The organism is Zoogloea sp. GDB6 (assembly GCF_056724105.1).
The window spans coordinates 4,250,957-4,308,627 of the sequence record NZ_CM161497.1 but is presented as its reverse complement, the minus strand read 5'-3'; the positions used below and the strand labels follow the sequence as shown (position 1 = coordinate 4,308,627).

Here is a 57,671-nt window from a genome sequence, read left to right as displayed (position 1 = left end):
CGATCTTGCCGGTGCAGTAACCAGACACCAGGAGCCCTCCATGCTCATCCGTTCCCTCTCGACCGCCGCTTCTGGCCTCGAGGCCCAGCAGACCCAGTTGGACGTCATCTCCAACAATCTGGCCAACGTCTCCACCAATGGTTTCAAGCGTTCACGGGCGGTCTTCGAGGATCTGCTGTATCAGAACCTGCGCCAACCCGGCGCCCAGTTGACGCAGCAGACGACGATTCCGTCGGGCTTGCAGATCGGTGTCGGCGTGCGGCCCATCGCGACGGAGCGCAACCACACCCAGGGTTCGCTGACGCAGACCGGCAATGCGCTGGACGTAGCGATCAACGGCGAGGGCTTCTTCCAGATCCTGCTGCCCGACGGCACGACCGCCTATACCCGGGACGGTGCTTTCCAGAAGGATTCCAATGGGCAGATCGTGACCTCCAGCGGCTATCCGCTGCAGCCGGCCATCACGATCCCCTCCAACGCCTTGTCCCTGACCATCGGCAAGGACGGCGTGGTATCGGTGACCTTGCCCAACCAGACCGCACCTTCCCAGATCGGCAACATCCAGGTGGCCAGCTTCGTCAATCCTGGCGGCCTGCAGAGTGTCGGTGAAAACCTGTTCCTCGAGACCGCTGCCAGCGGAACGCCGAATCCGAACACGCCGGGTACCAATGGCGTCGGCGTGCTCAACCAGACCTACGTGGAGTCCTCCAACGTGAACGTGGCAGAGGAACTTGTGCTGATGATCCAGACCCAGCGTGCCTATGAGCTCAATTCCAAGGCGGTGTCCACGTCCGATGCGATGCTCGGCAAGCTGACCTCCCTGTAAGTCCTGAGCCGCGGAGATTGATCGTGTTTCTGTCCCGTCCTTTTTTCGTGCTGTTGCTCGCTGGGCTGAGCGGCTGTGCCGCGCTGCAGAGCACGCCGCCGACCGCCGTGCACCAGCCGATGACCATCCGCCCGGAGCCGCGGACGTCCCAGGCGTCCCAGGCAGGTTCGATCTTCCAGCCGAGCTTCTCGCGCCCGTTGTTCGAAGATCGGCGGGCCCGCTTCGTCGGCGACGTGATCACCATCAATCTGGTCGAACAGACCGCCGCAAGCAAGAAGTCGTCGGCAACGGCGGAGCGCAATTCCAGTCTCAGCGCGTCGTTGTCCGGCCTGGCCAAGGTGCCGTTGGCCGGCGCGCTCAACGGGCTCGGGGCGACGGCGTCCGACGCGAGCAAGTTCGGCGGCAAGGGGGACGCGGCGGCCAACAATGCCTTCACCGGTACGATCACGACGACCGTCATTGAGGTGCTGTCCAACGGCAACCTGCTGGTGTCCGGCGAAAAGCAGATCGCCATCAACCAGGGCAACGAATTCATCCGCTTCTCAGGCATCGTCAATCCGGTGTACATGACTGGTGGCAACACCGTGCAGTCCACCCAGGTGGCCGATGCGCGCATCGAGTACCGGGCCAACGGCTATATCGATGAAACCGAGAACATGGGCTGGCTGCAGCGTTTCTTCGTGAACGTGCTGCCTTTCTGAGGGGCATGGATATGTCTTTCCTGTTCCGTCTGTGTCTCGCCCTTGTCGTCGCGGCAAGTCTGACCATTGCGGTGCCAGCCCGGGCCGAGCGTCTCAAGGATCTGGCATCGATCGGTGGTGTGCGGCAGAACCAGTTGATCGGCTACGGCCTGGTGGTCGGCCTCGATGGCTCTGGCGACCAGACCACCCAGACGCCGTTCACGGTGCAGAGCATCATCAACATGCTCGGCAACCTGGGCATCACGCTGCCGCCTGGCCAGTCCCTGCAGCTCAAGAACGTCGCGGCGGTGATGGTCACTGCCAGCTTGCCGCCGTTTGCGCGTCCGGGCCAGCAGATCGACGTGACGGTCTCGTCGATGGGTAATGCACGCTCGCTGAAAGGCGGCACCCTGGTCATGACGCCGCTGAAGGGGGCCGATGGACAGATCTACGCGATGGCCCAGGGCAGCCTGGCGGTGAGTGGGGCCGGCGGTTCGGCGGGAGGCGCCAAGGTGACCGTCAATCACCTGTCAGCCGGACGCATTCCGGGCGGGGCCACGGTGGAGCGCGCGGTGGCGAGTCCGGTGGGGCAGGGGGATTCCGTCTTCGTCGAACTCAACGACGCGGACTTCGGCACGGCCCAGAACGTGGTCGATGCCATCAACCGCGTTGCGCCCGGCGCCGCCCAAGCTGTAGATGGGCGGCAGATCCAGGTGCTGGCGCCGGAGGATCCCAACCTCCGCGTGGCCTTTCTCGGCCGTCTCGAGAACCTCGACGTGACGCCGGCCGTGCAGGCCGCCAAGGTGATCGTCAATTCGCGGACCGGGTCGGTGGTCATGAACCAGAAGGTGGCACTGCAGAACTGTGCCGTAGCCCACGGCAGCCTGACCGTGACAGTCAATAACGAACAGCAGGTGAGCCAGCCCGGTGCGTTGTCCGGTGGTCAGACGGCGGTCACCAACAAGGGCTCGGTGGATATCAAGCAAGAGGGCAGTACGCTGTTCAACATCAAGGCCGGCACCAACCTGGCCGATGTGGTCAAGGCGCTCAATGCGGTCGGCGCCAACCCTCTTGAACTGATCGCCATCCTGCAGGCCATGAAGGCCAGCGGTGCGCTGCGGGCCGAGCTCGAGGTGATCTGATGGCGGATTTCAGCCAGATCAACGCTCTCGACCCGAACACGCTGTCCGGTCTGAAGCGCCTGTCGAAGGACAACTCGCCGGAAGCCATCAAGGAAGCATCCCGTCAGTTCGAGGCCCTGTTCGTGCAGCAGGTCATGAAGTCGATGCGCGATGCGACACCCAAGGGCGGCATGTTCGACAGCGAAGAGGCGCGCATGTACCAGTCTCTGCTCGACCAGCAGATGTCCATGCAGCTTTCCACCCGCGGCCGTGGTTTTGGGCTCGCCAAAGTCATCGAGCGGCAGATGACCCAGGGGCGGGAGTCGGTGACCCTGCCGGATGGTCCGGTGCCACTGGAGCCGACGATCCGGCGGAACTTCGATGCAGCGGTACCGCCGGCGGCAAAGGTCGGTGGTGAAACGGCAAATCCTGCCGCAAGCTTGCCGGCTGCGGATGCATCGAGCACCGTTGCCCCACAGCTGTCGGGCATGCCGGCCGGCAGCCGGGCCCGGGCCTTTGTCGACAAGGTGTGGCCTCAGGCTGTCGAGGCCAGCAAGGCCACCGGTATTCCGGCCCGTTTCCTGGTTGCGCAGGCGGCCCTCGAAACCGGTTGGGGCAAGCACGAGCTGAAGAATGCCGACGGCACGCCCAGCTACAACCTCTTCAACATCAAGGCGGGGCGTAGCTGGACCGGGGCCACGGTGAGTACCTCCACCACCGAGCACCGCAATGGGCAGGCGACGACGGAGAGTGCCCGCTTCCGCGCCTATGGCTCCTACGCGGAGTCTTTCCGCGACTATGCTCGCCTGATCGGCGGCAACCCGCGCTACGCTGCGGTGGTCGGCCAGACGGATGCGACCCGCTTTGCCCGTGGCCTGCAGGCCGCCGGTTACGCTACCGATCCCATGTATGCGGATAAGCTTGCCCGCATCATCAACGGTAATACCCTCAAGGTCGCCCTGGCGGCAGGTTCCACCCCCAGCGCCTGAGCGGCGGTGTTTGCCGGTTCTTTGCTGGCAAAGTTCTTGCGTAGTCTGCCGTAGATACCTCCGAATCAGGGACGCGGATCATGGGCAGCAGCATCTTCAATATTGGCCTCACCGGACTCAACGCCGCCCAGGCGGGGCTGATCACGACCAGCCACAACATCTCGAATGCGGGAACGGCCGGTTACAGCCGCCAGACGACGGTCCAGAGTACCAATCCGGCAATGTTCAGCGGGGCGGGTTTCTTTGGCGAAGGGACCAAGATCGATACGATCAAGCGGGCCTACGACAGCTTCCTGACCGGCCAGGTGATGTCCGCCGACACCAAGTACAACGAGTACAACACCTACAGCACGGAGATCAGCCAGATCGACAACATGCTGGCGGATTCCACGGTGGGCCTCGAACCCGCGGTGGATTCCTTCTTCCAGGGTGTGCAGGAAGTGGCGGCCAATCCGTCCAGTATCCCGGCCCGTCAGTCGATGATCTCCACGGCCCAGAGCCTGGTGGACCGCTTCCAGAACCTGGCCAACCGCCTCAGTGACATCCGCTCCGGCGTCGAGGGGCAGATCAAGGACACCGTCACGTCGATCAGCTCCTACGCCGAGCAGATCGCCGACGTCAATCGCCAGATCGCCATCGCCCAGCAGGCGGGCTCGTCCCAGCCGGCCAACGACTTGCTCGACAAGCGCGACCAATTGGTGAAAGAGCTGAACCAGCTGGTACGGGTGTCCACCACCACCGCCAGCGACGGCTCCATGTCGGTCTTCATCGGTACCGGCCAGCCGTTGGTGGTCGGTATCAGTGCAACCAAGCTCGAAGCCCGCCCGTCCTCCACCGACCCGACCCGCCTCAACGTCAATATCATCACGCCGAGTGGCGCCCCGCTGACGGTACCGGAGAGTCTGCTGGGAGGCGGCAAGCTCGGTGGTCTGCTGGCGATGCGTTCCGAATCTCTGGATGCTACCCAGAACCAGCTCGGTCTGATTGCCGTTGGCCTGAGCTCCGCATTCAACGCTCAGCATGCCCTGGGCCAGGATCTCAACGGGAATCTGGGTACATCCTTCTTCACGGTACCCGGTGCCACCGTCCTTGGCGACTCCGGCAATACGACGACACCGCCGACCGTGAAGTTCAACGATGTCTCCAAACTGACCGGTGACGACTACAAGCTCGTCTTCACGGACAGCGCCGGCAACTATTCGCTGACCCGCCTTTCCGACGGGATGTCGGTGAGCCCTGCTGCAGTCGGGCTGTCGATCACTCCGCCGTCGGCATCCAAGGCGGGTGACAGCTTCGTCATCCAGCCCACCCGTAATGCGGCGGCCAACATTGGCGTCGCCATTACCGACACGCGCATGATCGCTGCCGCGGCGCCGGTGACCGCGTCGGCCACCAGTTCCAATCTGGGATCGGCAAGCATTACCGCGCCAGTGGTGTCGAGCACGGCTGATCTGGCCAGTTTCGGTACCGCTGCGGCGCCGCTGAAGCTGACCATTACGGCGGGGAATATGTTGTCCGGCTTCCCGGCCGGCGTGCAGCTGAGTTACACCCCTCCCGGTACCACGACACCGGTGCCAGTGCCCGCCGGCAGCTCCATTCCCTACGCCAGCGGGATGACGGTTAGCGTCGGTGGTGTGTCCTTCACCATGAACGGTGCGCCACAAGTCAACGATACTTTCACGTTGGGGCCGAATACGGGAGGCGTGTCTGACAGCCGCAATGCGGTTCTGTTGGGCAATCTCCAGACGAGCAAACTGCTGCTCTCAGCGAGCGGCCAGCCGTCGGCGACGTTCCAGTCGGTGTATGCCCAGCTGGTCAGTACGGTTGGCAACAAGGCCCGTGAGGTCAGTGTCAACAGCGACGCGCAGAAAAGCCTGGTGGATCAGGCAGTCCAGGCACAGCAATCGGTGGCAGGGGTCAATCTCGATGAAGAAGCGGCCAATTTGATCCGTTATCAACAGGCATACCAGGCGGCGGGCAAGGTGATGTCCATTGCCTCCAAACTCTTCGACCAAGTGCTGGCCCTCGGCCAGTAAGGAGCATCATCATGCGAGTCACCACCGGCATGATCTTTGACAGCGGCGTTGCGCAGATTCAGTCGCAGAACAGCCAGCTGATCAAAAGCCAGAAAGAGGTTGCCACCGGTCGCCGCGTGCTGGCACCGTCGGACGATCCTGTTGCATCGGCGCGGGCCTTGGAAGTGACCCAGTCGAAAAGCGTCAACGCCTTGTATACGTCCAACCAAGGGTATGCCACGGATCAGCTCAAGCTGGTGGATAGCAAGTTGAGCGCGGTTACCGATCTGGTTACCTATGTGCGTACCCGTGCCGTTGAATCCGGTAACGGTGCGTATTCAACCAAGGAGCAACAGAGCATTGCTGCCGATATCACCCAGCAGTTCTCTGCGCTGCAGGGCCTGGCCAACAGCCAGGACTCCACCGGTGAATTCATCTTCGGTGGCTATACCAGCAACACGCAGCCGTTTGTCGGCAGTTTGACGACCGGCATGACCTATCAGGGCGATCAGGGCGCACGCACTTTGCAGATTTCTTCATCGCGCAATCTGCCGGTCACCAGCTCCGGTGATGAGATTTTCAACACGCTGCGGGCGCCGACTGGTTCGGCCTTTGCGCTCAGTGCGGCTGGCAATACCGGCTCGGCACTGGTTTCGGGGATGAGCCTCAGTGGCTACAACAACCACGCGTACGACATCAGCGTGGCTGCGGGGCCGACCTATCAGGTCTTTGACTCCACCGCCGACCCCACCCATTCGGCGCCGATTACGCCGACCGTTACGACCAGTGGTTCGGATACGACCCTCAATTTTGGCGCCGTCACCCTGACGCTGAGCGGTGCGCCGGCTGCGGGCGACAGCTATTCGGTCAGCACGGTGGCCAGCGCCTTCGACATCATGGGCAACTTCGCGACGGCCCTGCAGTCGGGCAATGCCGCCGTGACCCGCTTCGGTGGTCTTCAGGCGATTGCCGGCATGGACGCAGCGCAGGACAGTGTTTCGCGTGTGCAGGCCGGGGTTGGCTCCCGCATGGTGGAAGTGGAAACACAGCAAAATATCGGTAGTAGCCTCGATCTGCAGTACAGCGAAACCCTGTCGCGTCTTCAGGATGCCGACTACGCTTCGGCAGTGAGTAACCTCTCTCAGCAACAGATCTACTTGCAGGCGGCCCAGCAGAGTTTCATGAAGGTCAGCAATCTGTCCCTCTTCAATTACATCAATTAAGCCAATGCGGGTGGGTTTCTCATCTTTGGGGATGGTCGGGCTAAGCTTAGGCTTGGTTGCCTGTAGCAGTGCCCCTCCAAAGGAGTGGGCACTTGGCCCTGCTGCGGTGCTTATGGCCTCGGATGCGGGCTATCTGAACGCCTCGATGCTTGCAGGGGCCTTGATTTTCTATATCGTCAGCGATCCTTTCGCGCCCAACTGGAGCATCGAGGAAGCCCGCCGGGGTGACGACCGCTATCTGCTCGCCTTGCGCCTGAAGGCTATCCATTCGGGGGGCGATGGCGAGGCGCGCCAGGTGTTCACGCGTCGGGCGGCGCTACTGGCCGGCCAGCCGGGCTTCACGTCCTACGAAGTGGTTTCCTGGCAGGAAGGGCTCGAAAGCACTCGTCCGTTTGCCCAGCGGGTGGCGTACGGCGAGCTGCGTCTCGTCCGGGCGGAACCGGCGCCAGGCACTCCGGTGAGATAAGCGTCACGCCGCGATGCCTGCAAGCGTTTCTGAGCCTTGCGGGATGGGGCCGAGTTTCGTAAGGTGCGCGCTTCGACCGCAGGAATTTGCTGATATGGACCGAATGACCGAAAGGCGGAAGGATCGCCGCATTCCGCTGGGCTGCAAGGTGGGTATCCGGCCCTACGGCGGGGGGCCGACGGTGGTCGGGACCTGTGTCGAACTGGGCGTCGGCGGCATGACCATCCACTCCAGCCACGTACCGCGAATGGACGAAGTCTTCGAGGTCGCCGTGCTGCCTCCTGACAGCGGGGGGACCTACATGCCGCTGCATGCGCGGGTGCGTGTCCGGCGCTGCCACGGGCTCGAACAGACCGGCGTTTACGAGATGGGCGTGGAGATCATCGAGATCATCCGCTGAAGAGGCGTCCTGACCGCATCCTGTGGGCTGTCAACCGGTAGCGGCCAGCGCCAGGCCAGGTGCCGGATTGCCGGCAAAGAACGGCAGTTTTTCAAAGTCCTCCGCCGGGCAGGGCTTGCCCAGGTGGTAGCCCTGCAGGACATCCACTTCCAGTTGCATGAGCGTCGAAGCAGTGGCTTCGTCTTCGACGCCTTCCGCCACCGTGCGCAGGCCGAGGGCCCGGGCCAGATTGACGATGGCCTGCAGGATGCGCAGGCCATCCGGTGTATGGACCCGCTGCACGAAGGAAATGTCGACCTTCAGTTCGCCGACCGGTAGCTCGTGCAACTGGGACAGGGACGCGTAGCCGGTGCCGAAATCGTCGATGGACAGTGTGAAGCCGGCCTGTACCAGCTGGCGCAGGCGTTCTTCGGCGCACTCCACCTCCATCAAGGCCACGGATTCGGTGACTTCCAGGATCAGGGCTGCGGCCGGCAGGCCGTAGTGGCCCGCATCCGCCAGCAGGGTATCGACGAAATCCGGCGCGAACAGCTGGCGCTTGGAGATGTTCAGGGACAATTGCAGATCGGGGCGCAGCCGGTGCCAGCGGGCGAACTGTTCAAGGGCCTGGCGGCGTACCAGCTGGCCGAGGTCGTGGATCAGGCCGAGGGTTTCCGCCATCGGGATGAAGGTACCCGGTGAAATCCAGCCCAGATCCGCGTCGTGCCAGCGGGCCAGTGCCTCGGCGCCGGTCAGCGGGCGCTGGCCGGTGGCGTCCGGCGTGGCGGCGAACTGGGGCTGGAACCAGCTGGTGATGTGTCCGTCGCGGATCGCCTGGGCCAGCCGCGACTGGATGTAGAGCTCCTTCTTGCCCAGGCCGCGGGCCGACATGTCGGAGAACAGCTGGAAGTTGTTGCGGCCCTGGGACTTGGCGTAGAACATCGCCCGGTCGGCGTGGGCCAGCAACGTGTCCACGCTGTCGCTGTCGTCCGGGAACAGGGATATTCCCATACTGAAGGTGGCGTTGATGGGCTGGCCTTCCAGTTCGTAGGTCTGCTGCATCACGCTGACCAGTTTGCGCGCCACGTTGCGGGCGTCTTCGGCACTGGTGAGGCCGGGCAGCAGGGCCACGAACTCGTCACCCCCCCAGCGGGCGATGGTATCGCCGTCGCGCAGGCTCTTTTCCAGCGTCTTGGCCATGCCCAGCAACAGCGCGTCGCCGGTCTTGTGGCCGTAGGCGTCGTTGATGTTCTTGAAATGGTCGAGGTCGATGAAGCACACGGCAACCCGCGCATCGGTGCGCCGTGCCAGTTGCACCGTCTTCTTGATGCGATCTTCCAGCAGTACCCGGTTGGGCAGGCCGGTGAGGGCGTCGTGCAGGGCCATGTGGGCAATGTGGCGCTCCTGCAGGTAGGTCTTGGTGATGTCGCGCAGCACGCCGCGGATGCCGATCAACTGGCCCTCGTCGTCCCGTTCGGCGACGAAGCGGCATTCCATCCATTGTTCATAGGCGGCCTCGGCCATGATGCGGAAGCGGCCATGGAACTCGTCCTTGCGGCCGTTCTGCAGGTCGCCGAGGCATTTCAGGAAGGCACTGCGGTCGTCAGCGTAGATGGTCTCGGCCAAGGGGGCTCCGCCTGGCGAATTGCCGGTCAGGTGCCACCAGCCGCTGTTTGCGCTGGCGATGCGGCCGTCGGGCTGCAACTCCAGCACGGCTTCGTCGAGCATGTCCAGCGTGCGGACGAAGGAGTGCTGCTCTGCCGCCCACAGTTTTTCCTTCGCCAGCGCCCGGTTGAGGGCCGCAAAGGGCTGGCGCACGCTGTCCACGAATACGGCCCGGTAGATGAAGCCATAGGAGATGACCTTGTAGATGTGGCCGGCGAAATTGAAGATGTCGCTGACCGACGCATACAGCGTGAAGCACAGCTCGGACAGGGCGGCGATCGCCGCGGCTGCGAACAGGTCCGCGGCATTGTGGGCGACGCCTCGGCGGGCCTGTCGGTAGAACAGCATGGCCGCAAGTCCGTAGAGGACGATCAGCACATACTCGCTGTCGATCTTCAGTTGCGTCAGGCCACTTTCCTGGACGAAGAGGACGGGCAAGCTGGCGGCATTGAACAGCTCGAGCCAATACACCGCGCCGACATAGCCGCATACCGCCACGAGCAGGCTGTAGCGGGAATGGCGGTGCAGCATGGGTTGCCATGCGCGGGTGGCGGTGATCAGCAGGCCGACGGCCACCAGGGCACGCGCGGCCAGCCAGAAGACGATGGCTTTCTGCGGGCTGGATGGGGTGACAAAGTCCGGCATGCCGCCGTAGCCGAACATGTGTCCGAAGTCGAGCAGCGCCGTGCCGAGAAGGACCGTGCCGAGCAGCACTACGTTGCCAGGCCGGGTGTGGGAATAGGCATTCCAGGCGATCCCGAAGACGAGCATCGATACGATGATCGATGCGGTCTCCATGGCTGCGTGCAGCGGCAGGAAACGGCCCAACCCCAGGTCAAATCCGCCGTCCTGCTGCCACAGCAGGAGATACACGAAGGTGAGTGAGCCCAACCAGTAAAAGGCTTGGGTCAGGTCCTGGGAGCGGGCTTGGAGGACTGGGGGCGGATTTTTAGCGGGCATCGGGACGCCGGGCACACGGACAAGAGCAGTGAACGGATATCAGGCCGACACTAATATCACAAAGTGCTTATGGGGCGACGGGGCAAGCGTCATGCCTTGTGAAATTTGCTGTTGTTGGCCCGGAGCCGGCGTCGGCCGCTACGTTAATGCCGTGTGTCTATCGTCAGCAAGCCGATTTCGCTTGCGGTCAGGGGGCCGATGAGGGTCTGGGCCAGGCTGTCGGGAATCCTTGCCCGGTCGTCGGCGAGCGGGATGCGCCCGGCCATGATCTCGGCGGTCGGTTGCGGGTAAAGCGGCTGCCGTTGGGGTTCCGCATAGCCGTCGGGAAAACGCGGCGCAAGACTGTGGAGGTCGTACTTGTCGGTGGCGCCGAGAGTGTGCAGCAACTCGTGGGCGATGATCACTGCGTTGCGCTGGCGCTCGCTGCGGCTGGCGAAAACCTTCACGACGCCGAGCTTGCCCTTTTCGAGGCCGACCGAATGGTCCAGTACTGGTGTCAGCATCGGATCGTGGTAAAGCAGGAACAGGCGTACGTCGGGTCGCGGCCCGGGGGCGGCATCATGACGCCAGGCCCAGAAGCGCAGCTGCAGGCTCCAGCCCATCATCGCCAGGGCATTGCCGCCAGCCGGGAACGGCGGCGGCTGGCTGGTGAGCGGCGGGGCCAGGTTGATGGCCAGGGGCCGCAGCAGCGAATGCCCGTGGCGTTGCAGTTCCTCCTCCAGCCAGTCGCCGATGACCGCGAAGTCTTCAGGCTTCAGCTCGCCAACGATGCGCCGGCTCGTATCGGAGGGATCGGCGGCGATCGGATAGACCGTCACATGCAGGGTGCTGTCCCACGCGGTGCTGCGGGCGCTGGATTTCCAGCTGCCGACGGCGACGGTGGCGAGGATGAGCAGCAGGATGGCGATGCGGAGCTTGCGGAACATGGGGAATCGCTGTGGGCCGCAGTGCGGCTTCCGGAAAGAGCCCGAATTATGCCAAAAGATTTTATGCGAGCCAGAAAAAAGCCCGGCCAGACGGCCGGGCTCGGGTGCTGCGCGAGGGCGTGATCAGGCGACGGTGACCGGGATCTTGCCGATCTTGGCCTGCCATTCCTTCGGGCCGGTGTTGTGCACGCTGGTGCCGGAGGAGTCCACCGCGACGGTGACGGGCATGTCCTGCACGTCGAACTCGTAGATGGCTTCCATGCCCAGGTCGGCGAAGCCGACGACCTTGGCCGACTTGATGGCCTTGGCCACCAGGTAGGCGGCGCCGCCGACGGCCATCAGGTAGGCGGAGTTGTTGTCCTTGATCGCCTCGATGGCCACGGGGCCGCGCTCGGACTTGCCGATCATGGAGATCAGGCCGGTCTTCTCGAGCATCATGCGGGTGAACTTGTCCATGCGGGTGGCGGTGGTCGGGCCGGCGGGGCCGACGACTTCGTCACGCACCGGATCCACCGGGCCGACGTAGTAGATCACGCGGTTGGTGAAGTCCACCGGCAGGGTTTCGCCCTTGGCCAGCATGTCGGCGATGCGCTTATGGGCAGCGTCGCGGCCGGTCAGCATCTTGCCGTTGAGGAGCAGCTTCTGGCCCGGCTTCCAGGCGGCGACTTCTTCCTTGGTCAGGGTGTCCAGATTGACGCGGGTGGCCGACTTGAGGTCCGGGGTCCAGGTGACGGCGGGCCAGTCTTCCAGCTTCGGCGGTTCGATCTTGGCCGGGCCGGAGCCGTCCAGGTGGAAGTGGCAGTGGCGGGTGGCGGCGCAGTTGGGCACCAGGGCGACCGGCAGGTTGGCGGCGTGGCAGGGGTAGTCCAGCACCTTTACGTCGAGCACCGTGGTCAGGCCGCCGAGGCCTTGGGCGCCGACGCCCAGCGCATTGACCTTCTCGTACAGCTCGAGGCGCAGCTCTTCGGCGCGGGTCAGGGCGGCGCCGGAGGAGGCCTTTTCCTTCAGCTCATGGATGTTCACCGGCGCCATGATGGATTCTTTGGCGAGCAGCATGGCCTTCTCGGGCGTGCCACCGATGCCGATGCCGATGATGCCCGGCGGACACCAGCCGGCGCCCATCTCGGGGATCTTGTGGAGGACCCAGTCCACCAGGTCGTCGGACGGGTTGAGCATGGCGAACTTGGACTTGGCTTCGGAGCCGCCGCCCTTGGCCGCACAGATCACTTCCACGTGGTGGCCTTCGACGATCTCGAAGTGCACCACGGCCGGAGTGTTGTCCTTGGTGTTCTTGCGGGCACCGGCGGGGTCGGACAGCACGGAGGCGCGCAGGGGGTTTTCGGGGTTGCTGTAGGCGCGGCGAACGCCCTCGTTGATCATCTCCTGGATGCTCATCGTGGCGTCCGGCCAGCTGACCTGCATGCCGACCTTGATGAACACCATGCCGATGCCGGTGTCCTGGCAGATCGGGCGGTGGCCTTCGGCGGCCATGCGGGAGTTGGTCAGGATCTGGGCGATGGCGTCCTTGGCGGCGGCGGATTCCTCGCGCTCGTAGGCTTCGCCCAGGGCCTTGATGTAGTCCAGCGGGTGGTAGTAGCTGATGTACTGGAAGGCGTCCGCGACGGACTGGATCAGGTCTTCCTGTTTGATGGCGGTCATGGGTGAGGCTCCCTCTACGTGATGTCTTTAGTGTTTGGACAGCAGGACGGTCTGGTTCATGATCTTGTCGACCATCGCCATGGCGAGGGCCGAGAACAGGAACACGACATGGATGATCACCTGCCACTGGATCGTGTGCTCGGGCAGGTTGCCGGCATTGATGAAGGTCTTCAGCAGATGGATCGACGAGATGCCGATGATGGCGGTGGACAGCTTGATCTTCAGCACGCCGGCGTTCACGTGGGACAGCCATTCCGGCTGGTCCGGGTGGTTGTCCAGGTCGAGGCGCGACACGAAGGTCTCGTAGCCGCCGATGATGACCATGATCAGCAGGTTGGCGATCATCACCACGTCGATCAGGCCGAGCACCACCAGCATGGTCTCGGTCTCGCTGATGTGGCCGCCGGCTTCGAAGACCGAGCTCACCAGGTGGAAGAGCTCCGCCATGAAGAGGTACACGTAGATACCCTGGGCGACGACCAGGCCAAGGTACAGCGGGGCCTGGAGCCAGCGGCTCCAGAAGATGAAACGTTCGAGTTGTTGAGGACCGTTGCTCATGATGATGGGCTGCAGTTCGGGAAGCCCGGATTTTATCATCGGCGAACGGCTCTCCAAGACGCTAAAATGGAGAACTTTGCTTTTCCGCCTTAAGGGCTTTACGCATGAACCTGCAACCCATCACCGCGCTGTCGCCCCTCGACGGGCGCTACGAATCCAAGGTCTCCGCGCTGCGCGAGCACTTCTCCGAGTTCGGCCTGATCCGCAACCGCGTGAAGGTCGAGATCGAGTGGCTGAAGGCACTCGCCGCCGCGCCCGAACTGGCCGAGATCGCGCCGTTCTCCGCCGCCACCGTCGCCGAGTTGGATGCCGTGATCGCCGAGTTCTCGGTGGCCGACGGTGAGGCCGTGAAGGCCATCGAGGCGACCACCAACCATGACGTGAAGGCCATGGAGTACTGGCTGAAGCAGCGCCTTGGCCACAACCCCGAAGTCACCCGCGTCACCGAGTTCATCCACTTCGGCTGTACCTCGGAAGACATCAACAACGTGTCCCATGCGCTGATGCTGCGCGACGGCCGCGACGGCGTGCTGCTGCCGTCCCTCGACAAGATCATCGCCCGCCTGGTCGAACTGGCCCACCAGCACGCCGAGCTGCCGATGCTGTCGCGCACCCACGGCCAGCCCGCCAGCCCGACCACCCTCGGCAAGGAAATGGCCAACGTGGTGTATCGCCTGCGCCGCGTGCGCAAGGCCATCGCCGACGTCGAGCTGACCGCCAAGTTCAACGGCGCCGTCGGCAACTACAACGCCCACCTGTCCGCCTATCCCGAGTTCGACTGGGAAGCCTTCAACGGCCGCTTCATCGAATCCCTCGGCCTGGCCTTCAACCCCTACACCATCCAGATCGAACCCCACGACGCGATGGCCGAGCTGTACGACGCCACCGCCCGTGCCAACACCATCGTGCTGGATATCTGCCGTGACATCTGGATGTACATCTCCCTGGGCTACTTCAAGCAGAAGCTGAAGGCCGGCGAGATCGGCTCGTCCACGATGCCGCACAAGGTCAACCCGATCGACTTCGAGAACGCCGAAGGCAACCTGGGCCTCGCCAACAGCGTGCTGCGCCACCTGGCCGACAAGCTGCCGGTGTCCCGCATGCAGCGCGACCTGACCGACTCCACCGTGCTGCGCAACATGGGCGTGGCCTTCGGCTACGCCGTGCTGGCCTACGATTCCTGCCTGCGCGGCCTCGGCAAGCTGGAAGCCGAGCCGGCCCGTCTGGCCGCCGACCTGGACGCCTGCTGGGAAGTGCTGGCCGAGCCGATCCAGACCGTGATGCGCCGCTACGCCGTGCCCAACCCCTACGAGCAGCTCAAGGAGCTGACCCGCGGCAAGGGCATCACCAAGGATGCGCTGCAGGCCTTCATCGGCACGCTGGCCATCCCCGAAGCCGAAAAGGCCCGCCTGCTGGAGATGACCCCCGCCAGCTACATCGGCAAGGCCGCCGAGCTGGCCAAGCGCATCTGAGGAGACGGACATGGCCTTTGCCGACAAGCTCAAGACCCTGCCGGGCGTGTCCCATCTCGCCGCGATCCAGCTGATCGACGCCGTCGACGCGGTGGTTGCCACCATCGAGAACAAGCCCGGCCAGGCCGGCTCGCTGGCGGTGTACAACCACCTGGCGCAGATCCACGGCGCGATCACCCCCGAGGCGGCGACCCAGGGCATCGCGATCTACGAGGAGCACAGCGAGGATGCGCGCCTGAACCCGGGCAAGCATCCCAACATCGATCGCCTGATCGGTCTCGTCGAGCGGGGTGAGACCCTGCGCGTGAAGCACGTCTTCGCGACCTGAGCGGCGATGCGGCACGGGATGCCCGCGGGCATCCCGCCAGCAGTCCCCAAAAAGCAAAACCCCCGGCAAGTCTTATTACCCCCAGCCGGGAATACATCGTAAGCGGTTTTAGACTGTAATCTCTCTCGAACACCCCTCTCGCAGGGGTGTTTTTTTGTCTTGAGTTTTATAAAGCTAAGCCTTAATGTTACATCTTATGTAAAAAGAAGGGCATGCGATGAATGGGCAAGAGCGCGCGGAGCAGAGCTTTCTGGCCTTCCAGACCTGGGCGACATCCAGGACCGATGCCGACTTTCGGGAGATGGTCACACAGGGACGGCTGAATCGCGGCGAAATCTGCCGGGAGTGTGCCTTCAGTCGTTCGGCGCTCGTGCAGAATCCGCGCATCAAGGAAGCATTGCACGAACTCGAAGCGCAGCTTCGGGCGCGAGGCATTCTGCCTGCCCAGACACCGGTTGCAGCCGTGCCGCTGCGTCAGAAGGGTCAGATGCAGGCCGTGACCGAAGCGGAGCGGCTGCGCAAGCTTGAAGCAGAAAACGCCGGACTTCGCGCCGAGCTGTCCGAACTGCGGCGCAAGCTCAAACGGTTCGAGGCGATGGACTCCCTGCTTGCTGAAACCGGACGGCTCGCACGATGACCGAGACTATCCTCCTGCGGGTACTGCGTGTGCGCAGCCGGTCGGACAAAGCGACGCTCTTCTCGGGACTCGCTATCGACGAAACGGGGCTACTCGTGGCCGACGCCCCGCGATATGGAGTGATGCTGCCCTCTCGCCGGGCGGTCGCAGAGGTCGAGCAGGGCCAGTGGTGGCGGCTGGGGGGCCAGGTGGTGCCGATGGAGTACGAGATTGACGGCTACCGCGTGGTTGAGCACCGCATCACCGCGACCGACGCCGAGCTGGTGCGCCCCAGTGGGGAACACATCGTCCAGTTGCTGGCGACCAGTCCGGCGTTTCCGGGCATCGGTGAAGTCAAGGCAAGGCGGCTGTGGGAGCGGTTGGGCGCATCGCTGTACGACAGCCTCGACCAAGCCGATGCGGACACGCTGGCCAGCGTGGTGGGGGCCGAACTGACGCAGGGGCTGCTCGCCGGCTGGCGCCAGTACGGGGATGCAGCGGTACTACGCTGGTTCCAGCGTGTTGGCTTGAGTCTGCGCCTGTCACGCAAGCTCCTGGACGTCTATGGAAGCGCGGCGCTGGCTGAGGTCGAAGCCGACCCCTACCGGCTGCTCGCGTTCGGAATGAGCTGGACAGCGGCGGACACCCTGGCCCGTGAGCACTTCGGGCTTCACGCCCACGACGAACGCCGCCTGGCCGCCGCCGTGGAAGCGGTGATGTATCAGGCGTTCGATGCGGGGCATACCTGCTGCGAGCGCCGGGAGGTGGAGGCCGCGTTGGCGCGGCTGGTTGGCAAGGCACAGGTGGCTCCGGCCCTGGAATTCGCGCAGTCCAACCACTGCGTCCACCTCTCAGGGGACCGGTTTCATGCCCTCGGCCCCCAACTCCTTGAGCAGAGCGTTGCAACTGCGCTCAGTGCCCGGCTTGGAAGGGAGGACGCACTGGCGGCCCCATGGGACGTGGAGGCGTTCATCACCCGATTCGAGCAGGACGAGGCCGTCGCGCTCGGGGTGTCCAACTTCACCTTGAACGCCGCACAGCGCGAGGCCGTGCACGCGGTGGCGCGCCTTCCCCTCGTGCTCATTACGGGCGGCGCGGGCGTGGGCAAGACCACGGTGCTCAAGGCTGTCGAAGCCCTGCTTGAGCAGAGCGACCAGCACATCTACGCGATGGCCCTCTCCGGTCGGGCGGCGAAGCGACTGGCCGAAGCCACGCATCGCCCGGCGATGACGATTGCCGGATTCCTCCGCAACGTTGCACAGCAGGGGCTTCCAGAGAACAGTGTGCTCGTTGTCGATGAGGCGAGCATGCTCGACATCTTGCTGGCCTATCGGTTGCTGGGTGCCATTCCGGCATCGTGCCGCCTCGTCTTCATCGGGGACCCGTTTCAGCTGCCGCCGGTAGGGCCGGGCCTGACTCTACATGCACTGGTCAGCGTTCCGGCGGTGCCTCGGGTCGAGCTGACCGAAGTGCGACGCTTCGGCGGTGCGATTGCCACCGGGGCTCGGGCGGTGCGCGACGGGCAATGGCCGGCGCTACCCGTCGCCGCGGACGAGGCGCTGGCGTTCCTGCCTTGCGCGCCCGATGCGCTGGCGGATGCGGTGCTGCGGCTGTATCTGGCCGACCCCGCAGATACACAGGTGCTGACCTTCACCCGTGAGCGTGGCGTGGCTTCAGCCAAGGCACTCAATGGCCTGTGTCAGCGTGCCCTGCATGGAACCTCGCGCCGGCTGCTCGCCTGGAGCGAAGAACGAGAGCGTCATGAGGATACGGGCCTGCGCTTAGGCGAACCGGTGCTGTGTACCCGCAACCTGCACGCGTGGGGCCTGCAGAACGGTAGCCTCGGTCGCATCGATAGCATCGAGGACCCGCCCAAGCCACTCGATGGCCCCGATGGCGAGCCGAAGGGCGTGGCGCTGGCGTGGGTGCGCTGGGACGACGGCGAGCGCCGGCCGGTGACCGAGGAAGTGCTCGACACGCTGGAACTCGGCTACGCGGTGACGGTGCACAAGGCCCAGGGTAGCCAGTTCGAACGCGTGCTGATTCCGGTCTATGCGGCGCACAACCTGGACCGGACGATGCTCTACACGGCCATGACCCGTGCAAAAACCCAAGTCATCCTGGTGGGCGACCTGGAGGTGGCCCGCCGTGCCGTCGAGGCGCCGCCGCATGCGTCCCACCGCCAAGTGGCCTTGGCCGAGTTGATGACGGAGTCCACTGCATGTTCGTAACCGTCAAGGCCCGCGTCTATACCGATGCCACGGGCGTCTACACCGAGATTCCCGCCTTGCTGACGCCGGCCGGTGTGCTGGAGCCGCTGCTCGACTATTGCTTGTATCGCAGCCACGACCGCAGCCTCACCTGGATGTCGAAGGTGACCCGCTCGGTCCGGATGTTTCTTGAGTACCTCCAGACCAACCCCGCTGAGCACGATACTTACCGCCTGTTCCAGAACTTCGCCCAGCGGCTCTACACCGGAACCTTCGACCGCGAGACGGGACTCGACCCCAGCGGCCTGTGCTGGGCGCCGCGCTCGCCACAGGATGCGTCGCACATCATCACCCATCTATCCGACTTCTTTGATTGGCTCGGCGAGATGCGCCCCGAGGCCGCCAAGGTGAATCCGCGATATGCAGGAGGCGCCTTTGACCGGCAGGCCGACGAGGCCGCCTATCAGTATCGGCGCAACAAGGCTTTCCTCGGCCACACGTGGGCCAAGAATGCATCTCCCGTCGTCGCTGGACACCGCGTGCGCAGCCAACGCTTGCCCAAAGTCGAAAAAGGGGAGCCTCCGGCCTTCCCGGAGGAGCGCTTCGAGGAACTGCTGGTCAAGGGGTTCTGCGCGGCGGGACGCCAGGACTATCGCGGCATGCTCATCACCTTGCTGCTGCATGGCGCGGGATTCCGCGAATCGGAGCCCTTCCATCTCTACATCCCGGATGTGCTTCCAGACCCCGCTAATCCGCGCCAGGCCTTGGTCCGCATCCACCACCCGAGCCATGGTGCCGCTCCCTCTGATTGGCGTGACGAGCGGGGTCGGCCGCGCAAGGGCAATCGGTCGGAATACCTCGCCCAGCAGTTCAGCCTTGTGCCTCGCACCGAACTCATGGACAGCCGCCACGCCGGGTGGAAAGGCGGCATGCACGATGGCCCCTACTACAAGCAGGCGTATTGGTTTGTACCGGAGTATGGCGAGTGGTTCCTGCAGCTCTGGCACTGCTACCTGGAGCAGGTCGCGCGCATCGACCGCGACCACCCCTTCGCCTATGTCAATCTGGGTCGCGCGCCGGTCGGCGGGATGTATTGCCTCGGTCAGTACAACAAGGCCCATGCCGCCGCCTGCGAGCGCATCGGGCTTACGGTCGGCAAGGCGCTGGGCACGACGCCGCACGGTCACCGTCACGCCTACGGCCGCCGGCTCAAGAACGCCGGCATCGACAAGGCGCTCATCCGCCGCTTCATGCACCACGCCTCGCCCGAAAGCCAGGAGGTCTACACCCAGCCGAACACCCGTGAGGCGTTGACGGCGCTGGAGGCTGCAGCCCAACGGCTTCGGGCCACGCACGCCCGGACACCGTCAGCTCCCGGGCTGTTGCTCCCAGGTGTCGAACATAACGACTGAGAATTCGTCATGACTGAAAAGAAGAAAACATCCGCATCCGGAGCCTCTACGCTCCCGGGGCCAAGGAAGAAAGGGATTAAGCGCGACACGGACACGTCCCTCGGCTGGGTAGCACGGGAGTATCCGCAGCTCGAACCGTGGCGGGTCCTGGCGGTGGAGTGGATAAAAGGCGAAACACACGGGGTATCCCTTCGGCTCGAATCACTGGTAAGGTTCTTCGAACGCTACCTCGTCCAGCAGAGCTTACCGCTCGACCCGGCGGGGTTCCTTGCGCGCACTACCGTCCTGCCTGACTTCTACCGGACGGCGTGCCCTGATTCGCCGGTCGGCATCTATTCCAACAACATCATCCACGACTTCCTGCACTTCGTGCTGCTGCGCGAGTTCAGCGAAGCTGACGACAGCGGGCAACCGGTGGTCTCGCCGGCGTTCCACAACCCGGTGCCCCGAATGTCCCAGAGCGGCTTGCCCCGGCGCGACGAGAGCGTGCATTCCCCGCTCCCCTATGGCTACATCGACGAGTTGCGCCAGATGCTGGCGGCGGGGCCGCACTTCCGCAACTGGCAGTGGGCGCAGAGCGCACTAGGGGCCGAAATCGGCCAGCGCGGGCGTGGCGGACCCGACTGGTTCGAGGTGACCGAAGAGCAGATTGACCGGGACGACCCGGATTGCGTGTGGCGGGTCCGAAAACTGAGTCCGAGCTACCGTGGCGGTCAAGTGCTGGAGCTGTGGAGCCCGGTGCGCTGGGTGGCGCTGCTCGTGAAGCTCATCCTGCCGCTTCGCACCCTCCAGGTTCGCATGCTCGACTCGGGCGAAGCGGATACCTGGCGCTATGCGGACGGCGACTGGTCATTGAACTTGAGCCGACTCGCACAAGGAAGCGAACGGCGCCCCTTGCAACAGGGCGTATTTCGCCGCAGTACCTCGCTCGCCGATGGCGAGGCGGTCTCGACCATACTCTACGTCAATACCAACAAGACCGCGGACATCGCCAAGTCGGGGCCTGAGAAAGGATACATCCTGCCGTGGTCCTCCGGCGGACCGGTGCATCAGGATGTCTTCTACTGGCTGGAGAAGCTACGAAACTGGCAGGAAAAGTACAACCCGATTGCGCGGCGCACGTCGTGGGCGGAACTGGATGGCCGCCACATCAAGGCGAAGAGCGACGTACAACTGGCGGGCTATCCTGACGCCTGCTTCCTCTTTCGCTTACCTGAGGTTGGTGAGGAGGAGTTTCTGCCTATGCGGGAAAGAGCATTGGATTGCTGCTGGTTTGCGTTGCTTGAAGCACTGGAACTGCGGCTCGCCGACGGGGGCGAGACCCATCGCAACGGCACACCGATTCGTTTCCTTCCGCCGCTGGAAGAACAGAACCAACGCCTGACGACCCTGTTTCCTCTGCACAGCCTGCGCGTTTCCCTCATCACCGCGTTGGCGCTCGAAGGCCAGGTGCCGTTCCCCGTGCTGCAAAAGCTTGTCGGCCACAGCCGCCTGCTGATGACGCTCTATTACACCAAGCCCGGTGCGACGCATATCCGTGACGTACTGCTCGGTGCCGCCGAGCGGCTGGAAGCTACCAAGGAAGCGAGCATCCAGAATTTCCTGCTCGACACCAAGCACGAGGAACTCTTGGAGCGCGCCATCTGCAACAGCGTGCCTAGCCTCGCTACTGCCATTCCGCAGCATCCTGCGGCGCGTCACCCGGTGGGCTGGATGCCGATGCACCACGGCCTGTGTCTGGTCGGCGGCAACACCAGTGAGGTGGAGGACAACGGTACCGTGGGCGGCTGCCACAACGGCGGCCCGAACCTAGGCTCGCCTTCAGCCCCCAAATACGGCCCCGTTCCAGGTGGCAGCCGCAACTGCGTGCGCTGCCGCTGGTTCGTGACAGCGCCGCATCACCTGCCGGCACTGGCCGCCCACTTCAACACGCTCGCCTACCACTTCGACGAGGCGCGCAACGCCTGCCTTGCCCGAGAAAACGACCTCCAGGCCCTGAAGAAGGACAAAGCCGACGCTGAAGAGGCCGGTCTGCCCTTCGCCCAGCTGGACGCCTACCGGCAAGCCGAGCGGGTTTGGGAGAGTGCGATGAAGCGCTTCAGCGACCTGGCTGAAGACTTGGTAGCCTGCTGGCGCCTCATCGAACGCTGCAAGGCGGCGCTCGAAGCAAGCAATCGCGACAGCACGCACTTGGTGGCCGCTGGCACGGTAACCGACGTGCAGGCCATCTTCGAAGAAACTGAATCGGAGCTGCTGCAGCTTGCAGGCGTGTGCGAAAACATCGAGGTCTATCCAGACCTCGAGCCCGGCAAGGCGGTGTTCCGCCGCAGCCAGTTGCTCGACGCGGTCCTCTACCGTGACGACCTGCAGCCCGTCTTCATGCTATTGAGCGAACAGGAGCAGCTGCTCGCCGGCAACGCCTTCATGCGGCACCTTGCCCAGCAGATGAACCCGGAGAATCCCGCGCTCGGCCAACGCGAAGTGATTCGCCTGATGGATGCCGGCGTGCGCCTCAGCCAATATTTTGAGATGGACCTCGCCTCGCTGCTGCCCACTGTCAATCCGGTCCCGGCGATGTCTACCGGTCGACAGTCTCTGCTGGGAGATGAAGCATGAACGGGACAACCGACATCCACCCGGACGCGGTCTTCGAGGCCCTGCTCGCCAAGGCCGTGAGGTCGAACCGGCGGGCGAATCTCGAGAAGATGCACGAGCTCTGTCGCAAGCAGCACGAGACCGGCTCGCGCGACTTCTCGCTGCCAGCCATCGGTCGGTTGGCCGAGGCCGAAGGCATCATGAAGGGTCGTGCGCTCTACAATGCCCAGTCGGCAGACTACAAGGCGCTCATCGAAGCCTGGGGTGCCTACGCCGGGCCACCTACGCCGAAGCCGCCGAAGACACTGGCGAGCCACGACTACCTGATGCGCATCGAGGACCCGGCCATCCGCTCCATCATGCAGGCCATCATCGCCGAGCGTGACAAACTCAAGGCGCAACTCAACGTGCTGAAGGCCAACACGCAGGTCACGGTCGACCGCCGCCCGCTGGGCGCAACCATCTCGTCCGCGCCCGGGGCGCAGCCGGTGGCAGTCCTCGACCTGTCTGCGCAATTGACCCCGTCCGAACGCGAAGCGTTGAAGACGGCGGTGTCGGCGGACTATCTCGAGGAGCGCGGTCTGAAGGAAGGCAGCCACGGTGAAATCGTCAACGAGCGCGGCCGGACAGTGTTTGAGGTCGGCTTTGCCCGGGCAATTCGCAAGGTTCTAGGCAACTGACCCGCGCAGGGCTGCTTCCGGGGGAATAGGAGCGAAGCGACGCCATCCCCGGCAGCAGCCTCACGGCGAGTGCGGGGACTGGGGCAGCGCCCCAGGTGTTGCGACTGGCCATCAGAGCTCAGCAAGCGATTTGGCGTTGATTGACAGTCTTCATCAGAAGGCGTGACTCACGCTTCGCTCAACTTCTGGCGGAATGCCCCACCAGAGCAATGGTACAGCCGCCTGACGGCAGCTCGGTGGAGAAGTCTCTTCAAGCCTCACACACAGAAATTCTGACACTCCCACCGGGACACCTCAGGTGTGAGTGCTATCAGACCGCAAGTCAGCGCTCAGCAGACCACGCTTCTGCTAGGTGACGTACCCGGTCATACAGCCCGGATGAGAAGGCTTCGAGCAGCGTTAGCCCCCCCAGCCCACCGTGTGGTCTGCTCCAGAAAATGAATTTGCCGACCTCGTCTTCGCCTTTAAGGGCGAGACATACGGTTTTAACTGTTTCCGCTTCGAGCTTAGTGAACACCGCTGGGTAATATCGATTCTTGCCGACCTTGATGGAAAAGAGCTCTCCTCGACGCAACGCTTGCTCTAAAGCTTGCCTGCTGCGCCCCCAAGCCTCGGCCAAGGTCGACGACGGCACCAGCTCTCCACTTCTTACCCACCCGATTCTGACGGCCTCCCCTTGTTGTAGGAGCTCAGCCCAAGCATGGGCAACTGCAGGCGCGGAGCCCATGTCATCGCTTGCTGACTTAGTGGCGGGCGGCGCCGGCACATCCCCGGCAATCAAGCACTGCTCAAGTTGTTCGTGCCGCGCTTGGATTGCCTTCATGGCCATACGTAACTCTGCTATCTCACGTTGCAAACGGTCTTGCCGAAAACTCATTTGACGTGTGTTTAGAGCCGTCACGCCGGTCAATTGCTGCCGGCGAAGCTGCAAACCTCGCACGGCTGCGGTTCTTTTGTGTGGCTTGACGCTTTGCCCGGCTGGAGCATGCAACACCAGATTACGCGCCGTCGCTGGAGCCACAGGGTGTCGTAGGGCTGAACGAAGGAGCTTTGTCTTGTCCGTCATCACCCAACATTAGATGAGATGGGCAATCTAAGCAAGATAAGCAATTTGTCGTCTGCCGAGCCTGCTAACCCAGATTGAGAAGATAGAGCCAACCCTATAAATCCTAGCTTGATAGGATTTATAGCCTATTTGCGTCACAGGCAACCTATAATCCTAATCAGGCAGGTTTATAGGAGTGGCACAGTGCGGCGCGTGGTCCCTAAAGAATTTCCATCAGACCCTGTGCTCCATACCGGGAGTGACTTAGGGGCCTACATCCGGGCTGCACGGACTCAAAGTGGGCTAACGCTGGAGTATGCCGCTCTCGCTGTCGGCATCGCCAAGCAGACAATGCAGGACATCGAGACGCACCCGGAGACTGTGGCCTTTGGCACCGTGCTGATGGTAGCTCGAGAGCTAGGCGTATCGCTCCTTGCTATCCCTTCCGAGCGCGTCGGCCCTACTCGACGATTGATAGAGATGGCACAGGGTGCCGATACCCAGGCCTTAGACCATGCATGAGGCTTGGCCTTGTTCCGCCGCTGTGTTTGGACCTAGTGCATAGCCACATCCGCAAAGTGCGTCACAGTCCAAGGGGCTTGGCCAAAGCAGCGTAGTTTCGCCGGTATGAATCGTTGGGGACACTGGAGTGGCTGAGATTCAGGCCCTACGTGGCTTTTATCGACGACGAAATTTCGGGGGTGCCTCAATCGCCGAATTCCTTACGTGTATAAACTGTGACCAGCTGGCAGAAAGCCTTGCCTGCAGCCACCCGTATACCCTCAGAAAAACAGCCTTTCAGCGTATCCATGACCTACTTTGTCGACATTTTCTCCGTCGAAACCTATGAGGCGTTCTCGAAGACGCCAAAGACCATCGCAGGCTTCCATCCAAAACGGAGGGCCTGGCTTACGAAAATCAAACCAGGTGACAAAATCCTTTGCTACCTGAAAGGATTGTCTTGCTGGGTAGGGATGCTGGAGGTCACGGGACCGATGGCGGAGGTCATGTCCGGCGATGAAGTGATTAGCGATTACACCCTCCAGTTTCCGGTGACGCCCTTGGTCTGGTTGGAGAAAGGGACACTCATACCCATCAAGCGGCCTGAGGTTTGGGCGGTCCTTTCTTTTACCAAGGACGTAACGCCCGGCACCGGTGGCTGGAATGCGGTCCTACGCAGCAGCGGTGTCCGCCTGCTTGAAGAGGACGGTAAGGCGGTGGATGCCTTCCTGCAAGAACAGCTCCAGAAGCTGGTTCCCGATGAGATAACTAACGAAGCGTGGAGCAAGCATCAGGGCTTCAAGATTACGACTAGCCAGGGCGAGACTGTGGCAGTTCAGATACCTTTGCCCGAACTGGAGTCCGAGCCTGGTATTGAGCCTGCACCCGCAGCCAGCACGACGATTGGAGAAGCGCCGACGGTTAGGACATCCCACAAGATGCAGGCACTTCTTGCCGATATAGGCTTGGCGATGGGGTTCCAAGTTTGGATTCCCAAGGCGGACAAAGATGCGGTCTCTTCAGAGATGACTAACCCCGAGCTGCTTGTTGCCCTGCCCTACACCCAGTTCTCCGAACCAGCCCTTAAGACAGTAGAGCAGATAGACGTGCTCTGGCTGCAGAAGAAAACCATTGTTCGCGCTTTTGAAGTTGAGCACACCACGGCAGTCTACTCGGGCATCCTGCGTATGGCCGACCTGCTCGCGTTGCAGCCGAATTTTCATACGAAACTGCACATCGTGGCGCCGGAGGAGCGGCGAAAGAAGGTATTTCAGGAACTGATGCGCCCAGCCTTCTCCATATTCCCGCAGGGGCCCCTGTCAAAGTTGTGCACATACCTGCCGTATGAAGGGGTACAGGAGTTGGCGGGAAATCCAAATCTCGAGTATTTGAAACCAGAGGTGTTGGACAAATTTGAAGAGCTTGCTGAGGAACAGGAGTAAACCGACCGAAGCTCAGTTTTTCGTCTTTCACTGGAGCGTGCATGGCGGGAGGCTGGCTAATGACCGCAGTCCGCCGCATTGCCGAACCTCCCGACCGAATGAAGGCAACCCACTGCAGAAGCTTCATTCGTGGCCTCTATCGAGGCTAAACGCGCTCGGCAAACAAGTGCTGTGAGATGCCTTAGCACATACATGTGAGAGTGGTGGCCATCGCTCCCTACGCTGCGTAGTCTCAGGGCACGACCAGCCCCTTAATTCACACTATACCCGTACGGGGTCATCGGGCTCGAAATCATCTGGTGTTCTTCCATCGGCGAGCCAAGTGACCATGACGGCTTGGGTTGTCGATGACTTCACAAAAAACTCTTGGCTCAACGCGTCATAGAAACGCGTGCCCACTTCCAGGTCTGAAAACTTCTTTCGTTCGGTGGGGTGTGACGAAGTCATTACGATACCTCCAACAGCTAAGTTTGCGGCAATGCGCTGACAAGGTGTCTGAGGTGCCGCAGAGCAAAAAGGGCCGCATCATACCGATGAACTTCTCAGGTAGGGACAGCATGAGGCCTTGGGGACGGCAAATATTGTGCGGTACTTGACTGGTCGGTTAGGCCTAGTGACAACGTGTCGCCGGCAACAACCGGCCATCAGACGTCAATCAAGCAATTTGGCTTCGATGACAGTTTTCATCAGAAAGCTGACTCACACTTCGCTCAATTTCTGGCGGAATGCTATATGACCCTTTTCGGTGGAAGTGACCGGGCACTGATGGGCTGCGCATGGACTTCGCCCGGAAAAGCCTCTGCGACCGGTACTTTTCGGGGTGTGGGGACATGACGTGCACGTCACAGTGACCAGAGGGGGTATGCGCCGTATACTTCAGTTCCAGCTTGGTCCAGCCGACTGCATCTGGTTGAGCCGGCACTGCATCGAGGTAAGATATGATGGTTAATGAACTTGTCTATCGTTTCTGCGTAAGAGAAAAGCTAGCCCAGGAACGCGCAGAGAAGAGTCGCCCCATCTTCATCACGCGTATTCACCTCAGCGAAACCGTAGCTCACGAACGATACGAAGTCATTGAGCGGCTGGAGCATACGGCGCGTAACGCCCGTTTGAACGAGCCCCTCTCCGGGCTCTCATAACCGCAGGACCGGCGTTAAGCGACGCGGCTCAGGAGCCCTGCGAAACCAGGTGTCTCAGCAACACGTCCGACTCAATGGCCGTGTGGCCCAGGCGCTCGACGGCATCGAAGCGCGCTCTCGCGAGCGCTTCACTCAAGGACGACTGCTATCTGTAACTCCACGATATTTTGGAGCGTGGCTCTGCGGGGTGCCGAGTTGCTGAACGTCCTGTCTTCAGTGAGTTACGCACTGCTTCTCGTATTGATGTCAAATCTACGGGTAAACACGTAGATTTTTTTGGAAAAGACTCTTATAGTCGAACAGTCACGAGAGGGGATGGTTGGTACGCTTGAAGAAAGTAAAAATCCTGGCAACCAACCGCAGTGAGTGAGCTTAGGGGCTGTTCGGTGTTTGTCCGGGCAGCCCCTAGTTCTTGAAGCACGTGCCCTTGGCTGCCGCCGAGAGCCCTGCATTACCATGCGAACACCAAGTGACGGTGTTGCCTCGACAGCAGCCCCTAGAAAGAGTGGGTACATCCAGGTCTATGTGTCTCTTACAAGGCTGTCCCTTCTTGCATGTCAAGAAACCCTAAAGAAACAAAAAAGCCCGAGCACTTCAGCGCTCGGGCTCAATCCACTCTGTAGAGGGTGGAGGAGACGCTTTCATTCTAGTTGCACTGAATGAATATTCAATGTGAGAAATTGGCTAGATTTTTGTGGCCAAAGTCGTAAGGCCAAGAATTGTGCATTAAACCCCATGATGCCAAAGTGGTTTATGGATGGCTGCCCGCACTGGTAATAAATTTTCAGTGTTTTTTTGTATACATCCGACGTTCTATGTCGAGGGTGCAAGGCCTTCTCCAAGCTGGGTGTCCGTCGCCACACAGTGCGGCGCAGGCCATATTCGCAGCCTCTCTTTCAGATAATCTGAGGTCTTGATGAGCTGCTGGTGTTGGTGCAGACTCAAACTATGCTGGGGCTCTTGGTGGGGCGAGAAACCTGCTTAGAGACGAGGTGTTGTAATAAACATCAGCTTGGCTTTAACGTGAATTCGGCGTTCCATTATTGATGGATAATCGTAGTTGACTTGGCGGAGCAATAGCATGGGGACAGCCAGTGGACTAAATGATGATGCTCAGACTATTCGACGATTAAATGCCTTGTGTTTGGCACTTGATAGTCTGGGGGCATTGGTTTTTTCTATCGATTACGACGGTCGTTATACATTTGCTAGCCCTAGATTTTGTGAGTTCGTTGGCTTCCCGCTTCAAAATGTCCTAGGTCGCCGTTCTGATGACCTTTTAGAGGTTAGCGCTGCAGCGCAGTTGAACACGGCTGCCCGCGAAGCGATGCACAGCTCAAAAATTGTGGAAACGAAAGAATTTCTTTCGCCGAAAGCCGGTCAGCCAGCGCGCCGATTCACAATAGTTATGGTGCCCATGCAGAAGCTAAACGGCGACCTTGAAGGTGTTTCTGGAATTGCTATTGATTTAACACAGAGAGAGCAGACTGAGGCTTTATTGAGCAACTCACAAGCACTACTCAACACACTGCTCTGCAATGTGGAGGGCCATATTTACATGAAGGGGCCCGATAGACGCTATCTGTACGCCAACCCGAAGGTGGTCGAACTCTTTCAAAAATCTGCTGAGCAGATTGTGGGGCATACGGATGCGGAGCTTCTTTCGCAGGAAGAGGCGCTCCGATTTAAGGTTCTTGATGATAAAGTTTTTTCAACCGGAGAGCGTCATGCCGCTGAGGAGTGCTTTCCGGGCGACGATGGACGACTTCAGCATTTTTGGTCCATCAAGCTACTCTTGAAAGATGCTGAGAGGCCTGGATGTTTGGTTGGAATCTCATATGACATTACGGAGCTCAAAGAGGCTGAGAAGGCGATGGCTGCTTCCGAAGCTCGTTTTCGTGCTCTTTTTGAAGGGAGTAGCGAAGCCTTATTTGTACTAAGTGACTCCAAGGTGTTGGACTGCAATCAAGCCGCGGCTGAACTCCTTGGACTGTCTGAACCCGGCAACTGCTTAACGCTCTTTCCATCTGACTTGTTTTCATCACTCGGACACGAGATAGAGGCTGGAGGCAATTTAAAGGCGCGGCATGGAGCGAATGTTAGTCGAGCCGGTTCTAGCAAGTTTGAGAGTAGCCTCAAACGACTGAGTGACGGACTGCAAATCCCCGTTGAGGTCAGCTTTAGTCTGATTGAGTTAGAGGGCGAGCTCGTGAAGCTGGCCACAGTGCGCGACTTGACCGAGCGTAAAGTGTATGAGGAGCGAATCAGTCATCTCGCCTTTTATGACGCGTTAACGGACTTGCCTAATAGACGGCTGTTTTTCGACCGCTTGGAGAAATCGCTGGCAGAAAGTAAGCGGCACGGCACGTATGGAGCGGTTGTCTACCTGGATTTGGATAACTTTAAGCCCCTGAATGATAGTCATGGGCACCGCGCGGGGGACTTGTTGCTGCAAGAGGTTGCCAGGCGTCTCGCCAAGTGCGTTCGCGAAGAGGATACGGTCGCGCGTTTGGGAGGCGACGAGTTTGCAGTTTTGCTGGTACGTCTGGCTACCTCCAAGGAAGACGCGCTGCATCTTGCTCAAAGCATCGCAGAAAGAATCCTGAGGGATTTGGGCGAGAATTATTTCCTGACAGTCGAGGATGGAAGCGAAGCCATCAAACATGTTGAACACCAATGCTCAGCAAGTCTAGGTGTGACGCTATTTCCTCCCTGCGAAGTCGATGGTGAGGCTATTCTTCGGCGGGCCGATAATGCAATGTACCGAGCGAAAGAAGACGGTCGAAACAGGATACGAATTAATAATACGGAGCAGTAATCCTAGTGAGATGGGTTCTACAGTCGTAACTTGAAGTCGCTAATGCTGATGAGCCAAACTTACGAAGGGTTTATGTTGCTCAATCTTCTGGATTGGAGCACTCAGTAGGTCGATGTTGGTTGTTGTATTAGCGGCCGTTGTCGTTCTGGTGCAGTAGTGTCCAAGTATCCCCCTAGCCTGCAAGGTCTGCAGATAGTGGGGGCGCCGGACAAGCGGACGTCACTCAGATTTCGGACCGGTTAGCCATTTCTGCAGCATCGAGTAAAGTTCTTCAGGTTGGCAGGGTTTGCCAAGATGGTCATTCATTCCCGCAGCAAGGCATTGGGTGCGGTCCTCGACCATCGCATTGGCTGTCATTGCAATAATCGGAAGGCTAGATAACCCAGGCAGCTTACGGATTTCACGTGTTGCAGTGAGTCCATCCATCAACGGCATCTGCATGTCCATCAGGACGATGTCGAAATGCCCACTTTTGACCATTTCCACGGCCTGAATTCCGTTCGTTGCAATCGAGACCTGGGCGCCAACTTCATAAAGGAGCTCCTTGGTCACTTCCTGCACGACCTCATTGTCTTCGACGACCAGGATGTGAGTCCCAGCAATCGCATTCACCTTGGCTGAAGGTGTTAGTGCAATGTCCACGATGGGGGGGGCATCGGCTGTGCAGACCTCCAGTCGCGCAGTGAACCAGAAAGTTGAGCCCTTTCCCGGCGTGCTTTGAACGCCAACTTCGCCTCCAAGCAGGCTCGCAATTCGTTTAGAGATGACCAAGCCCAGTCCTGTGCCGCCGTACTTGCGTGAAATGGACCCATCCGCTTGCTGAAAGCTCTCAAAGAGACGCTGTCTTTGGTCATCGCTCAATCCGATACCGGAGTCTTGAACCGAGAAGCGCAGGAGCGCCTCGTCGCCTTCGTTGCTCAAACGCTCCACTCGGATATTGATGTCGCCACTCTCTGTGAACTTCAACGCATTACTAGCGTAGTTGGTGAGCACTTGCGTGAGGCGCATCGGGTCTCCCACCAAATGAGTGGGGACGTCTGGCGCAATGTCAATGAGAAGGCCAAGGCCTTTCGCGGTGCAGCCTTCCTGAATCATGGCCGAAACATTGACTAGCACTTCGGGCAACGTGAAGTTCACGTGCTCGATATTCAACTTTCCCGCCTCGATTTTTGAGAAATCGAGGATGTCGTTGATGATAGCGAGCAGATGTTCCGCTGACATGCGTACCTTCTTGAGGCTATCGCGCTGCCTGGGATTGAGCTCTGTGTGCAGCAGGCTGCGCGTGAAGCCCAGAATAGCCGTCATCGGCGTTCGAATTTCGTGACTCATGTTGGCCACGAAAGCCGATTTGATGCGTACAGCTTCTTCTGCAAGCGCCTTCGCATGCGCAATCGTGTTGAAGGCCTCCCGTTCCGGCGTGATGTCGTCGATGATGCCAACCAGACCCTGTTTCGGATTGCCGGGCTCCATGGACTTCAACGACAGCTGTGCCCAGAAGCGGCTACCGTCCTTGCGAGTCATTTCGACATTCACTTTGAACGTATCATTGTCGTTGAAGTGGGCATCGATATAGTCACCGATATTGATGAAATCGGTATCGCTGCCGTACAGGATACGTAGCGACTGACCTACTAATTCGTTCCGGTCGTAGCCGAAGAGCTCCTCCATGATGCGATTACAGCGAAGGATGCGGCGCTCCTGAATGAACACGATACCGACGGTGGTTGCATCGAAAATGGCTTGCTGCTCAACGTTCGCGACACGCAAGGATTCCGCCGTAGCTGCGAGAGTCGCGGTGCGTTCGGCAACGCGAACTTCGAGTTCTGAGTGGTAAGCGGCTAATTCTCGCTCGTTGTTCTTCTGTTTAGAAATGTCGTTCCAGATGACGTGCAACAGTCGGCGGCTATCTCGATAAATGGTGGTTAGCAGAATCCGCGCCTCGAAGGTTTCACCATCTGCACGTTGATGTGTCCATTCGAAGCAATTTGACCCCTTGGCGAACGTCTCCTCAATCATCTCAGCCGCCTTTTCGGCTGAAGGGCGTCCGTCTGGCTGTGTTGGAGGAGAGATGTCCCAGGGAGAACGCCCAATAAGCTGTTCTGGCCGGTCCATGTGCAGCATGGCCAGAGTCGCCTCATTAGCGGCGATGAAGCAGGCTTCATCTGTCAGTGCAATGGGCTGTACGGTGTTTTCAAACAGGGCGCGAAAGCGTTCTTCGCTCTCCTCCAAACGCGCAGTCTTTGCTTCGAGCAGCCGTGTCTTGCTGGCTACCGCTACCTTTAGTGAGCGGACCCAAAAGGCCATGCCAATCCCCAGGAGAAGCAGGGCCACCAAGACCATGGCGACTGTTTGCGAGTACGGCTCCCAGCGAAGCGGGGTACCCATCCACTTTTCGTTGAGTGATTTGAGTTTGTCTTTGTCGATGGCTGCTACACCTCGCTCAATCTGTGCAAGGATGGCTTCGTCCCCCTTGCGCACAGCGCGATGGAATTGGCCTTGGTAGAGTTCAAAGGCCTTGACGAAGTCGTTGTGGAGGCCGGCGCGGAACAGATAATAATTGGCTGGACCTTCGTCCATGCAGAAGAGCTTGATGTCGCCCTTCTGTGATGCGTCAATCAAGGCAAGATTGCTCTGCCGGGACACTAGCGAAGTAATGTCGTGCTCGCGTAATTCATCGATACACGCGCTCCCTACGGGGACACCAATCTGGAAGCCGTGCAAGGATTCTGCATCATGGAGCCCACTGATGGAGCGGTGAGCGTAAATGGCGACAGGCAAGGTCGCGTAAGGGGCCGAAAAGCTGTAAATCGCTTGTCGCTCAGCTGTCTTATAAATGCTGTCGATAACGTCGAATTCGCCAGCCTGCATGCGCTGCTGCGCTTCCAGCCAGTTCATCGGCACTAGCTTGACGGGAACTCCCGTGGTCTGTTCCCAGAGCTTCCAGAAATCGACGATGTAGCCCTCAGCCTCTCCGGCAGCGTTTCGAAAAATGTAAGGCGGGTAATTCTCCCCAGTGACGACGGAGATTACCCTGGGGATGGGTGAGCCCTCTGAGGCCATGCCTAGCAATGGCACACACCACTGTCCTAGAAGAACCAACAGTATCTGTATGAACCACTTCATTCTTGGGTACCTCTGTTCTTACTTTTTCAATCATTCAGGCACCTGGCACAGCATGACTGCTCCGACATCGCGAAGGGCATTCCGCTTGCACTTCTGCGAGTATTAGCGTTTTATAACATGGCCATCACATGGTGCTTCGTGATGGGGTGGGCGAAGATGCGATGGGAGAACGCTAAAACTGTGAAAAATTGATATATCTCTACTGTTTCAGTTCTAGACCTCTAAGGCACGTGTACGACGTCGCTTGTAGAGAGGGCGCTCGGGCTACCCTGGGGCGCAAGTTTCAATGTTTTCTGCTTGGCATGTATGCGCATCAACAACAGAGCGAAGGAGTAGAAGCCGATGTTTGCGCCTCGCTACCCACGGAATGAAACCGAACGGATTGCGGTCCTGCGAGACATGCTCATCCTGGATTCGGCACCGGAAGAGCGTTTTGATACCGTAACGGCGTACTGCCAGTCTCGGTTTGGTGTGCAGATTGCGCTAGTGACCCTGGTGGACACCGATAGGCAGTGGTTCAAATCGGCAGCAGGACTGCAAGTCAAGGAAACCCCCAGGGAAATCAGCTTTTGCGGCCACGCAATCCTTCAGGACGAGGTGATGATTGTTACTGATACCCGTCAGGATGAGCGTTTTTCGGATAACCCATTGGTTATCGGTCCTCCGTTCATTCGTTTTTACGCTGGCGCACCTCTCAAGGTGTCGTCGGGCCACAATTTAGGGACACTGTGTCTTATTGACCCCATGCCTAAGGGCCTAGCTCCAGAAGAAGTGGAACACTTGCAAGTGCTAGCTAGGATGGTGTCTCAGGAGTTGGAGAAAGCGGGGCCCGTCAGCCCATAGGTCATGCTTAACTGCTGGACTATGCTTGTGATAGATGGCTTTTCTCTGATGGAAAGTTGCTTTAGGAAGTAAAGCCATCAATGACCGAAGGCAACACACGCCGATGTACCGCCAAAGTCCCAACTCGCAACGGTTACCCGATGAATCGCCATACTCATCACCGGAATCCGCGCTAGTGACAGCAACCATGCAGTAGAACGACCGCTCGATAGGTGCAAGTGTTACCGAATGCCGCTCGGATAGCCAAAATCCGGTCACGCGGCGCGTTCTTCGACCCGCCGCAAGGGCAGCTATGCTGCCCACGAGAATCACAAGACTTCTTCCTCGAGTTATGGCCGTATAGAGCCACTCCCTCGTAACAAGGGGCGTGTCCTCAACGGCGACCACCACTGACGCCGCGCTGCTGCCCAGAGCCTTATGGCATGTGATGGCATAAGCTAGCTCGATGTCGCCCTCAGCCTCCGCTGGCAAGGTCGCGGCGTTGTCTCTCCGTCCCACAAGACTTTGATTTGCGTGCCTGCCGTGCTGTGCACGACCCCGAGCAGCCCGTTGAAGAGCCCATCCGCGTAGCGATTGGCGGTGGCGACCACAGGGTCATCTACGGCGACAGTGGAAAGCGGTCCGAGCCTCCTCGTGAGCACATCTGGCTTGAGCCAGAAGGCAATCGTAGCGGAAGCACACCAGCGCCGGTGATAGTGCGTCTGTTGGGTGGGATGGCCTCACTGAAGCCATCCCACCCTCATTGACATGATGTTCGACGCCCGTCCGGTCACATACGGGGCATCAACCGTGTTGAAGGTCTACCAGAACGAGAGTCGACTCACTAGCTTCGTGGAGCATTGCTGTTCTCCTTATGTACATTGGAGTCGTACCACCTTCATGCAAACCTGAAGGCGGTACTAGCTATCAAGCGCTCTTCTTTTTGATTTCCGGCAGGGGAACCATGAACGGTTGGCCAGGCTGGCTGCAACCAGCATCGCAGCAACGGCCGGGTTGCTTGTTCTTGGTGATTGCCCGGTTGTCTTCTGCCAAGACCCCACGCTCCATCAAGCGCTCGACCAACTCCACCTTGCTGCCCACCGGATAATTTCGCCAGATTTCTTGCTTCAGAGCTGTCGGCGAACCGCCGCCGTGCAGACTGATGAGCGAGTACCAGCCCCCCTGATAGGAAGCAGTCAAATCTTCGATGAAGCGTGAAACCTCAATACGCTTGTCGTAGGGGACGTCGGGGTTGGCGCGAAGGACCTCCGCCAAGGTTGCCGCGGTTGCCGGATTGTGGTCTTCGTCCGGCCCAGGCAAGGCGACGATGAGGCCACCGGACACCTCATGGGCTAGGCGGTGCATGTCGTAAATCTGGGTCGAGAGCAGCAGCTTTCCGATGTTCGAATACACCGGTTCCGGCATGAAGGTCTTCGAATACGGGTCTTGCACGGCATAGACACTGGCTGCCACGCCGCAGGCATAGAACCCCTCGGTAATCTTGATGAGTTCCACCATCGGGTCGCGCAGGTTGGCCTTCTTGTTGGGGTCGAGGCCGTTGGCTTCGCACATCAAGACGCCGGCACCGATAAGCAGGTCACCAAAGCCTGCACGAGCACCGATACAGCTGTGACGATGATGCGTCGCGTAGTTGTAGGTTACGTCTCCGGAATACTCCCATTCTCCTGACAGGAAAACGCGGTCCCAGGGCACGAACACTCTGTCGAAGATGACTACACCAGTCGATTGACCGTATTTGCGAGAGAACAGCGGTGCACCATGTTCGGGCTTCTCGCCGGGTCGTCCGGCGGGACGAGCGACAATCGTGACTCCCGGTGCATCCACCGGCACAGCACAGCAAACAGCAAAGTCCGCATCATCCTCACGCATGTTGCGGGACGGCATGACCAGGAACTCATGAACATATGGAGCGCCAGTCACAATCGCCTTGGTGCCCGTGATGACGATACCTTTTGCATTGCGCTCAACAATATGGACGTACACATCCTGGTTCAATTGTTGGTTCGGGCGCTTGCTGCGGTCGCCCTTGGCATCGGTCATGGCGATACCCAGCGTCAGGTCCTCGTCCTGAACCCGCTGGAGATAGGCAGAGAACTTTGAGGTGTACTCGGTTGAGCCCTTGGCATCGTCAATCTTCGTTACCGCCTGCAAGATGCCGCCGAGGGCATCGTGAGCCAGATAACGCTGGGCACAACCGGTTTCTTGGCACAGCACCCGGACAGCTTCCAGCTTGTTGAGCAGGTCACCGGCCGACTCGTCAATATGCAGCATCCGGTTGACCGTTTTGCCGGAAACCGTCTGCTTGGCCAGCATCAGCGGCGCCATGGCAGGGTCGTGCGCGAAGTCGTAGGTGACGGCCATCGCGTTGATGCCCGGCTGAAGTGACGGGGCATCCACGACCGATTCAATCAGCTGCCCATCCACATAGACGGTAGGTTTGTACTTTTTCAGGGACTCCCGAAACTCTTTGCCGTCCATCAGGCCGCTGGTGTTCGTAGCAGTCATGTCTTCTCTCCTTGTACGCCGTTAATATAATTGAACAGTGTTCAATTCGTAAGTGCAGTGTAGAATTTGAGTTATGGAAAAGTCAACCGCTGTCGGAAAAAGAAGCCCCAAAAAAAGTGGGAGCACCGCTGAGTCCCGCGTGGCTCGGGAAAGCACCCTCAATCAGGCTCGACGGGCGCTGATTCTCGATGCCGCGCGCTCTGCATTTTTTGAGCTAGGTCTGGATGGTGCGAGCCTGCGTGAAATCGCCAAGCGTGCGGGCTATACACCGGGTGCCATCTACAGCTACTTCGCCAACCTGGAAGAAATTTATGGCGCGCTGCTCGGGGAGTCCTTGCAACGGCTCAATCAGGTAGTCGGGGCCGCTAGGGCTAGCGGCAAGCCGTCATCGGGAATCGACTTGCTCCATGCCAAGGCCGAAGCGTTCTACCTCTTCTACCGTGACAACCCCAAGGAACTGGACTTGGGGTTCTACCTGTTCGATGGCATGAAACCCCGGGGACTGACACCCGAGCTTAACCAAGAGTTGAATGACCGGTTGATGGCCGCTCTGATGCCGATTCAGGAACAGTTGGAAACCTTGGGTCTGAGCGCTGAAGAGGCCGTTGCCGAGACGAGCGCGGTGTTCGCCCACATCGTGGGCGTTCTCGTGTTGAACAACACGGGGCGCATCCGCCTGTTCAAGCAGAGTCCGGATGCGCTTTTCGAGCGCTACATGAAGTCGCTAGTTCTCCGACTTCCTGAGGCCAGCAGATAAACACTCTTACAGAACGTCAAGATGGTGCTGGCACCCAAGCGTTAGCGAGGTCGACAGGCAAGGCCTCGTCACTATGATGCCTGCGGCCGTGTCCGCCATTTTTCCAGCATGGAGCCAGTTCTACTGAGGCGACAGAGTTTGCCGCGATGGTCATTCATTGCTGCGTATCCTACCCTGGAGCCACCTTGCTCTCACAAGGCTTCGACTACCTCCGGTAGGCTGCGACAGATGCATGCGGAAAGAGAATTTACAGTATTCTTTTGTCCTAGCCCACATGGCGGACGGCCACCATGGCACCTAAGAAGCCTACCCTACGGTTCAAAGACCCTGAAGTCATCCGGGAGTACCGGCGCAAGCACCATCTCAACCAGTCTGAGTTCTGGTCCCGCGTCGGCGTCACCCAGAGCGGCGGGTCGCGCTACGAGAGCGGGCGTAACACCCCGAAGCCCGTGCAACTGCTGCTGCAGCTAGCCTATGGCACGCCGAAGCAGGTGGACGACATGATGGCTTGGTTGCGAGAGTGGGACGAAGAACGAACCTGACACGCCCGACTCTATGACCAAACATCAATTTCGTATGACTGCGGTCCTCGGTGCAGAGAAACTCCGTCTCATGAGTGAGGTGGGCTCACCGCTGCCTAGATTGTCTACGCTCATGGCAGCGTTGCCAGAGCGATTCATCGAGGCAATCGAAGAGGAACTCTTACCCGCGCCCACTTATGAAATTGGGTACCGGTTTGAGCGCGTACTCCGATGGGTTGCCGACATCTTGTATCAGTTGCCGTTGACTCAGTCATCGCACACAGTGACTGCGGAGTCATCTCGGCAGAAGGCCCTTGAGCTTACTGAGCTCATCATGCATGAACTCAGCACTTTTTCCGAATACCTAAGCAAGGTCCTCAAAGCACTTGCGACTGGCGACAAACAATTAGAGAAAGTAGCTCAAACTATAGGGAAAAGGCTACTCAACGAGGTCGTTCATCTGTTTAGGCTACCTATTAACAAGGTCAAACATGATGGATACAAGCTGAGCTGGTGCGAAGCGAAGTACAACGAGACGGTAATTTTCGGCTTTTCTGTTTACGGTCCGGTTGCAGCCCGAACAGCAGGCCCAGCCACATTTCACCCCAAAGCGCCCGATATTGCAGAGGGCTATTCCTTCGCCTTGTTCTTGCGGAATGCAGTCCAAGGCCTATATCGGCTATGTGAAATAGCTGAACTTGGAGTCCCCTCTGCGCTCAAGCGGGAAAATACTCGGCTCGGGGCTCTTCACCCCGGAGTGCTTGAGCCGACGAGAGCAGTCATACAAATGTTGGCTATCCTTCCTCGAATGGGCTTCCCAGGTGAGAATCGGCACGAGCTTTGTGAGCTAATTTTAGACGGCCAGACTGTACGAGTATTGCGGACCTTTCGGCTTGCCCCTCTCAAACCAACGGCACATATCACTGCACACATCTCGGTAGTTGCTCCTGGACACAGCTACAGGCTTCCATTCTGGACCCAAAAGTAGACCACCTCTCCAGCCTCGGATGACACCTCGTCCAGCACCACGTGTGTCATTCCTACTTGCCGATGGCGCTCTGCAACCAAGGTTCCGGTCCATAAGTAGGCAGGACCAGCTATTCATCGTATGGCATCGATAAGGAAGCGCAAACACTGCAACTAAGGACATCTACCTAAGTGCAACCAGAATCCACATCCCAGATAACGCCATCACGTTATCTGGCGTATTACCGACCTTGAGTTGGGGATGGGAACTTCAACATGGTTGCCGCCATGTTCTGATGAGCATCAATGTCAAGCGGGTGCTTGAACTTCTCCGACTCTTATTTCACTCGATTGCGACTAAGGTGTGGAGCTCGAAGACGGCCACGAAATGTCTGCGTTCGAAGTTCTAGAAAACGCAATAGTCTGCCCAACAAGCATCTCGCGAGGGAGTTGCGACTGCCAATGCAAGGCCGCCAGAAGCGGAATGTAAGGGGCGCGCAATTGATACCAAGAGGATTTATCAATTCCGTCTATCCCTGTGAGAGGCACAGACATGGCCATTAGGAATTCATCTGGCTGTTCTGGGACATGCATTACCGACTCTCCGACGCCATGCTCATGAAGGGCCCATCCATTTCCAACCGCGTCATCGAAGCCGCTTTCGGAACTCCATAAATTTGGAGTGGTCGCCTTAAGGTGGGGCAGTACATCGAGCCGAAGAAAGTCATAGGCATCTCGCATCCCAAGGGCTGCCGTCCATACGAACATGATGGGCAGGAGTGTGGACGTGTTGCAGAACTCGTCCGCCATCTCTTCTTCTCCATCGCGAACGGCTAGGGCGTCCTCAAATGTAGCGGACATGGGAATGAATTTTCGAACGGTAGTTGCATAATGAAATCTCTGGCACAGCTCGCGCAGCCAAGCTTTGGCGGTGTCGTGCTCTCCTGTGGCGAGGAGGAGGAGTAAGGCAACGTGAATATTTACAGACTGATAGTCAAATGCCGGCAATCCGCTGCATGAGTGACTCTGTAACAATGCTTTAATGCGGTTTGAACAGTTAAGCGAGCCAATTTTCGCGTCTTGATTACCTAATTCGTTGGCCTGAAAGGCAAGAAAGTAGCCAAGCAGGCCCAACCTGCCGATTTCATCAAAAACAGTTCTTGACACCATAAGGCTGTCGGGGAGTGCATTGGCGAAAGAGTCTTGGACAACGTAGTAGTCATCCATCTTCCGGTGGTAGGTCTCGGCTACTATCGACATAGCACCAAGGAGTTGGCCGAACTCTTCGGTCACTTTCACGTTACCAGCACAAAGTCTTTGATGAAGTTTGGCCCAAATCGAGAGTACAGCGTACTGATACAACATGTACGTTGCCAGGAGGTTGTCCTCGTTGATTGACCACATGAGTAGAACCTGCAGCGCGGTTCTGATGCCTCTCAGGCCTGTCAGCAACTTCTTTGTTGCAGCCGCGTCTGATTTCGCTGGCGCCACCGCACCTACAAGCATCTGGTCTATGAGTTTTCGTCCGACTCTGATACAGAGGTCTGGTGAAGCCACGTTAGCAAGCATTCGGCGCAACAGGGCTCTGCTATCGCTCGGAAGAATGTACTCATCGAGGAGGTATTTTTCGGTCCACGCTGCGAGCCTGGAGCCGTTTACTTGTTCGGCATCAACCTTCTTATGGGTGCACCAACTTTCCAGAAAGGCGGCAATTGTCTCATTGAGACTTGCTTTGAAGTCTCCGTTTGTGACCACGAGCAGTTTCTTTCTAAACCTCTTATGCTCTGGGGCAACATGACTACGCAGGTAAATATCGCCAACATCATTGATTGACTGGCGAATAGCTTGTGGTCCCGTATCCCAGTCCTTCCGGCCAATATCGCCGCATTTGACCAGCCACAAGAACAGCTTCTTTTTGCCGTCGTCATCAACCCCAACCGAGACTATGTCCACTCCGTATTGCCTGGGGCCTTTTTGGGCACGATAGACTAACTCGTGCCCCATCGCTGACATCAGTATAGGTAGGAAGACATCCAGTTCTCCCTCCTCGCGCATGAGGCCCAGGAAATCTTCAAGAAGGAGTCGAAGGCTTCCGGTCATCGCGCATTCCGAAGAAGGTTATATCGTTCAATCTGCCCTCTCATTGGGTCGGCGATTTCGCTCGAGGGCAGTTCAATGAAATGGCTTGATTCTGCCATGGGAGTGATTTGCGGCGCTCCCAATGGTGTGTGACTCGCGAATTTCCTTCCTTGTGCCATGTGGACGCTTGTGTAGAGACTTGCAAAAATGGATTGCTCGGTCGCCTGTCGGGTGATTTCTCTGTTGATTCGCCTCTTCCTGGCGCGCAGGACCTGCAACTCTGCGTCGCTTGGTTTGAGCTCCTTCCTGTCAGGTAGTCTCTCCAGCACGCTTCTCCACTGAAGGATACTGCTATAGACATCGTGATATACCTGAACTTTAGAAGCGCTATGTATGAGTGTCAACGTCTTCTCTTTCAAGAACTCCTCAGTAGCTTTCGGGTATTCGAGGAATGCACTGTCAAACATTTGGCCCGACAAGTTAAATCGCTCAGGGCCGAGCACCGACATCTCTGCAATGAGCGCTGAGAAGTGGCAGAGCGTGGGACCGTGATGCGTAAGGGCGAGCAGTCGGCGTGCGGCCTTGAGCCTTCGCTCAGGAGACTGGCCCGCAAATTCACCTTCGTTTAAAATTACGTTTGATTGCTCGTTTAGGCACATAGATAGCAATGATGCCAACGAAGAGAAATTTGTATCTGGGCATAGCAACCAGTTAGTCAATATGCTTGAAAATTCATTGGAATGATTCGCAAGTGCGCCAAACACGTCTGGGAGTGCTTCAACCACATTGCCGGGCATTGAGCCCAGCCTCATGACTGACTGGGTAACCATCGGTAAGAATGTTTCCCGGTAGAAGAGGCTGGAGATAGCTGAATCGACATGTCGCCGAGAGTGGTCGTCAGAAAGGCCCGCTTGAAGGAGACTTTTGACTAGCTCATCAACTGGGGCACCCGTTACTCCAACGCCGGTGTGGTTACGTCGATTAAGGGAATTCGCGATAGCAATCGTCGCGTCGGGTACTCCTGCCTCCAGAGCCTCCCGTAAAGCATTTCGTGCTTTTGTGGATTGGTCCGCGATGTGACACAAGTCAGTCCAAGCCAAACGGCCAAGTATCGTGGAGTTTTCAATCAATGCTTCCACAAGTGATGGCTCAAGGGATGCAAGGCTCTGTTGGACCGCCTCGTTGTCGGTGGGAAGAAAGTTGGTCAGAACCGCAGCCAGCCGCACATCGCCAGTGGCTTTTGTCAAAAGCGACTCCAGGTAACAAGCAGCCTCTTTGGGCGCCCCCCAAGCGAACGCTCCTGCCCAAACAAAGACAGATGCCTCAGCAGGAACATCTTCAGCGCGGAGGTACGCTCCGAGCTCTGCTCCGAGCTTGGGGCTTGCTGCAATATGTGGCTTTAACTGCTCTGCCGGCATGTAACGGTAACTGTCGCTCAAAGTTTCCACAAAATTCAGGAGGAGCTTCGCATCCGAAAGCGACATTTGTGGCAGGTGACCCACAACTGGAAGCAACCAGCTGCATGCTGCAGAGCTTTCCGTGCTTGATAGCGCAGAGAGCGCTAAGAAAACGTTTACGGTTCGGGGGTGGTACGCCGCCAGCTTTTCCCAAATTTCCTCGTCGCCGGTACGACGAGCAGCCTTCACATGGGATTCGTATTCGCTCCAGCGGCCTGCCTGAAGCGAGCAGGCGGCAGCATGAATTGCATCTGACTTTGGTGCCAAACTGTTCCCCTAGCGTAATTCGAATGCACACCTGAAGATAGCATGTGGGTAGTCCGCATACTATGACTTCAGTATGGCGCATTCGTACCGGCAGTCATAGCCCTCGATATAACGGCACAAGGTCTGCAAGGGAAGCGAGTATGACCTTCCACTTTGGTGATGCTAAAGAGACGCCTAGTGAGTGCTGGTAGATTGTGGATTTTGCGTATCATGGTTAGCCTATCCGCACTAGATAAGCCGGCTAGGCAGGCCTATCTCTGGCCTGATGACCGGCAGAAGCAATCATGACCTTGCTTCTACCGTCGTTGAAAACCTAGTTCATCCACTACCTGCATCAACTCTTTGTCTTCCACTATAAGGATGTCCGTTTCCAATACAGCGTATCTTGAGGGGTAAGATATACGAAAAATACGTAAGCCATAACTTCAGAATTTCTCTGGTGGTGCGTCGGCATGATTGCCAGGAAAGAAAATTAAAACTTCATGAGTGGTTTCATATTTTTTTATAACTTCATCCGCAACCTCTACAAATTCAGACGCACTTAGCTTGTCACCATTCCTTAAGACAACCTTCTTTTCAATGTTCTTTCTATTTGACGCAAGCACCAACCTCTCATTTTCATCTCTCATGATGCGTCCAAAAAGCATTAGAAAGACACCAAGAATGACATCCCCGATTTTTGTCGATACAAAAAGCGCGCAAGCCGATTCTCTGGATAGATTAATATCTGGACCCTCCATGGAAAATTCAATTTTTAGCGCCCTGTCCTCCTTATCAAAAACCCCATAAAATTGAATAATTCCCTGTGCGCTCATCGAAATTTCCTGCAACGAAACTTCAATGGGCTCAACTAGTTCATAAATCGAGATAAGCTTCAGTGCGCAGTTAAGTGCATGTAGTTCATCCATCAACTCGAACTCTTGCCCCTTACCATTTGTGGAGAACTTTATTGAGGGCCAGTCGTTTGCTCTAAGCTCCCCAAAAGTCCTGCTCTCCTTATAAGACAAATAGCTCAGAAGCTGCACTGCATTTCGCAATTCCGATACGACATGCCTCGAATTCGGATTCGAGGTAAATTGATAGCTAGCATTTCCGACGAATGGCGCTATCGTTATTTCAAACAACTCAGCTTCAACTCGAATTTTTTGCCAAGATTCAGGCGCAATCGAATTAAGGAATGAGCTAAACACATTGCATTTGAACGGGAGTTCGGGTCCGTATTTTTCTTTCTTAAAGCAAATAAGCCCTGATGCGACAGGCTCGCGGGAGAGAATTTCAACCCGGCCATGGATAGCATCAACAAAAGGCTTGCTGCTTTTTATGCCAAAGCGCGTGTGAAATCCTTGCAAGGCAGAGACATTAACATCCTCTTTAATGCCAAGAGACATGTCAATAAAATCACGAAAAGCAGCCTCTCCCTCGAGCATAAGAGTTACCTCCCCCCAGCCCTCTTCATGGCCCGTGTTATACAAATGCCCCTTCTTATTTTGTATATAGTCTTGCAGGCTGGGGCCGATAATTTCCTCCAGCTTACGTCTCAAGGATGAGCCGCATGGAGGAGCAATAAGATTTGCGTCGTCGTAGTGGATTGCCAGGGTGGTTTTGTTAGGTTTTCGTTGTTTGGTGGAGCTTTCTATTTCGTACGCTTTTTTCAATACTCGAGATATTAGTTCATTGTCTACGTGAACTAAGAAAGCTCGCTGCACTACATCTTTCCCGTCAAACTCTAGAAAAATATAGAAGCAAGGGGTAGGGGCTGTCGCCAATCGATGCAAATTGGAAAGAGGTATGTTGAGCTTTCTCTTTTGATGGTCGGTTGCCTTTACCTGAACTCTGCACTCAAGAGCGGCTCTGTGTATTTCGAGGGCGCTCGTTTTTGTCGGGAACTCAACAAAAAAATCCCATCCTGTTTTGTCCACGTCTGAGCGGTTTGCAGACAGCCCTTCGTTTGCGCACCAAAACGCGAACGCACTTTCGCCCATTAATCCCAAGTCTCTCATATGAGGTTTTCGGCGTGAAATATGAATACGATGAAATTAGGTTTTGCGGCAAGACTCGACTCTAAATGTGCAACCATTCTTCGTGAGCATAATTAAGCTCAGCGCACCATGCGCTGTTAGCATAGTGCATTGGAAGTGCCAATTAAAACTCCGATGCGACAGACCTGTCTATTCTTCGAGTAAGTGGAGATGAAGCGCTTGCCGCGCAGCCTGCTGACCAGCATCAAGTCGCCACCGTCATCAACGCCATGCGATGGAGAGCTCGACGACAACACATGGGCGTCCGGCCTTGTAGGTCGCCGCGCCCCCCTTCGACGAACAGTCACTGCAGCTTTGAATGAAACTGCACTTGAGCTTCCGGAAATGGCAGCGGCTTCCGGGAGACGACCTAGCATCCAGACTAGTAATCCGCTTTCTCGGGGATGACCCAGCGAACACCGCCTCGAGGGTCGGCGACATCGCCCGGGAAGCGAGGAATCAGATGGATATGGAGGTGGGGGACGGTCTGGCCCGCGGCTGCACCGTCATTGATGCCGATGTTGTAGCCATTTGGCCGGCGCGCTACATCTACCGCAGCTTTGGCTTGGTCGAGCAGCTCCAGCATGCCCGCACGTTCAGCAGAGCTCACCTCAAAGAACGAGCCGACATGTCGCTTCGGAATGATGAGGCTATGCCCGGCTGAGACGGGCAAACCGTCGTAAATCCAGATTCCGAAGTCGTTTTGGCCGACGATGCGTTCAGGAGGAAGGGAACAAAACGGACAGCACGGAGCACTCATAGGTCCAGCATATCCATATCGGTTTTATTGGCATAGTCCCCGCTTGACAAAAGAGGCATTTCTTGATATGTCATTGTGGTTGAAGCGACGCTCGGGTAGCCTGATGCCGCTGGTCACACATCTATCTCCGCGCAGGAGAGATTGGGAAGGTGATGGGCATGCGCAATCTGAGGGGGTGAGTGATGACGGAGGTTTCAGCTCCACCTCTATTGGCCGTGACTGTTGTCAACGCGTTGCCAGGGTTTCAACTGCGGCTGACTTTTGAAAGCGGGGAGGTTCGTCTCTTCGATATGGTCCGCTTCCTGAGGCGGGCAACCTGCCAGAACTCGGGAGGTGCCTAAGGTGACGCGCCACGGGCGAGACCCAGACGTTCCTGTCCTCTTCCTCGACTTCGATGGTGTCCTTCACCCTGACGAGGTTTACAGGGTTGGAGACAAAATCGTTCTCAAGATGGATGGGTTTTGTCTCTTCGAGTGGGCGTCACTGCTCGAAGAAATTCTTGCTCCGTACCCAAGCTTGAGAATCGTGCTCTCGACGAGCTGGGCTCGGGTGTTAGGGGTCGGCGAGGCACGTAGCTGGCTGGCCGAGGGATTGCGTAGGCGGGTTATCGGCGCGACTTGGCATGCCCACTGTCCACGTGGGTGGGAGTTATTCCCGCGGTACGCGCAGATTCTTGGCGACGTCAAACGGCACAAGCATCGTCGATGGCTGGCTCTTGACGACCGTGGTGAAGGGTGGCCTTCCGAGCACCGAGACAGGTTAGTGCTCTGTGACCCTCTCCTTGGACTAGCGGCGGACTCAGCTCAGAACGAACTTCGTGAAAAGCTAGTGCGACTGCATGATGATTGCCATCGGTCAAGTAGTTAGTTGCTCACAGAATGCGTGAAGGATAGTCTGATTCGAGATGTGCCACTCTGAGTTTGGACGCGTCTTCTGCTGCGTTTCTGTCAGGGGGCTACCCTTGATTCTCAGCCAACATTTCTGCCCTCTGCATGAGCTCGGACACCGCCACGTTAAGCGCATCGGCGATGAGGCATAGCGTACCAACCGTAGCTTCGACTTCACCTCGCTCGATGCGGCCCAACCCGTTCCGGTGAATCTTTGCGGCTTCAGCCAACTTCTCTTGCGAGATGTTCATTTTCATACGGGTGTCCCGTATCACTGCTCCCAGCGCTTCTATTCGATTCATGCCTGTTCCCGGTTTTCAACCGAGTTTCAGGCGCATCCGTGCTAGAATCTACACACTAAAATGTTCCACACTAAAGTGTTCAAATGGAACAGTGAATCACGTGCTGTTAGACGGTGACTACTGGCAACCAGTAAAGAACCTTGGCATCAAACTCGAGCTAGAAAAGATGGTTGGCATGGGCATAGCATTGTTTAAACAAACCTTTAACGATGACTGGCATACAAAATTGCGCGTCACTCTTTCATACGCCAAGGAACGGACAAGCTCTCCAACGATATTGGCCGCCATCGAAGCCCTACAGCACCAACTCGCACAAAATGATGAATGCATCCATACGGTTACTGCCACTCAGGCCGTTCCGCCTGGCATGGACGCTTCGTTCCTAATGAAGCAGATACAAGAAAGTACTTATATTCAGCCGGCCACTCTCGGTCTCACCCCCAATGGAGAGATTGAACTAACAATCACCACACGAGGCACTAGGGAACACGTGGTGGGCGTAGCTAAGTTCATCCTTAAGAACGGACTGCTTGAAGCAGAGGCTCAAACATGGGCTGCATCGATGGTGAGGTCGGGTCGGGTATTTCTGTGATGGATGGCTTTTCTCTAATGGGAAGTTACTTTAGGACGTGAAGTCATCAACGACAGAAGGCAACGCACGCCTGTAGACCGACAGCGCCCCAACTCGCAACCGTTGCACGATGAATCGCCACACCTAGCACGGAATCCGCGCTAGTGACGGTGACCATGCAGTAGAACGACTGAAGTTAACTTCTCAGGAGAGCTTTCTCGGTTATGAAGCTCTCTCTAGCTGATAGCGCGATTGCATCCGCTTGGCGCAAGCTTACTTGCCACAGTCCAACTTGTTGTCGGCACCAAACCCTTCCAACTTTGGACAAATGTCCAAAGTATCAAAAGAGGGGATGGAAGGCCCCTGAACCAGTGTTACACCTCTGGCTTCGGTTCTAACCGCAAATCGCATCAGAAGATTGCCAATGGCTGCTTGCAGGTTGAACGTCAGCAACGGGTTGGGAGCGGGTAGTTGTGTCGTCCTGCTCTTGTCGAACCCAAAGGTCTAAGACCTCGTACGAAGTCAGTTGCCGAAAGAAAAGGGTATCCGGAATCCACTGTTGAAACTCAGTTAAACGGATTCAGTAGTCGCGCTCCGGTGTGCTCGAAATCTGCCGTGTTGCGTGTGACAACGGTCAAGTCGTATATAAGGCCGACAGCGGCAATTTGCTTGTCTATAGGATGTTGAGGATTCGGGGACATGAGCTTCCCCCATACTTGGGCGCACTCCAAGTCAAAATCCAGTATTCGTATACCGTGGTCAGCCAGCACGCTATCCAGCCAGGTATCCAGACGTTCGGCTTGTTTGATGTCGCCACGGCGACGGATATTTTCTACGCCGCGCCGCAACTCCCCTATGGTCTGCACCGACAGGTAAATTTCATCGGCTCGCAGGTTGGCAAAGAAGGTCATTACACCAGAATTGGCGCGAACACCTTTCCTCAGCTCACTGACGACGTTGGTGTCGAGCAGATACATCAAGACTGGCGGAAATTGAAGTCCGCATCCTCGCCGACATCCGGCATGCTGGCCAACACCTCTTTGAAGGTGCGTCGAGCCGGACGAAAGAGTGCATTGCGCAGGATTTCACGGTGTTCGGCCTCTGCGCTATGCCCGTGGGCAGCCGCAGCCTGCTTAAGCGCTTGAGCGACAGATGGCTCAATGTTTCGGACAACTAAGTTGGTGGCCACGGCGAACTCCCTTTTGCTGCGATTGCGTTGATTGCATTGTAGCAAATGTCGCAAGCAGTGCAATCATTTCAACACTACATTCCGGATACCCAAAGAAAAAGGGGCCAACGCTTCCATTGGCCCCTTCAAACATCTATGTATTAAGATGTGTTAATACATCAAATGTAAATTGCCTTAATTCCCTTTTTGAACAAGGCCTTCAAGTCACTCACTCACTAAGTATGTATCGTTAAGGTATAAGTCGTTGAACCGGGGGTTTTGCTTTGCGGCTTCCGGCCGCAGCCGGGGATGCAGCCTACGCGTCGGCTCAGGCGTTCAGGCCCGTGATCATGCCGGCACCCACCGTGTTGTTGGTGGATTCGTCGATCAGGATGAAGGCGCCAGTGGCGCGCGAGTCGGTGTAGTTGTCGGCGAAGACCGGCTGGGCCAGCTTGAGGGTCAGGCGGGCGATGTCGTTCATGGCCAGCGTAGTCGCCGCTTCCTTGTCCAGCGTGTTGATGTCCAGGCGGTGGGTGATGCTCGCCACCTTGGCCTTCACTTCGCGGGTGGTGTGGCGCAGCCAGTAGGTGCGCGCCGGCGACAGCGGGGTTTCCGACAGCCAGCAGACGATGGCCTCGACCTGCTTGGTCTGGGCTGGCACTTCGGTGCTGCTGACGATCATGTCGCCGCGGGAGATGTCGATCTCGTCTTCCAGCAGCAGGGTCACGGACTGCTCGTGGATCGCCTTGGGCAGGGACTCGCCGTACAGCTGGATGTCCTTGACCTTGGTGGTCAGGCCGTTGGGCAGCACGGTGACGCTGTCGCCCACCTTGATCTCGCCGGACTCGACGCGGCCCATGAAGCCGCGGTAGTCGTGCAGCTCGGGGTTATCGGAGGCCTGCGGGCGGCACACGTACTGGACCGGGAAGCGGAAGCTCTCGGCCTGCTCGGTGTGGGCGGCCGGGGCGGCTTCGAGGATGTCGATCATCGTCGGGCCGTCGTACCAGTTGAGGCGCTCGCCACGGTCCACGATCATGTCGCCGTTGAGGGCCGACAGCGGAATGAAGCGCACGTCGGTGAGGCCGATCTGGTCGGCGAAGGCCTTGTACTCGGCAACGATCCGGTCGTAGGTGGCCTGGTCGTAATCGACGAGGTCCATCTTGTTGACGGCTACCACCACGTGGGGGATGCCCACCAGCTTGGTCAGGTAGCTGTGGCGGCGGGTCTGGGTCAGCACGCCCTTGCGCGCGTCGATCAGGATGATCGCCAGGTTCGCGGTGGAGGCGGCGGTCACCATATTGCGGGTGTACTGCTCGTGGCCCGGCGCGTCGGCGATGATGTACTTGCGGGTGCCGGTCGAGAAGTAGCGGTAGGCCACGTCGATGGTGATGCCCTGTTCGCGCTCGGCCTGCAGGCCGTCGGTGAGCAGGGACAGGTCGACGGCGGTCATGCCACGCTTGCTGGAGGTGCGCTCGATGGCAGTGAGGGTGTCGGCCAGGATGGCCTTGGTGTCGAACAGCAGGCGGCCGATCAGGGTGCTCTTGCCGTCATCGACCGAACCGCAGGTCAGGAAGCGCAGCAGGCCGCGGTCTTCAACGTGTTGGGCGCTCATTTAGAAGTAACCCTCTTTCTTGCGTTGTTCCATGGAGGCTTCGCTGGTCTGGTCGTCCAGACGGGTCGCGCCGCGCTCGGTGATCGTGGTGGTGGCGGTTTCGAGCACGATCTTCTCGACGTTGTCGGCGTCGGACTCCACCGGGGCGGTGCAGGAGATGTCGCCGACGGTGCGGAAGCGCACCTGCAGGTCGATGATCTCTTCGCCGGCCTTGGGCAGGTTGGTCAGTTCGCCGTTCATCAGCGGCACATTGACCGGCACGATGGCGCCGGAACGCATCACCACCGGACGGGTGTGGGCGAAGTAGATGCTCGGCAGCTCGAGCTTCTCGCGCTCGATGTACTGCCATACGTCCATCTCGGTCCAGTTGGAGATCGGGAAGGCGCGGATGTTCTCGCCCTTGTGGCTGCGCGCGTTGTAGAGGTTCCACAGCTCGGGGCGCTGGTTCTTCGGATCCCATTGGCCGAACTCGTCGCGGAAGCTCATGATGCGTTCCTTGGCGCGGGCCTTTTCCTCGTCGCGGCGGGCTCCGCCGATACAGGCGTCGAAGCCGAACTCCTCGATGGCTTCCAGCAGCGTCACGGACTGGTGCTTGTTGCGCGACTCGTTCTCGTTCTTCAGCACGACGGTGCCGCGCTTCATGGAGTCTTCGACGGAGCGCACGATCAGGCGCTCGCCCAGCTCGGCGGCGCGCTTGTCGCGGAACTCGACCACTTCCTTGTAGTTGTGGCCGGTATCGATGTGCATCAGCGGGAAGGGGAACTTGCCGGGGCGGAAGGCCTTCTCGGCGATCCGCAGCATGCAGATGGAGTCCTTGCCGCCGGAGAACAGCAGCACGGGGTTGCTGCACTGGCCGGCCACTTCACGCATGATGTGGATGGCTTCGGATTCGAGCCAATCCAGGTGGCTCAGGGTCTGTTTGGTGAGCGTCGACATTGCTTTACTCGTTCTATGGTTCCTGGGTGCCCGTCACTTCTTGACGTGCAGGCCGCATTCCTTGGTTTCCGGGTTTTCCCACCACCAGCGGCCGGCGCGGACGTCCTCGCCGATCGACACCGGGCGGGTGCACGGGGCGCAGCCGATGCTCGGGTAGAACTTGTCGTGCAGCGCGTTGTACGGAACCTTGTTGAGGCGGATGTAGGCCCACACTTCCTTCTCGGTCCAGTCGGAGAGCGGGTTGAACTTGACCAGGCCGTTGCCCTCGTCGAACTGGCGCTTGGGCAGGTCGGTGCGGGTGGTGGACTGCTGGGCGCGCAGGCCGGTGATCCAGGCCTGTTTGCCGGCCAGCGCGCGGCCCAGCGGCTCGACCTTGCGGGCGTGGCAACAGGCCTTGCGCAGCTCGACGCTGTCGTAGAAGGCGTTGATGCCGTTTTCCCGCGTGAAGGTCTCGATGGCCTCGTGGTTCGGGTAGAAGAACTTCAGCTTGAGGCCGTAGCGCTTCTGCACCTCGGCCATCAGGTCGTAGGTTTCCAGCGGCAGGCGGCCGGTGTCCAGCGAGAAGATCTCGATGGGCAGCTGGCTGGTGGCGATCACGTCGGTGAGCACCATGTCTTCGGCGCCGAGGCTGTTGGCCATCGTGATGGCCGGCAGTTCGGCGGCCCAGGCAGCCAGGTCGGCCTTGAGCTGGGCGACCTTGGCTTCCAGGCTGGCAAGCAGCACCGGATCGTCGAGCTTGGGGTTCTGGTTCGGATGCATGACGGCGTGTCCTCGTTCAGGCGGCGCGCGGAACGCGGCGGAACAGGGGTTCGGGCTGGTCGATGGCGGCCTGGTAGGGCGTCGAGAAGTCCTTCAGGCTGGCCAGTGCTTCTTCAAGCTGGGCGTCGCTGTACTTGCCGGCCTTCGGCTGGATCGCGTCGAAGCCGCAGCGCTGCATGAAGAAGAACTGGTCGCGCAGCACATCGCCGATGGCGCGGATCTCGCCCGTGTAGGCGTAGCGGCTGCGCAGCAGCGCGGCGCTGGAGTAGGCGCGGCCGTCGGTGAACTTGGGGAAATTCAGCGCGATGGCGCCGATGCTGTCCAGATCGCCTTCGAGGTCGTCCACGCTCTCGCTGCTGTCCAGCCACACGCCGAGGCCGGCACGGCCGGAGAGGGCGCCCTTGTGGGCCTGCCACACGGCGAGGGGCACGAACACCGGACCATCGGGCAGGCTCAGCGCCTCGGGGCCCTGGACTTCGTCGAGGACGAGGATTTCTGCGGCGTCGTCGATCACGCGGCCGTTCTTGATGAGCTTAGGCATGTTGCTTCCTTTCGATGATCGCGGCTTCGCCATACACGCCGAGCTTGAAGGGGTCGAGGCCAGTGCGGCGGACGGTGTCGATGAAGCGCTCGCCGTCCTGGCGCTGGGCCCGGTAGACGTCGATGATCTTGCTGATCACGTCGGGCATTTCGGCCGCGGCGAACGAGCGGCCGATCACCTTGCCGATGCTGGTGTCGTTGCCCTGGCTGCCGCCGAGGCTGACCTGGTACCACTCCTCACCGTTCTTGTCGACGCCGAGGATGCCGATGTGGCCGACGTGGTGGTGACCGCAGGAGTTCATGCAGCCGGAGATGTTGAGCTCGATGTCGCCGATGTCGTAGAGGTAGTCCAGGTCGTCGAAACGGGCCTGGATCGCATTGGCGATGGGGATCGACTTGGCGTTGGCGAGGGCGCAGAAGTCGCCACCGGGGCAGCAGATGATGTCGGTCAAGAGGCCGAAGGTCGGCGTTGCCAGGCCGGTGGCGCGAGCCTGCTCCCACAGCGCGAAGAGGTCGGCCTGCTTGACGTCGGCCAGCACCAGGTTCTGCTCGTGGGTGGCGCGCACTTCACCGAAGCTGTAGGCGTCGGCCCACTTGGCGACCAGGTCGAGCTGCTCGGCGGTGATGTCGCCGGGGGCGGTGGCCGGGTTCTTCAGGGACAGCACGACGATCGCGTAGCCGGGCACCTTGTGGGCCAGCACGTTGCGGCGAGCCCACGCGGCGAAGGCCGTGTTGGCGGCGCGCTGGCTGGCGTAGCCGGCGTCCTCGCCCGCCAGGGTCTCGTAGGCGGGCGTCGTGAAGTGGGCGGCGACGCGGGCCACTTCGGCTTCCGTCAGAGTGTTGGCGCCATCCTTGCCGAAGGCCCATTCCTCCTCGACCTGGCGCTTGAACTCGGCGACGCCGAGGGCCTTGACGAGGATCTTGATGCGCGCCTTGTAGAGGTTGTCGCGGCGGCCGTAGCGGTTGTACACCCGCAGGATCGCCTCGTTGTAGGTGATGATGTGCTGCCAGGGCACGAAAGCGTTGATTTCCTCACCGATGATCGGGGTGCGGCCCATGCCGCCGCCGACCAGCACGCGGAAGCCGATCTCGCCGGCCGCATTGCGCTTCAGCTCGAGGCCGATGTCGTGGCACTGGATGACCGCGCGGTCCTGGTCGGCGCCGTTCACGGCGATCTTGAACTTGCGCGGCAGGAAGGCGAATTCCGGGTGGAAGGTGCTCCACTGGCGCAGCACCTCGCACCACGGGCGCGGGTCGATGTACTCATCGCCGGCCACGCCGGCGAAGGGGTCGGAGGTGATGTTGCGGATGCACGCGCCGGAGGTCTGGATGGCGTGCATCTGGACCTGGGCCAGCTCGCCGAGGATCTCGGGCACCATCTTCAGTTCGGGCCAGTTGAACTGCACGTTCTGGCGCGTGGTGATGTGGGCGTAGCCCTTGTCGTAGCTGCGGGCGATGTGGGCGAGCTTGCGGACCTGCGTGGACGACAGCAGGCCGTAGGGCACGGCGATCCGCAGCATCGGCGCGTGGCGCTGGATGTACAGGCCGTTCTGCAGGCGCAGCGGGCGGAACTCGTCGTCGGTCAGCTCACCGGCCAGGTAACGCCGGGTCTGGTCGCGGAACTGGGCGACGCGCTCGTCGACGATCTTCTGGTCGTAGGGGTCGTAACGGTACATTTCGTTTTCCTGGTTTATTCGTAAGCCCGGTCAGGCCGCAATCAACTTGCTGCCCACCAAGACCAGCATGGTTGCCAGAATCGGACGCAGCACCCGGTCGGGGACGCGGGTGGAAATGTGGCTGCCCAGCCAGATGCCCGGCAGGGAGCCGATCAGCAGGCTGCCCAGCAAGGCCCAGTCGACGCTGCCGAGGAACCAGTGGCCGATGCCGGCCACCAGCGTCAGGGGCACCGCGTGGGCGATGTCGCTGCCGACGATGCGCAAGGTCGCCAGCCGCGGGTACAAAAAGAACAGGGCGCTGACGCCCAGGGCGCCGGCACCCACCGACGAGATCGAAACCAGTACGCCCAGCACGGCACCGGTCAGGATCGTCAGCAGCTTGGTGCGCTGCGGATTCTCCTGGCCGCCGGAGTGCTTCAGCGCATAGGCCTGGATCTGCTTGCGAAACACGATCGCCACCGCCGTGAGGAGCAGTGCGATGCCCAGCGAAACCTTGATCAGGCTGCCGGCGCCGCCGATGCCGCCGGGAGCGAAATAGCCCACCAGCAGCAGGGTGATCGTCGAGGCGGGAATGCTACCCGTGGCCAGGCGGCGCGTCACCGTCCAGTCCACCGTGCCCTTCATGCCGTGGGCGACCGTTCCGGTGGCCTTCGTGATGGCGGCGTAGAGCAGGTCGGTCCCGACGGCCACGGAGGGGTTGATGCCGAACAGCAGGACGAGCAACGGCGTCATCAGGGACCCGCCGCCCACGCCGGTCAGACCGACGATGGCACCCACGGAGAAGCCGGCAATCGTGTAAGCGATACTCATGATAAGCCCAAATTCCTTGTGCGGCGCATCGTAGAACGTGTTTTTAGAGCAAAGAAGGTGTTTTAGGTTAAACCTTTAGAACTTATAGTTCTAATATTCTATTTTCAGGTTCTTCCACGAGGTCTGGCGCCGATGAACATCCAGCAGTTGCGCTATGTATTCGAGGTGGCCCGCCACGGTCTCAACGTATCGGAGGCCGCCGAGGCGCTGTTTACCTCCCAGCCCGGCGTGTCGAAGCAGATCCGCGTGCTGGAGGAGGAGCTGGGGGTGGAGATCTTCGTGCGCCACGGCAAGCGCCTGGTGGACATCACTGAGCCCGGCAAGCAGGTGTTGGCCATCGTCGGGCGCATTCTCCAGGAAGTGGACAACCTGCGCGAAGTCGGCGCCGAGTTCAGCAACGAGGCGAGCGGCAGTTTGTCGATCGCCTTTACACATACCCAGGCCCGCTATGCGCTGCCCAAGGTGGTGCAGGCCTTCATGACACGCTACCCCAACGTGCGTCTGTCCTTCCATCAGGGCAACCCGCGCCAGGTCTGCGAATACGTGCTGTCCGGCGTGGCCGACATCGCCATCGCCACCGAGGCCATTGCCGAGCACGAGGACATCGTGATGCTGCCCTGTTACCAGTGGAACCGCTGCGTCGTCGCGCCGCTGCGCCATCCGATCCTGGCGACGCAGCCGCTGACGCTGGAAGCCATCGCCCGTTATCCGCTGGTGACCTATGACTTCGCCTTCACCGGCCGCAACCGCATCAACGAGGCCTTCACCGGCCGGGGCCTGAAGCCCAACGTGGTGCTCACCGCCATCGACTCGGACGTGATCAAGACCTACGTGGCGATGGGCCTCGGCGTCGGCATCATCGCCAAGATGGCCTACGATCCGGTGGCAGACAAGGAGTTGGGCATGCTGGACGCGGCCCACCTGTTCGCATCGAGCACGACGCGCATCGGTCTGCGCAAGAACGCCTGGCTGCGTGGATATATCTATGCCTTCATCGAGTGCTTCGCCCCGCACCTGAGCCGGCGGGTGGTGGACGCGGCGCTCGCCGGAGGTGGTGAGGACCCAGGGCTGTAGCCTGCTTATGAGCTACAGGAATTGCGTTTCGGCCTCGTGTTGTACCGAGGCTTCCACCCGGCCTTCTGGCAAGCCCGGAAAGACGGAGCCCCCGGAAAGTCCGGGGGCTCGTCAGCGATCTGCTGCTGCAGCGCAGGGCGCCGGCTTGACCGTATAGCCTTAAAGGCCCTGATCAGGCCGTCTTGCGACGGAAGAGCGATGCGAAAGCGCCAAGCAGACCCAGGCCCATCAGTGACAGCGTAGCCGGCTCCGGGGTGTTATAGATGGAGTTGGAGCTGCCCATGAAGAGCTGCTCGTAACCGTTGTCGATCTGCACTTCCGTACAGGCGCCGTTGAACTGGGAGTCGCAGCCGAGATTGAGCTGCAGGTGCAGCGAGTACTTGCTCAGGTTGACCTGTTGCGAGACCAGATCAGCCAGCCACGTATCCAGCAGGGGCAGGTCGGCCGCGTAAGCGACCTGGTTTGCGCCCAGGTTGTGGTTGATGGCCGTGGTCTTGCCGCTGCAGGGAGTCGAGGGGGTCACGACCACTTGGGTAGCGTCGCAGATCAGCACGTCGCCGCCGGATCTGACATAGCTCGTGTCATAGGGGCTGGTGCCACTGGCGGTGGGCGATACGCCGCCGCTGGCAACGCCGCCTTCCGCCCCGGACCCCGATACGCTCAATGCTGCGCCGCCCGGATTGTAGATGGTCGCATCGCCGGCGGGAACGCCGGGCGTGCCATAGGGCTGGTCGGTGTTCGTATTGATGTTCTGATTGCTCAGATACAGGAAGCGATTGACCAGATTGCCGTTCGCATCGGTGATCCACAGCTTGGCCCAAATGGCCAGATCCTGATCCTTGTTCGTATCGTTGTTGTTGAAGAAGAAGATCGGTGTGCCACCGTTCAGGAACTTGCTGAGTGCGTCGAGACTGGCGTCCCAGGTGTTGCTATAGACGGTCTGGATGCCCTTGGACGCGACGCCGGTCGGAGGGGTGACGTTGGTGCCATCGGTGGATGCGAATTGGGGGGAGGAGCCGTTGGGGGTGCCGTAGGCATCCTCGAAGCCCATCGCATTGGTGGTCACGTCGGTGCCGCTGGCTCCGGTGTAGATGACGACCAGATCCTTGATGGCACCCGGGGACGACCCGACATAATAGGGGCTGCCCGGACCCGTGCCACCGCCATGGGCTTGGTCATAATAGTAGGCGGCCACCGGCAGCGAGTAGGAGTTGGTGTTGCCGTACGTGAAGTACTGGCCCGCCGGCAGCGTGAAGGTACCGGCTGCGCCAGCGCCCGACGTAAAGCAAGCCGACGCAATGGTCGCTGCCACCAACATCTTGTTTTTATTGAGTTTCATATCCAGTCTCCTGCGTTTATGAAGAATCGGCGGTGGGTTTTGTGATTCTGTCGAATATTTAGCAGGGAGTGTGCCAAATTGCCTTTAGTGCTGTTAATTGGCTCTGATATATGATTTTTTCTAAAAATTGTAATTTTTTGGAATATTGCCAAATCAGGCGACTGTAAAGATTCCTGACACGCCTGTAAGGCGAATCCCTATAGAACTACTCCCGTAGTTTCTGTCGTATTGTTTCCTTATCCTTCCACGGGCATCCGGGTCTCCGGTTTGTGAGAGACTCGGCATTCCATTGTTGTGCATAGATATCCATGCAATCCCTGACCACTCTTGCTGCCCTGCTGCTGGCCTCCGTGTTGCTCGTTCCCTTCTTCAAGCGGGCCGGGCTGGGCACGGTGCTGGGCTATCTGGCGGTTGGGGTGCTGATCGGTCCGTTCGGGGTGAAGCTGGTGCGCGACCCGGACAACCTGCTCCACACGGCCGAACTCGGGGTGGTGCTGCTGCTCTTCGTGATCGGCCTGGAACTCAAGCCCTCGCGGCTGTGGGCCTTGCGGCGTTCGGTGTTCGGGCTCGGCGCGCTGCAACTGTTCGGGGTCGCCGCGGCGCTGGCCGGTGCCGGGCGCTATCTGGGCCTGTCGTGGCCGGCGGCGACGGTGGTGGGGATCATCCTGGCCCTGTCGTCGACGGCCTTCGTGCTGCCGACGCTGGCCGAGCGGCGCGAACTTTCCACTCGTCATGGGCGCGAAGCTTTCGCGATTTTGTTGTTTCAGGATCTATCCGTCATCCCGCTGCTGGCCCTGATCCCGCTGTTCGGCACCGGGCGGTCGACGGCACTGACCCATCCGGCGGTCGGCCTCGGCTTGCTGGCGGTGGTGGCGGTGATCGGCCGGCCGACGCTGGACATGCTGTTCCGCCACGTGGCGCGGGTGAATAGTCGGGAGATGTTTACCGCCGCCGCGCTGGCGACGGTGCTGGGCCT

General features: G+C 59.3%; 48 protein-coding genes (1 of these 48 cut by a window edge). 26 read left to right on the top strand and 22 right to left on the bottom strand.

Translation table 11 applies throughout. The features are described 5' to 3' along the window. The first annotated feature begins 40 nt into the window (after nucleotides 1-40). The 8 genes from flgG (at nucleotide 41) to AC1PQG_RS19520 (ending at nucleotide 7,720) form a co-directional block, all read left to right on the top strand. Nucleotides 41-826: a flagellar basal-body rod protein FlgG gene (gene flgG, locus AC1PQG_RS19555; protein ID WP_481117567.1), complete on the top strand. Its 786-nt coding sequence runs from the start codon at nucleotides 41-43 to the stop codon at nucleotides 824-826. A gap of 23 nt (nucleotides 827-849) precedes the next feature. Continuing rightward, nucleotides 850-1,527, top strand: coding sequence for a flagellar basal body L-ring protein FlgH (locus tag AC1PQG_RS19550; protein ID WP_481119468.1), 678 nt, complete (start codon nucleotides 850-852; stop codon nucleotides 1,525-1,527). Between the two features lie 11 nt (nucleotides 1,528-1,538). After that, nucleotides 1,539-2,648, top strand: a complete 1,110-nt coding sequence (locus tag AC1PQG_RS19545) for a flagellar basal body P-ring protein FlgI (RefSeq protein ID WP_481123031.1) — start codon at nucleotides 1,539-1,541, stop codon at nucleotides 2,646-2,648. Continuing rightward, nucleotides 2,648-3,616 (top strand): flagellar assembly peptidoglycan hydrolase FlgJ, encoded by a 969-nt coding sequence (flgJ, locus tag AC1PQG_RS19540; protein ID WP_481119467.1) that lies wholly within the window; start codon nucleotides 2,648-2,650, stop codon nucleotides 3,614-3,616. The genes AC1PQG_RS19545 and flgJ overlap by 1 nt, the downstream gene beginning before the upstream one ends. An 80-nt stretch (nucleotides 3,617-3,696) precedes the next feature. Next, entirely contained in the window at nucleotides 3,697-5,652 is a 1,956-nt protein-coding gene (flgK, locus tag AC1PQG_RS19535) for a flagellar hook-associated protein FlgK (protein WP_481119466.1), read from the top strand. Between the two features lie 11 nt (nucleotides 5,653-5,663). Continuing rightward, nucleotides 5,664-6,854 (top strand): flagellar hook-associated protein FlgL, encoded by a 1,191-nt coding sequence (gene flgL / locus AC1PQG_RS19530; RefSeq protein ID WP_481119465.1) that lies wholly within the window; start codon nucleotides 5,664-5,666, stop codon nucleotides 6,852-6,854. Between the two features lie 160 nt (nucleotides 6,855-7,014). Then, the gene (locus AC1PQG_RS19525) at nucleotides 7,015-7,320 is read left to right on the top strand and encodes a hypothetical protein (protein WP_481119464.1); all 306 of its coding nucleotides are present in this window, start codon (nucleotides 7,015-7,017) and stop codon (nucleotides 7,318-7,320) included. A gap of 94 nt (nucleotides 7,321-7,414) precedes the next feature. After that, nucleotides 7,415-7,720, top strand: coding sequence for a PilZ domain-containing protein (locus tag AC1PQG_RS19520; RefSeq protein ID WP_481119463.1), 306 nt, complete (start codon nucleotides 7,415-7,417; stop codon nucleotides 7,718-7,720). A gap of 30 nt (nucleotides 7,721-7,750) precedes the next feature. On the opposite strand, the gene AC1PQG_RS19515 is transcribed toward AC1PQG_RS19520, so the two are convergent. The 4 genes from AC1PQG_RS19515 to AC1PQG_RS19500 all read right to left on the bottom strand — a co-directional run bounded on the left by AC1PQG_RS19515 (nucleotide 7,751) and on the right by AC1PQG_RS19500 (nucleotide 13,467). After that, on the bottom strand, nucleotides 7,751-10,324 hold the full coding sequence (locus AC1PQG_RS19515; RefSeq protein WP_481119462.1) for a bifunctional diguanylate cyclase/phosphodiesterase: 2,574 nt from the start codon (nucleotides 10,322-10,324) through the stop codon (nucleotides 7,751-7,753). A 143-nt stretch (nucleotides 10,325-10,467) separates the two neighbouring features. After that, complete coding sequence (locus tag AC1PQG_RS19510; RefSeq protein ID WP_481119461.1) at nucleotides 10,468-11,250, bottom strand: hypothetical protein; 783 nt, start codon at nucleotides 11,248-11,250, stop codon at nucleotides 10,468-10,470. A 123-nt stretch (nucleotides 11,251-11,373) separates the two neighbouring features. Next, entirely contained in the window at nucleotides 11,374-12,909 is a 1,536-nt protein-coding gene (locus AC1PQG_RS19505; protein ID WP_481119460.1) for a fumarate hydratase, read from the bottom strand. 27 nt (nucleotides 12,910-12,936) lie between these two features. After that, on the bottom strand, nucleotides 12,937-13,467 hold the full coding sequence (locus tag AC1PQG_RS19500; RefSeq protein WP_481119459.1) for a TIGR00645 family protein: 531 nt from the start codon (nucleotides 13,465-13,467) through the stop codon (nucleotides 12,937-12,939). Between the two features lie 104 nt (nucleotides 13,468-13,571). On the opposite strand from AC1PQG_RS19500, the gene purB reads away from it, so the two are divergent. The 7 genes from purB (at nucleotide 13,572) to gmtX (ending at nucleotide 22,780) form a co-directional block, all read left to right on the top strand. Next, nucleotides 13,572-14,939, top strand: a complete 1,368-nt coding sequence (gene purB / locus AC1PQG_RS19495) for an adenylosuccinate lyase (protein WP_481119458.1) — start codon at nucleotides 13,572-13,574, stop codon at nucleotides 14,937-14,939. Between the two features lie 10 nt (nucleotides 14,940-14,949). After that, entirely contained in the window at nucleotides 14,950-15,267 is a 318-nt protein-coding gene (locus AC1PQG_RS19490) for a DUF2322 family protein (protein WP_481119457.1), read from the top strand. Between the two features lie 217 nt (nucleotides 15,268-15,484). Then, nucleotides 15,485-15,904 (top strand): VPA1267 family protein, encoded by a 420-nt coding sequence (locus tag AC1PQG_RS19485; protein ID WP_481119456.1) that lies wholly within the window; start codon nucleotides 15,485-15,487, stop codon nucleotides 15,902-15,904. Further along, nucleotides 15,901-18,114: an AAA family ATPase gene (locus AC1PQG_RS19480; protein WP_481119455.1), complete on the top strand. Its 2,214-nt coding sequence runs from the start codon at nucleotides 15,901-15,903 to the stop codon at nucleotides 18,112-18,114. Before AC1PQG_RS19485 ends, AC1PQG_RS19480 begins: the two co-directional genes overlap by 4 nt. Further along, a complete protein-coding gene (gmtY, locus tag AC1PQG_RS19475; RefSeq protein WP_481119454.1) occupies nucleotides 18,105-19,505 on the top strand; it encodes a gamma-mobile-trio recombinase GmtY in 1,401 nt (466 codons plus the stop codon). Before AC1PQG_RS19480 ends, gmtY begins: the two co-directional genes overlap by 10 nt. 9 nt (nucleotides 19,506-19,514) lie before the next feature. Next, a complete protein-coding gene (gene gmtZ / locus AC1PQG_RS19470) occupies nucleotides 19,515-22,121 on the top strand; it encodes a gamma-mobile-trio integrase GmtZ (RefSeq protein ID WP_481119453.1) in 2,607 nt (868 codons plus the stop codon). Then, complete coding sequence (gene gmtX, locus AC1PQG_RS19465; RefSeq protein ID WP_481119452.1) at nucleotides 22,118-22,780, top strand: gamma-mobile-trio protein GmtX; 663 nt, start codon at nucleotides 22,118-22,120, stop codon at nucleotides 22,778-22,780. Before gmtZ ends, gmtX begins: the two co-directional genes overlap by 4 nt. 322 nt (nucleotides 22,781-23,102) lie before the next feature. Here the strand turns inward: gmtX and AC1PQG_RS19460 are convergent, their stop codons facing one another. Further along, the gene (locus AC1PQG_RS19460; protein WP_481119451.1) at nucleotides 23,103-23,609 is read right to left on the bottom strand and encodes a hypothetical protein; all 507 of its coding nucleotides are present in this window, start codon (nucleotides 23,607-23,609) and stop codon (nucleotides 23,103-23,105) included. Between the two features lie 420 nt (nucleotides 23,610-24,029). On the opposite strand from AC1PQG_RS19460, the gene AC1PQG_RS19455 reads away from it, so the two are divergent. The 3 genes from AC1PQG_RS19455 to AC1PQG_RS19445 all read left to right on the top strand — a co-directional run bounded on the left by AC1PQG_RS19455 (nucleotide 24,030) and on the right by AC1PQG_RS19445 (nucleotide 29,725). Beyond that, nucleotides 24,030-24,347 carry a helix-turn-helix domain-containing protein gene (locus AC1PQG_RS19455; protein ID WP_481119450.1) on the top strand — a complete coding sequence of 106 codons (318 nt, stop codon included), beginning with the start codon at nucleotides 24,030-24,032 and terminating at the stop codon, nucleotides 24,345-24,347. A gap of 287 nt (nucleotides 24,348-24,634) precedes the next feature. Beyond that, the gene (locus AC1PQG_RS19450) at nucleotides 24,635-25,768 is read left to right on the top strand and encodes a hypothetical protein (RefSeq protein ID WP_481119449.1); all 1,134 of its coding nucleotides are present in this window, start codon (nucleotides 24,635-24,637) and stop codon (nucleotides 25,766-25,768) included. Between the two features lie 2,220 nt (nucleotides 25,769-27,988). Then, complete coding sequence (locus tag AC1PQG_RS19445; RefSeq protein ID WP_481119448.1) at nucleotides 27,989-29,725, top strand: sensor domain-containing protein; 1,737 nt, start codon at nucleotides 27,989-27,991, stop codon at nucleotides 29,723-29,725. 219 nt (nucleotides 29,726-29,944) lie between these two features. Here the strand turns inward: AC1PQG_RS19445 and AC1PQG_RS19440 are convergent, their stop codons facing one another. Then, nucleotides 29,945-32,848 carry a response regulator gene (locus AC1PQG_RS19440; protein ID WP_481119447.1) on the bottom strand — a complete coding sequence of 968 codons (2,904 nt, stop codon included), beginning with the start codon at nucleotides 32,846-32,848 and terminating at the stop codon, nucleotides 29,945-29,947. Between the two features lie 342 nt (nucleotides 32,849-33,190). On the opposite strand from AC1PQG_RS19440, the gene AC1PQG_RS19435 reads away from it, so the two are divergent. Beyond that, nucleotides 33,191-33,691: a GAF domain-containing protein gene (locus AC1PQG_RS19435; protein WP_481119446.1), complete on the top strand. Its 501-nt coding sequence runs from the start codon at nucleotides 33,191-33,193 to the stop codon at nucleotides 33,689-33,691. Here AC1PQG_RS19435 and AC1PQG_RS19430 read toward each other — a convergent pair. Both AC1PQG_RS19430 and AC1PQG_RS19425 read right to left on the bottom strand, forming a co-directional pair. Next, the gene (locus tag AC1PQG_RS19430) at nucleotides 33,638-34,189 is read right to left on the bottom strand and encodes an ATP-binding domain-containing protein (RefSeq protein ID WP_481119445.1); all 552 of its coding nucleotides are present in this window, start codon (nucleotides 34,187-34,189) and stop codon (nucleotides 33,638-33,640) included. The two genes, AC1PQG_RS19435 and AC1PQG_RS19430, sit on opposite strands and share 54 nt — an antisense overlap. Nucleotides 34,190-34,597: 408 nt before the next feature. Next, the gene (locus AC1PQG_RS19425) at nucleotides 34,598-36,196 is read right to left on the bottom strand and encodes a 4-hydroxyphenylacetate 3-hydroxylase family protein (protein WP_481119444.1); all 1,599 of its coding nucleotides are present in this window, start codon (nucleotides 36,194-36,196) and stop codon (nucleotides 34,598-34,600) included. Nucleotides 36,197-36,335: 139 nt separating this feature from the next. Between AC1PQG_RS19425 and AC1PQG_RS19420 the strand changes: the two genes are divergently transcribed. The 3 genes from AC1PQG_RS19420 (at nucleotide 36,336) to AC1PQG_RS19410 (ending at nucleotide 38,462) form a co-directional block, all read left to right on the top strand. Further along, complete coding sequence (locus AC1PQG_RS19420; RefSeq protein WP_481119443.1) at nucleotides 36,336-36,953, top strand: TetR/AcrR family transcriptional regulator; 618 nt, start codon at nucleotides 36,336-36,338, stop codon at nucleotides 36,951-36,953. 290 nt (nucleotides 36,954-37,243) lie between these two features. Continuing rightward, nucleotides 37,244-37,495, top strand: coding sequence for a helix-turn-helix domain-containing protein (locus tag AC1PQG_RS19415; protein WP_481119442.1), 252 nt, complete (start codon nucleotides 37,244-37,246; stop codon nucleotides 37,493-37,495). A gap of 313 nt (nucleotides 37,496-37,808) precedes the next feature. Next, nucleotides 37,809-38,462 (top strand): hypothetical protein, encoded by a 654-nt coding sequence (locus AC1PQG_RS19410; RefSeq protein ID WP_481119441.1) that lies wholly within the window; start codon nucleotides 37,809-37,811, stop codon nucleotides 38,460-38,462. Nucleotides 38,463-38,797: 335 nt separating this feature from the next. Here AC1PQG_RS19410 and AC1PQG_RS19405 read toward each other — a convergent pair whose 3' ends face one another. From AC1PQG_RS19405 to AC1PQG_RS19390, 4 genes are all read right to left on the bottom strand, one after another. After that, nucleotides 38,798-40,540: a hypothetical protein gene (locus AC1PQG_RS19405; protein WP_481119440.1), complete on the bottom strand. Its 1,743-nt coding sequence runs from the start codon at nucleotides 40,538-40,540 to the stop codon at nucleotides 38,798-38,800. Beyond that, entirely contained in the window at nucleotides 40,537-42,243 is a 1,707-nt protein-coding gene (locus tag AC1PQG_RS19400; RefSeq protein ID WP_481119439.1) for a hypothetical protein, read from the bottom strand. Before AC1PQG_RS19400 ends, AC1PQG_RS19405 begins: the two co-directional genes overlap by 4 nt. A 425-nt stretch (nucleotides 42,244-42,668) precedes the next feature. After that, nucleotides 42,669-44,243: a hypothetical protein gene (locus AC1PQG_RS19395; RefSeq protein WP_481119438.1), complete on the bottom strand. Its 1,575-nt coding sequence runs from the start codon at nucleotides 44,241-44,243 to the stop codon at nucleotides 42,669-42,671. Between the two features lie 400 nt (nucleotides 44,244-44,643). Continuing rightward, complete coding sequence (locus AC1PQG_RS19390) at nucleotides 44,644-45,021, bottom strand: HIT family protein (protein ID WP_481119437.1); 378 nt, start codon at nucleotides 45,019-45,021, stop codon at nucleotides 44,644-44,646. 333 nt (nucleotides 45,022-45,354) lie between these two features. On the opposite strand from AC1PQG_RS19390, the gene AC1PQG_RS19385 reads away from it, so the two are divergent. Continuing rightward, nucleotides 45,355-45,888: an HAD domain-containing protein gene (locus tag AC1PQG_RS19385; protein ID WP_481119436.1), complete on the top strand. Its 534-nt coding sequence runs from the start codon at nucleotides 45,355-45,357 to the stop codon at nucleotides 45,886-45,888. A gap of 88 nt (nucleotides 45,889-45,976) precedes the next feature. Here AC1PQG_RS19385 and AC1PQG_RS19380 read toward each other — a convergent pair whose 3' ends face one another. Further along, nucleotides 45,977-46,210, bottom strand: coding sequence for a helix-turn-helix domain-containing protein (locus AC1PQG_RS19380; protein WP_481119435.1), 234 nt, complete (start codon nucleotides 46,208-46,210; stop codon nucleotides 45,977-45,979). A 91-nt stretch (nucleotides 46,211-46,301) separates the two neighbouring features. Here AC1PQG_RS19380 and AC1PQG_RS19375 point away from each other — a divergent pair, with 91 nt between their 5' ends. Further along, on the top strand, nucleotides 46,302-46,802 hold the full coding sequence (locus AC1PQG_RS19375) for a hypothetical protein (protein WP_481119434.1): 501 nt from the start codon (nucleotides 46,302-46,304) through the stop codon (nucleotides 46,800-46,802). Between the two features lie 545 nt (nucleotides 46,803-47,347). Here AC1PQG_RS19375 and AC1PQG_RS19370 read toward each other — a convergent pair. From AC1PQG_RS19370 to AC1PQG_RS19335, 8 genes are all read right to left on the bottom strand, one after another. After that, complete coding sequence (locus AC1PQG_RS19370) at nucleotides 47,348-47,758, bottom strand: PIN domain-containing protein (RefSeq protein WP_481119433.1); 411 nt, start codon at nucleotides 47,756-47,758, stop codon at nucleotides 47,348-47,350. Next, a complete protein-coding gene (locus AC1PQG_RS19365; RefSeq protein WP_481119432.1) occupies nucleotides 47,758-47,970 on the bottom strand; it encodes a FitA-like ribbon-helix-helix domain-containing protein in 213 nt (70 codons plus the stop codon). The genes AC1PQG_RS19370 and AC1PQG_RS19365 overlap by 1 nt, the downstream gene beginning before the upstream one ends. A 307-nt stretch (nucleotides 47,971-48,277) precedes the next feature. Further along, on the bottom strand, nucleotides 48,278-49,561 hold the full coding sequence (cysN, locus tag AC1PQG_RS19360; protein ID WP_481119431.1) for a sulfate adenylyltransferase subunit CysN: 1,284 nt from the start codon (nucleotides 49,559-49,561) through the stop codon (nucleotides 48,278-48,280). After that, on the bottom strand, nucleotides 49,562-50,497 hold the full coding sequence (gene cysD / locus AC1PQG_RS19355; protein ID WP_481119430.1) for a sulfate adenylyltransferase subunit CysD: 936 nt from the start codon (nucleotides 50,495-50,497) through the stop codon (nucleotides 49,562-49,564). 33 nt (nucleotides 50,498-50,530) lie between these two features. Next, entirely contained in the window at nucleotides 50,531-51,256 is a 726-nt protein-coding gene (locus AC1PQG_RS19350) for a phosphoadenylyl-sulfate reductase (protein WP_481119429.1), read from the bottom strand. A 16-nt stretch (nucleotides 51,257-51,272) separates the two neighbouring features. After that, complete coding sequence (locus tag AC1PQG_RS19345) at nucleotides 51,273-51,797, bottom strand: DUF934 domain-containing protein (RefSeq protein ID WP_481119428.1); 525 nt, start codon at nucleotides 51,795-51,797, stop codon at nucleotides 51,273-51,275. Beyond that, nucleotides 51,790-53,472: a nitrite/sulfite reductase gene (locus AC1PQG_RS19340; RefSeq protein WP_481119427.1), complete on the bottom strand. Its 1,683-nt coding sequence runs from the start codon at nucleotides 53,470-53,472 to the stop codon at nucleotides 51,790-51,792. The genes AC1PQG_RS19345 and AC1PQG_RS19340 overlap by 8 nt, the downstream gene beginning before the upstream one ends. Nucleotides 53,473-53,502: 30 nt before the next feature. Further along, complete coding sequence (locus tag AC1PQG_RS19335) at nucleotides 53,503-54,282, bottom strand: sulfite exporter TauE/SafE family protein (protein WP_481119426.1); 780 nt, start codon at nucleotides 54,280-54,282, stop codon at nucleotides 53,503-53,505. A gap of 132 nt (nucleotides 54,283-54,414) precedes the next feature. On the opposite strand from AC1PQG_RS19335, the gene cysB reads away from it, so the two are divergent. Then, entirely contained in the window at nucleotides 54,415-55,356 is a 942-nt protein-coding gene (cysB, locus tag AC1PQG_RS19330; protein ID WP_481119425.1) for an HTH-type transcriptional regulator CysB, read from the top strand. A 172-nt stretch (nucleotides 55,357-55,528) separates the two neighbouring features. On the opposite strand, the gene AC1PQG_RS19325 is transcribed toward cysB, so the two are convergent. Next, complete coding sequence (locus AC1PQG_RS19325; RefSeq protein WP_481119424.1) at nucleotides 55,529-56,695, bottom strand: PEP-CTERM sorting domain-containing protein; 1,167 nt, start codon at nucleotides 56,693-56,695, stop codon at nucleotides 55,529-55,531. Nucleotides 56,696-57,003: 308 nt separating this feature from the next. Here AC1PQG_RS19325 and AC1PQG_RS19320 point away from each other — a divergent pair, with 308 nt between their 5' ends. Next, nucleotides 57,004-57,671, top strand: the 5' portion of a protein-coding gene (locus AC1PQG_RS19320) for a monovalent cation:proton antiporter-2 (CPA2) family protein (RefSeq protein ID WP_481119423.1). The gene runs 1,117 nt beyond the window's last position; only the first 668 of its 1,785 coding nucleotides appear in the window; the start codon lies at nucleotides 57,004-57,006; the stop codon falls past the right edge of the window.

Coding starts and splice junctions, on each gene's coding strand:
- AC1PQG_RS19500 (WP_481119459.1), bottom strand. CDS start 13,467: ATGAGCAACGGTCCTCAACAACTCGAACGTTTCATCTTCTGGAGCCGC.
- AC1PQG_RS19345 (WP_481119428.1), bottom strand. CDS start 51,797: ATGCCTAAGCTCATCAAGAACGGCCGCGTGATCGACGACGCCGCAGAA.
- AC1PQG_RS19335 (WP_481119426.1), bottom strand. CDS start 54,282: ATGAGTATCGCTTACACGATTGCCGGCTTCTCCGTGGGTGCCATCGTC.
- cysN (WP_481119431.1), bottom strand. CDS start 49,561: ATGAGCGCCCAACACGTTGAAGACCGCGGCCTGCTGCGCTTCCTGACC.
- gmtZ (WP_481119453.1), top strand. CDS start 19,515: ATGACTGAAAAGAAGAAAACATCCGCATCCGGAGCCTCTACGCTCCCG.
- AC1PQG_RS19405 (WP_481119440.1), bottom strand. CDS start 40,540: ATGACCGGAAGCCTTCGACTCCTTCTTGAAGATTTCCTGGGCCTCATG.
- AC1PQG_RS19425 (WP_481119444.1), bottom strand. CDS start 36,196: ATGACTGCTACGAACACCAGCGGCCTGATGGACGGCAAAGAGTTTCGG.
- AC1PQG_RS19485 (WP_481119456.1), top strand. CDS start 15,485: ATGAATGGGCAAGAGCGCGCGGAGCAGAGCTTTCTGGCCTTCCAGACC.
- AC1PQG_RS19480 (WP_481119455.1), top strand. CDS start 15,901: ATGACCGAGACTATCCTCCTGCGGGTACTGCGTGTGCGCAGCCGGTCG.
- AC1PQG_RS19415 (WP_481119442.1), top strand. CDS start 37,244: ATGGCACCTAAGAAGCCTACCCTACGGTTCAAAGACCCTGAAGTCATC.
- AC1PQG_RS19450 (WP_481119449.1), top strand. CDS start 24,635: ATGACCTACTTTGTCGACATTTTCTCCGTCGAAACCTATGAGGCGTTC.
- cysB (WP_481119425.1), top strand. CDS start 54,415: ATGAACATCCAGCAGTTGCGCTATGTATTCGAGGTGGCCCGCCACGGT.
- AC1PQG_RS19370 (WP_481119433.1), bottom strand. CDS start 47,758: ATGTATCTGCTCGACACCAACGTCGTCAGTGAGCTGAGGAAAGGTGTT.
- AC1PQG_RS19445 (WP_481119448.1), top strand. CDS start 27,989: ATGGGGACAGCCAGTGGACTAAATGATGATGCTCAGACTATTCGACGA.
- AC1PQG_RS19410 (WP_481119441.1), top strand. CDS start 37,809: ATGCATGAACTCAGCACTTTTTCCGAATACCTAAGCAAGGTCCTCAAA.
- AC1PQG_RS19380 (WP_481119435.1), bottom strand. CDS start 46,210: ATGAATCGAATAGAAGCGCTGGGAGCAGTGATACGGGACACCCGTATG.
- AC1PQG_RS19490 (WP_481119457.1), top strand. CDS start 14,950: ATGGCCTTTGCCGACAAGCTCAAGACCCTGCCGGGCGTGTCCCATCTC.
- AC1PQG_RS19545 (WP_481123031.1), top strand. CDS start 1,539: ATGTCTTTCCTGTTCCGTCTGTGTCTCGCCCTTGTCGTCGCGGCAAGT.
- AC1PQG_RS19350 (WP_481119429.1), bottom strand. CDS start 51,256: ATGCATCCGAACCAGAACCCCAAGCTCGACGATCCGGTGCTGCTTGCC.
- AC1PQG_RS19460 (WP_481119451.1), bottom strand. CDS start 23,609: ATGGCCATGAAGGCAATCCAAGCGCGGCACGAACAACTTGAGCAGTGC.
- gmtX (WP_481119452.1), top strand. CDS start 22,118: ATGAACGGGACAACCGACATCCACCCGGACGCGGTCTTCGAGGCCCTG.
- AC1PQG_RS19395 (WP_481119438.1), bottom strand. CDS start 44,243: ATGAGAGACTTGGGATTAATGGGCGAAAGTGCGTTCGCGTTTTGGTGC.
- AC1PQG_RS19510 (WP_481119461.1), bottom strand. CDS start 11,250: ATGTTCCGCAAGCTCCGCATCGCCATCCTGCTGCTCATCCTCGCCACC.
- flgK (WP_481119466.1), top strand. CDS start 3,697: ATGGGCAGCAGCATCTTCAATATTGGCCTCACCGGACTCAACGCCGCC.
- AC1PQG_RS19390 (WP_481119437.1), bottom strand. CDS start 45,021: ATGAGTGCTCCGTGCTGTCCGTTTTGTTCCCTTCCTCCTGAACGCATC.
- AC1PQG_RS19440 (WP_481119447.1), bottom strand. CDS start 32,848: ATGAAGTGGTTCATACAGATACTGTTGGTTCTTCTAGGACAGTGGTGT.
- purB (WP_481119458.1), top strand. CDS start 13,572: ATGAACCTGCAACCCATCACCGCGCTGTCGCCCCTCGACGGGCGCTAC.
- flgL (WP_481119465.1), top strand. CDS start 5,664: ATGCGAGTCACCACCGGCATGATCTTTGACAGCGGCGTTGCGCAGATT.
- AC1PQG_RS19505 (WP_481119460.1), bottom strand. CDS start 12,909: ATGACCGCCATCAAACAGGAAGACCTGATCCAGTCCGTCGCGGACGCC.
- AC1PQG_RS19520 (WP_481119463.1), top strand. CDS start 7,415: ATGGACCGAATGACCGAAAGGCGGAAGGATCGCCGCATTCCGCTGGGC.
- cysD (WP_481119430.1), bottom strand. CDS start 50,497: ATGTCGACGCTCACCAAACAGACCCTGAGCCACCTGGATTGGCTCGAA.
- AC1PQG_RS19340 (WP_481119427.1), bottom strand. CDS start 53,472: ATGTACCGTTACGACCCCTACGACCAGAAGATCGTCGACGAGCGCGTC.
- AC1PQG_RS19325 (WP_481119424.1), bottom strand. CDS start 56,695: ATGAAACTCAATAAAAACAAGATGTTGGTGGCAGCGACCATTGCGTCG.
- flgJ (WP_481119467.1), top strand. CDS start 2,648: ATGGCGGATTTCAGCCAGATCAACGCTCTCGACCCGAACACGCTGTCC.
- AC1PQG_RS19435 (WP_481119446.1), top strand. CDS start 33,191: ATGTTTGCGCCTCGCTACCCACGGAATGAAACCGAACGGATTGCGGTC.
- AC1PQG_RS19515 (WP_481119462.1), bottom strand. CDS start 10,324: ATGCCCGCTAAAAATCCGCCCCCAGTCCTCCAAGCCCGCTCCCAGGAC.
- flgG (WP_481117567.1), top strand. CDS start 41: ATGCTCATCCGTTCCCTCTCGACCGCCGCTTCTGGCCTCGAGGCCCAG.
- gmtY (WP_481119454.1), top strand. CDS start 18,105: ATGTTCGTAACCGTCAAGGCCCGCGTCTATACCGATGCCACGGGCGTC.